This is a genomic window from Pseudomonas sp. 4CAES_32.4 (genome assembly GCF_058136335.1).
On the sequence record NZ_CM176882.1, the window covers coordinates 3,655,034 to 3,711,391 of the forward strand.

Annotated in this window: 53 protein-coding genes, 1 tRNA gene and 2 pseudogenes; 35 read left to right on the forward strand and 21 right to left on the reverse strand. The window is 59.1% G+C overall.

The window, feature by feature from the left end; all coding sequences use genetic code 11:
* Positions 1-230: 230 nt before the first annotated feature.
* A complete protein-coding gene (locus AC3Y64_RS16255) occupies positions 231-686 on the reverse strand; it encodes a winged helix-turn-helix transcriptional regulator (RefSeq protein WP_489984461.1) in 456 nt (151 codons plus the stop codon).
* A 114-nt stretch (positions 687-800) separates the two neighbouring features.
* Between AC3Y64_RS16255 and AC3Y64_RS16260 the strand changes: the two genes are divergently transcribed.
* The 4 genes from AC3Y64_RS16260 to AC3Y64_RS16275 all read left to right on the forward strand — a co-directional run bounded on the left by AC3Y64_RS16260 (position 801) and on the right by AC3Y64_RS16275 (position 4,566).
* Entirely contained in the window at positions 801-2,072 is a 1,272-nt protein-coding gene (locus AC3Y64_RS16260; RefSeq protein WP_489984462.1) for an MFS transporter, read from the forward strand.
* 3 nt (positions 2,073-2,075) lie between these two features.
* Complete coding sequence (locus tag AC3Y64_RS16265) at positions 2,076-2,996, forward strand: EamA family transporter (RefSeq protein WP_489984463.1); 921 nt, start codon at positions 2,076-2,078, stop codon at positions 2,994-2,996.
* A gap of 241 nt (positions 2,997-3,237) precedes the next feature.
* On the forward strand, positions 3,238-3,933 hold the full coding sequence (locus AC3Y64_RS16270) for a type 2 periplasmic-binding domain-containing protein (protein ID WP_489984464.1): 696 nt from the start codon (positions 3,238-3,240) through the stop codon (positions 3,931-3,933).
* Positions 3,934-3,948: 15 nt separating this feature from the next.
* Positions 3,949-4,566, forward strand: coding sequence for a glutathione S-transferase C-terminal domain-containing protein (locus AC3Y64_RS16275; protein WP_489984465.1), 618 nt, complete (start codon positions 3,949-3,951; stop codon positions 4,564-4,566).
* Between the two features lie 186 nt (positions 4,567-4,752).
* Here AC3Y64_RS16275 and msrA read toward each other — a convergent pair whose 3' ends face one another.
* On the reverse strand, positions 4,753-5,259 hold the full coding sequence (msrA, locus tag AC3Y64_RS16280) for a peptide-methionine (S)-S-oxide reductase MsrA (protein ID WP_489984466.1): 507 nt from the start codon (positions 5,257-5,259) through the stop codon (positions 4,753-4,755).
* A 148-nt stretch (positions 5,260-5,407) separates the two neighbouring features.
* Here msrA and chrA point away from each other — a divergent pair, with 148 nt between their 5' ends.
* Positions 5,408-6,613 carry a chromate efflux transporter gene (gene chrA / locus AC3Y64_RS16285; RefSeq protein ID WP_489984467.1) on the forward strand — a complete coding sequence of 402 codons (1,206 nt, stop codon included), beginning with the start codon at positions 5,408-5,410 and terminating at the stop codon, positions 6,611-6,613.
* Positions 6,614-6,647: 34 nt separating this feature from the next.
* On the opposite strand, the gene AC3Y64_RS16290 is transcribed toward chrA, so the two are convergent.
* Positions 6,648-7,355, reverse strand: coding sequence for a class I SAM-dependent methyltransferase (locus AC3Y64_RS16290; protein ID WP_489984468.1), 708 nt, complete (start codon positions 7,353-7,355; stop codon positions 6,648-6,650).
* Between the two features lie 722 nt (positions 7,356-8,077).
* Between AC3Y64_RS16290 and AC3Y64_RS16295 the strand changes: the two are divergent.
* A pseudogene (locus tag AC3Y64_RS16295) lies at positions 8,078-8,302 on the forward strand (LysR substrate-binding domain-containing protein); the annotation flags it as partial.
* A gap of 81 nt (positions 8,303-8,383) precedes the next feature.
* On the opposite strand, the gene AC3Y64_RS16300 reads toward AC3Y64_RS16295, so the two are convergent.
* Positions 8,384-8,941 (reverse strand): nucleotidyltransferase family protein, encoded by a 558-nt coding sequence (locus tag AC3Y64_RS16300; RefSeq protein ID WP_489984469.1) that lies wholly within the window; start codon positions 8,939-8,941, stop codon positions 8,384-8,386.
* Between the two features lie 971 nt (positions 8,942-9,912).
* On the opposite strand from AC3Y64_RS16300, the gene AC3Y64_RS16305 reads away from it, so the two are divergent.
* The 5 genes from AC3Y64_RS16305 (at position 9,913) to AC3Y64_RS16325 (ending at position 15,753) form a co-directional block, all read left to right on the forward strand.
* Positions 9,913-10,710, forward strand: a complete 798-nt coding sequence (locus AC3Y64_RS16305; protein WP_489984470.1) for a hypothetical protein — start codon at positions 9,913-9,915, stop codon at positions 10,708-10,710.
* 51 nt (positions 10,711-10,761) lie between these two features.
* Positions 10,762-11,945 (forward strand): IS3 family transposase gene (locus AC3Y64_RS16310; protein WP_489984471.1). Its coding sequence is split into 2 segments (ribosomal slippage): positions 10,762-11,026 and positions 11,026-11,945, totalling 1,185 coding nucleotides; the frame shifts between segments, so codons are not numbered across the junction.
* A 621-nt stretch (positions 11,946-12,566) separates the two neighbouring features.
* Positions 12,567-14,312 carry a CHAT domain-containing protein gene (locus AC3Y64_RS16315; RefSeq protein ID WP_489984472.1) on the forward strand — a complete coding sequence of 582 codons (1,746 nt, stop codon included), beginning with the start codon at positions 12,567-12,569 and terminating at the stop codon, positions 14,310-14,312.
* A 109-nt stretch (positions 14,313-14,421) separates the two neighbouring features.
* Positions 14,422-14,940, forward strand: a complete 519-nt coding sequence (locus AC3Y64_RS16320; RefSeq protein ID WP_489984473.1) for a hypothetical protein — start codon at positions 14,422-14,424, stop codon at positions 14,938-14,940.
* Between the two features lie 252 nt (positions 14,941-15,192).
* Positions 15,193-15,753, forward strand: coding sequence for a fasciclin domain-containing protein (locus tag AC3Y64_RS16325; protein WP_489984474.1), 561 nt, complete (start codon positions 15,193-15,195; stop codon positions 15,751-15,753).
* 50 nt (positions 15,754-15,803) lie between these two features.
* Here the strand turns inward: AC3Y64_RS16325 and AC3Y64_RS16330 are convergent, their stop codons facing one another.
* Positions 15,804-16,067, reverse strand: coding sequence for a hypothetical protein (locus tag AC3Y64_RS16330; RefSeq protein WP_489984475.1), 264 nt, complete (start codon positions 16,065-16,067; stop codon positions 15,804-15,806).
* A 157-nt stretch (positions 16,068-16,224) separates the two neighbouring features.
* Positions 16,225-16,578: a hypothetical protein gene (locus tag AC3Y64_RS16335; RefSeq protein ID WP_489984476.1), complete on the reverse strand. Its 354-nt coding sequence runs from the start codon at positions 16,576-16,578 to the stop codon at positions 16,225-16,227.
* A 123-nt stretch (positions 16,579-16,701) separates the two neighbouring features.
* Between AC3Y64_RS16335 and AC3Y64_RS16340 the strand changes: the two genes are divergently transcribed.
* The 5 genes from AC3Y64_RS16340 (at position 16,702) to AC3Y64_RS16360 (ending at position 21,394) form a co-directional block, all read left to right on the forward strand.
* A complete protein-coding gene (locus AC3Y64_RS16340; RefSeq protein ID WP_489984477.1) occupies positions 16,702-17,160 on the forward strand; it encodes a metallophosphoesterase family protein in 459 nt (152 codons plus the stop codon).
* Between the two features lie 87 nt (positions 17,161-17,247).
* The gene (locus AC3Y64_RS16345) at positions 17,248-17,550 is read left to right on the forward strand and encodes an ArsR/SmtB family transcription factor (protein WP_122595564.1); all 303 of its coding nucleotides are present in this window, start codon (positions 17,248-17,250) and stop codon (positions 17,548-17,550) included.
* Positions 17,551-17,611: 61 nt separating this feature from the next.
* The gene (locus AC3Y64_RS16350) at positions 17,612-18,586 is read left to right on the forward strand and encodes a zinc-dependent alcohol dehydrogenase family protein (protein ID WP_489984478.1); all 975 of its coding nucleotides are present in this window, start codon (positions 17,612-17,614) and stop codon (positions 18,584-18,586) included.
* Positions 18,587-18,626: 40 nt separating this feature from the next.
* On the forward strand, positions 18,627-18,923 hold the full coding sequence (locus AC3Y64_RS16355; RefSeq protein ID WP_489984479.1) for an antibiotic biosynthesis monooxygenase family protein: 297 nt from the start codon (positions 18,627-18,629) through the stop codon (positions 18,921-18,923).
* A gap of 92 nt (positions 18,924-19,015) precedes the next feature.
* Positions 19,016-21,394, forward strand: a complete 2,379-nt coding sequence (locus AC3Y64_RS16360; protein WP_489984480.1) for a DUF3772 domain-containing protein — start codon at positions 19,016-19,018, stop codon at positions 21,392-21,394.
* Between the two features lie 125 nt (positions 21,395-21,519).
* On the opposite strand, the gene AC3Y64_RS16365 is transcribed toward AC3Y64_RS16360, so the two are convergent.
* Entirely contained in the window at positions 21,520-23,109 is a 1,590-nt protein-coding gene (locus AC3Y64_RS16365; protein ID WP_489984481.1) for a winged helix-turn-helix domain-containing tetratricopeptide repeat protein, read from the reverse strand.
* Between the two features lie 229 nt (positions 23,110-23,338).
* Here AC3Y64_RS16365 and AC3Y64_RS16370 point away from each other — a divergent pair, with 229 nt between their 5' ends.
* Both AC3Y64_RS16370 and AC3Y64_RS16375 read left to right on the forward strand, forming a co-directional pair.
* Entirely contained in the window at positions 23,339-24,091 is a 753-nt protein-coding gene (locus tag AC3Y64_RS16370) for an SDR family oxidoreductase (RefSeq protein ID WP_489984482.1), read from the forward strand.
* Positions 24,092-24,132: 41 nt separating this feature from the next.
* Entirely contained in the window at positions 24,133-24,546 is a 414-nt protein-coding gene (locus tag AC3Y64_RS16375) for a cupin domain-containing protein (protein ID WP_489984483.1), read from the forward strand.
* An 85-nt stretch (positions 24,547-24,631) separates the two neighbouring features.
* Here the strand turns inward: AC3Y64_RS16375 and catA are convergent, their stop codons facing one another.
* From catA to AC3Y64_RS16425, 10 genes are all read right to left on the reverse strand, one after another.
* A complete protein-coding gene (gene catA, locus AC3Y64_RS16380; RefSeq protein ID WP_489984484.1) occupies positions 24,632-25,549 on the reverse strand; it encodes a catechol 1,2-dioxygenase in 918 nt (305 codons plus the stop codon).
* A 167-nt stretch (positions 25,550-25,716) separates the two neighbouring features.
* Entirely contained in the window at positions 25,717-26,007 is a 291-nt protein-coding gene (gene catC / locus AC3Y64_RS16385) for a muconolactone Delta-isomerase (RefSeq protein WP_489984485.1), read from the reverse strand.
* Positions 26,008-26,022: 15 nt separating this feature from the next.
* A complete protein-coding gene (locus AC3Y64_RS16390) occupies positions 26,023-27,144 on the reverse strand; it encodes a muconate cycloisomerase family protein (protein WP_489984486.1) in 1,122 nt (373 codons plus the stop codon).
* Positions 27,145-27,166: 22 nt separating this feature from the next.
* Positions 27,167-27,928 (reverse strand): 1,6-dihydroxycyclohexa-2,4-diene-1-carboxylate dehydrogenase, encoded by a 762-nt coding sequence (locus AC3Y64_RS16395; RefSeq protein ID WP_489984487.1) that lies wholly within the window; start codon positions 27,926-27,928, stop codon positions 27,167-27,169.
* A 20-nt stretch (positions 27,929-27,948) separates the two neighbouring features.
* Positions 27,949-28,962 (reverse strand): benzoate 1,2-dioxygenase electron transfer component BenC, encoded by a 1,014-nt coding sequence (gene benC / locus AC3Y64_RS16400; RefSeq protein WP_489984488.1) that lies wholly within the window; start codon positions 28,960-28,962, stop codon positions 27,949-27,951.
* A gap of 20 nt (positions 28,963-28,982) precedes the next feature.
* Entirely contained in the window at positions 28,983-29,471 is a 489-nt protein-coding gene (benB, locus tag AC3Y64_RS16405) for a benzoate 1,2-dioxygenase small subunit (RefSeq protein ID WP_489984489.1), read from the reverse strand.
* A complete protein-coding gene (gene benA, locus AC3Y64_RS16410) occupies positions 29,471-30,826 on the reverse strand; it encodes a benzoate 1,2-dioxygenase large subunit (protein WP_489984490.1) in 1,356 nt (451 codons plus the stop codon). Before benA ends, benB begins: the two co-directional genes overlap by 1 nt.
* 141 nt (positions 30,827-30,967) lie before the next feature.
* Positions 30,968-31,924, reverse strand: coding sequence for an AraC family transcriptional regulator (locus AC3Y64_RS16415; RefSeq protein ID WP_489984491.1), 957 nt, complete (start codon positions 31,922-31,924; stop codon positions 30,968-30,970).
* A 201-nt stretch (positions 31,925-32,125) separates the two neighbouring features.
* Entirely contained in the window at positions 32,126-32,422 is a 297-nt protein-coding gene (locus AC3Y64_RS16420; RefSeq protein WP_489984492.1) for a hypothetical protein, read from the reverse strand.
* A gap of 333 nt (positions 32,423-32,755) precedes the next feature.
* A complete protein-coding gene (locus AC3Y64_RS16425) occupies positions 32,756-33,031 on the reverse strand; it encodes a hypothetical protein (protein ID WP_489984493.1) in 276 nt (91 codons plus the stop codon).
* A 146-nt stretch (positions 33,032-33,177) separates the two neighbouring features.
* On the opposite strand from AC3Y64_RS16425, the gene AC3Y64_RS16430 reads away from it, so the two are divergent.
* Together AC3Y64_RS16430 and AC3Y64_RS16435 are read left to right on the forward strand one after the other, a co-directional pair.
* Positions 33,178-34,014 carry an AraC family transcriptional regulator gene (locus tag AC3Y64_RS16430; RefSeq protein ID WP_158956384.1) on the forward strand — a complete coding sequence of 279 codons (837 nt, stop codon included), beginning with the start codon at positions 33,178-33,180 and terminating at the stop codon, positions 34,012-34,014.
* A 55-nt stretch (positions 34,015-34,069) separates the two neighbouring features.
* The gene (locus tag AC3Y64_RS16435; protein WP_489984494.1) at positions 34,070-34,666 is read left to right on the forward strand and encodes a LysE family translocator; all 597 of its coding nucleotides are present in this window, start codon (positions 34,070-34,072) and stop codon (positions 34,664-34,666) included.
* A gap of 88 nt (positions 34,667-34,754) precedes the next feature.
* Here AC3Y64_RS16435 and AC3Y64_RS16440 read toward each other — a convergent pair whose 3' ends face one another.
* Positions 34,755-35,528 (reverse strand): PAS domain-containing protein, encoded by a 774-nt coding sequence (locus tag AC3Y64_RS16440; protein ID WP_489984495.1) that lies wholly within the window; start codon positions 35,526-35,528, stop codon positions 34,755-34,757.
* Between the two features lie 230 nt (positions 35,529-35,758).
* Here AC3Y64_RS16440 and AC3Y64_RS16445 point away from each other — a divergent pair, with 230 nt between their 5' ends.
* The 5 genes from AC3Y64_RS16445 to AC3Y64_RS16465 all read left to right on the forward strand — a co-directional run bounded on the left by AC3Y64_RS16445 (position 35,759) and on the right by AC3Y64_RS16465 (position 42,255).
* Positions 35,759-37,384 (forward strand): APC family permease, encoded by a 1,626-nt coding sequence (locus tag AC3Y64_RS16445; protein ID WP_158955283.1) that lies wholly within the window; start codon positions 35,759-35,761, stop codon positions 37,382-37,384.
* A 22-nt stretch (positions 37,385-37,406) separates the two neighbouring features.
* Positions 37,407-38,333: a 4-hydroxyproline epimerase gene (locus AC3Y64_RS16450; RefSeq protein WP_489984496.1), complete on the forward strand. Its 927-nt coding sequence runs from the start codon at positions 37,407-37,409 to the stop codon at positions 38,331-38,333.
* A gap of 55 nt (positions 38,334-38,388) precedes the next feature.
* Positions 38,389-39,336: a dihydrodipicolinate synthase family protein gene (locus AC3Y64_RS16455; protein ID WP_489984497.1), complete on the forward strand. Its 948-nt coding sequence runs from the start codon at positions 38,389-38,391 to the stop codon at positions 39,334-39,336.
* Between the two features lie 71 nt (positions 39,337-39,407).
* The gene (locus AC3Y64_RS16460; protein ID WP_489984498.1) at positions 39,408-41,000 is read left to right on the forward strand and encodes an aldehyde dehydrogenase (NADP(+)); all 1,593 of its coding nucleotides are present in this window, start codon (positions 39,408-39,410) and stop codon (positions 40,998-41,000) included.
* Complete coding sequence (locus AC3Y64_RS16465; RefSeq protein WP_489984499.1) at positions 40,990-42,255, forward strand: NAD(P)/FAD-dependent oxidoreductase; 1,266 nt, start codon at positions 40,990-40,992, stop codon at positions 42,253-42,255. Before AC3Y64_RS16460 ends, AC3Y64_RS16465 begins: the two co-directional genes overlap by 11 nt.
* A gap of 83 nt (positions 42,256-42,338) precedes the next feature.
* Here AC3Y64_RS16465 and AC3Y64_RS16470 read toward each other — a convergent pair whose 3' ends face one another.
* On the reverse strand, positions 42,339-44,585 hold the full coding sequence (locus AC3Y64_RS16470) for a hypothetical protein (RefSeq protein WP_489984500.1): 2,247 nt from the start codon (positions 44,583-44,585) through the stop codon (positions 42,339-42,341).
* 68 nt (positions 44,586-44,653) lie between these two features.
* Positions 44,654-44,728 (reverse strand) — tRNA-Gln (locus AC3Y64_RS16475).
* Between the two features lie 244 nt (positions 44,729-44,972).
* Between AC3Y64_RS16475 and AC3Y64_RS16480 the strand changes: the two genes are divergently transcribed.
* Both AC3Y64_RS16480 and AC3Y64_RS16485 read left to right on the forward strand, forming a co-directional pair.
* Positions 44,973-45,668, forward strand: coding sequence for a tRNA (adenine(22)-N(1))-methyltransferase (locus tag AC3Y64_RS16480; protein ID WP_489984501.1), 696 nt, complete (start codon positions 44,973-44,975; stop codon positions 45,666-45,668).
* 109 nt (positions 45,669-45,777) lie between these two features.
* Complete coding sequence (locus AC3Y64_RS16485; RefSeq protein WP_489984502.1) at positions 45,778-46,692, forward strand: LysR substrate-binding domain-containing protein; 915 nt, start codon at positions 45,778-45,780, stop codon at positions 46,690-46,692.
* Positions 46,693-46,746: 54 nt separating this feature from the next.
* Here the strand turns inward: AC3Y64_RS16485 and AC3Y64_RS16490 are convergent, their stop codons facing one another.
* Positions 46,747-48,417: a BCCT family transporter gene (locus tag AC3Y64_RS16490; protein WP_489984503.1), complete on the reverse strand. Its 1,671-nt coding sequence runs from the start codon at positions 48,415-48,417 to the stop codon at positions 46,747-46,749.
* Positions 48,418-48,717: 300 nt separating this feature from the next.
* On the opposite strand from AC3Y64_RS16490, the gene AC3Y64_RS16495 reads away from it, so the two are divergent.
* From AC3Y64_RS16495 to AC3Y64_RS16530, 8 genes and pseudogenes are all read left to right on the forward strand, one after another.
* On the forward strand, positions 48,718-49,899 hold the full coding sequence (locus AC3Y64_RS16495) for an aromatic ring-hydroxylating oxygenase subunit alpha (protein WP_253485318.1): 1,182 nt from the start codon (positions 48,718-48,720) through the stop codon (positions 49,897-49,899).
* A 14-nt stretch (positions 49,900-49,913) separates the two neighbouring features.
* Entirely contained in the window at positions 49,914-51,353 is a 1,440-nt protein-coding gene (locus AC3Y64_RS16500) for an aldehyde dehydrogenase family protein (protein ID WP_489984504.1), read from the forward strand.
* A 10-nt stretch (positions 51,354-51,363) separates the two neighbouring features.
* Positions 51,364-51,525 (forward strand): annotated as a pseudogene (locus AC3Y64_RS16505) (rubredoxin); the annotation flags it as partial.
* Complete coding sequence (locus AC3Y64_RS16510; RefSeq protein WP_489987986.1) at positions 51,514-52,764, forward strand: FAD-dependent oxidoreductase; 1,251 nt, start codon at positions 51,514-51,516, stop codon at positions 52,762-52,764. The pseudogene AC3Y64_RS16505 and the gene AC3Y64_RS16510, both read left to right, overlap by 12 nt.
* Positions 52,765-52,774: 10 nt before the next feature.
* Positions 52,775-54,106, forward strand: coding sequence for an NAD(P)/FAD-dependent oxidoreductase (locus AC3Y64_RS16515; protein ID WP_489984505.1), 1,332 nt, complete (start codon positions 52,775-52,777; stop codon positions 54,104-54,106).
* Positions 54,103-54,471: a cupin domain-containing protein gene (locus AC3Y64_RS16520; RefSeq protein WP_158955306.1), complete on the forward strand. Its 369-nt coding sequence runs from the start codon at positions 54,103-54,105 to the stop codon at positions 54,469-54,471. Before AC3Y64_RS16515 ends, AC3Y64_RS16520 begins: the two co-directional genes overlap by 4 nt.
* A 60-nt stretch (positions 54,472-54,531) precedes the next feature.
* The gene (gene yddG / locus AC3Y64_RS16525) at positions 54,532-55,428 is read left to right on the forward strand and encodes an aromatic amino acid DMT transporter YddG (protein ID WP_489984506.1); all 897 of its coding nucleotides are present in this window, start codon (positions 54,532-54,534) and stop codon (positions 55,426-55,428) included.
* Between the two features lie 91 nt (positions 55,429-55,519).
* Positions 55,520-56,353 (forward strand): oxidoreductase, encoded by an 834-nt coding sequence (locus AC3Y64_RS16530; RefSeq protein ID WP_489984507.1) that lies wholly within the window; start codon positions 55,520-55,522, stop codon positions 56,351-56,353.
* The last annotated feature ends 5 nt before the right edge of the window (positions 56,354-56,358 follow it).

Below are 56,358 nucleotides of genomic sequence, written 5' to 3' on the forward strand. Positions count from 1 at the left end.
CTAGATAGAGGGTGTTGCCAGCAATGGATGCGTAAACGAGAACCAGCGCGACCAAAAACGTTGAACACGCCAAGTCGTCCCTGATCCTCATGTGAACTCCCTTTCATCGCTGATCTGCAAGTGATCAACAGATTAGCTGATGGTCGGGTCTTCGCTGGATTCAGGTATTTGGCGCTTCATACCCAAGTGGTCGCGGATGCGTTGCTGTCGACCGGGCGTTTCGACTCGCCTCACCCCCAGTGCGTGACGACCCGCCGGTGACAATCGGCCGGGCTCAGCTCTTTGCCGGCCTTGGAGCGCACGGCGATGGTCTCGACCGGCTCCGACTTTTCATTATCGAGCAGCACCGAATGACTCTCGCCTGCGTTGAACAAGTAGCGCTCGCCCCACTGGCGCATGCTGACGACGATGGGAAATACGGCGCGACCCATTTCGGTCAGCACATATTCCTTGTAGGCGCTGCCGTCGGATGCGGGCTGCACGCCGAGTACGCCCAACTCGACGAGCATTTTGAGCTTGACGGTGAGGATGTTTTTCGCGAGACCAAGACGTTTCTGAAACTCACTGAAGCGACGAACGTCGTCGAACGCGTCGCGAATAATCATCAATGCCCAGCGATCGCCGATAGCTTCGAGCGTGCGGGCGACCGGGCATTCGCTCTGCGCCAATAGTTGCTGTCTGGCCATGGTGTTCCTTGGAGGCGAGTCAGTTAAAAAAATGTGGTTGTATTTAAAAACCTGATTTGATAAAAATCAACGCATCGGTTTCATTATGAAACCACATTTCTCAAGGATGGAGTGATGCCGTTCAAGTCACATGCACCGGTAACGATGATGGATATTGAAGCCGAGAAATCCGGTAGTGGAGCCACGCAAGACCCGGCCACCTCCAAACTCAGTCGTTATCAGACTTTCCTTTTTGCCATCACCTGCGCGATGGCGGTCGCAAACGTCTACTTCGCCCAGCCTTTGCTGGAATCGATGGCTGCCAGCCTGGCGGTTTCACCCGGCATCATTGGCGTCGTCGTGACCGCGACACAGGCCGGTTATGCCGTCGGGTTGTTGTTCATCGTGCCACTGGGTGATTTGCTCAACCGCAAGAAACTTATCCTTACACAAATGCTGCTGTCGGCCCTCGCCCTGTGCGCGGTTGGCCTGTCGCAGGACTGGGCCATGTTGCTCGGCGCAATGGTGCTGGTGGGCCTGATGGCGGTCGTGGTGCAAGTGGTGGTGGCCTACGCCGCTACGCTGGCGAGTCCCGAACAGCGTGGCGAAGCGGTCGGCATCGTGACCAGTGGCGTGGTGCTGGGCATTCTGCTGGCTCGCTTCGTGTCCGGTGCAGTCGCCGATCTGGCGGGCTGGCGCGGGGTTTATTTTGTCTCGGCGGCCTTGATGGTCGGCATGGCCCTGGTGCTGATGCGTACCATGCCCGCCTCCACCACGCCACCGGCGAAGGGCGGCTACTGGCAATTGCTGCGATCGGTATTCCAGTTGTATCTGACCGAGCGCACATTGCGTGTCCGGGGCACCTTCGCCCTGCTGATCTTCGCCGCGTTCAGTGTGTTGTGGACGTCGATGGTACTGCCGCTCAGCGCGCCACCGTTGTCGCTCTCACACACCCAGATTGGTCTGTTCGGGCTCGCCGGTGTAGCCGGTGCGCTGGCAGCGGCGCGGGCCGGACGGCTCGCCGACCAAGGTTTCGGCAATCGCACCACAGGCGTTGCGTTGGCCGTGCTGACGTTGTCCTGGCTGCCGACGGCATTTGTTGAAAGCTCATTGTTCGCCATGGTGGTCGGTGTGGTGTTGCTGGATTTCGCTGTGCAAGCGGTCCATGTCACCAATCAGAGCCTGATCTTCGCCGCCCGGCCCGACGCCCAAAGCCGACTGGTGGGCGCCTATATGTGTTTCTACTCGGTGGGCAGTGGTGTGGGTGCGATTGCCGCTACTTACACGTATGCACATTTTGGCTGGATCGCCGTTTGTGTATTGGGTGCCGCCATCAGCGCAGTCGCCCTGCTGTTCTGGATCTACCTCGGCTGGCGTGACACCAACCTACTCGATCAAGGCAACTAATCCATGAAACCACGACACGTCGCGTTGGCAGTTTTGATAACGGCAATCTGGGGTGTGAATTTCTCGGTGATCAAACTGGGGCTGGCCAGCGTCGATCCGTTCATCCTGGCGGGGGTCCGCTTCAGTCTCTGTGCATTGCCGGCGATTTTCTTTATCCGTAAACCCGACGTGGCATGGCGCTACCTCATCGGTTATGGCCTGGTGTTCGGCATCGGCCTGTGGGGCGTGGTCAATCTGGGGATCAAGGCTGGGCTGTCGGCGGGCATCGCGTCGCTGGTGCTGCAATTCAGCGCATTTTTCACCCTCCTGCTCGGCGGCTGGGTGTTCAAGGAAGCGCTGACCCGCTTCCAGATTTTTGGCATGTTGATCGCCCTCGCGGGGCTTTTATGCATCATCACGATCAGTGACGGTTCAGTGAGCCTGACCGGCGTGTTGCTGGTGCTGGCAGGCGCGGCATCGTGGAGCGTTGCCAACATCATCAGCAAGAAAGCCAATACCAAAGATGTCTTCGGTTTTCTGGTCTGGTCCAGCGCCTTTGCGCCGATCCCGCTGTTCGCCCTCGACTTCGCGGTGAACGGCAGCGCTGGCTACACCGCATTCGTCAGCCAAGTGAACACGACGGCGGTGTTGTCGATTTTGTTCCAGGTCTATCCCAATACTCTGTTCGCCTACTGGATCTGGAACTCGCTGCTCAAAACCTATCCGGTTTCCACGGTGGCGCCGTTGTCCCTGCTGGTGCCGCTATTCGGCATGCTCGGCTCGGTAGTGGTGTTCAACGAAAGTGTGCCGATAAGCAAAGTGTTGGCGGTGGTGCTGATCGTGCTCGGCCTGGCCGTCGGCCTCTATGGCCAGCGTGTTTTCAAGGCGATGTTCGCGCGTCCTGTCACACCGGACGCCGATCCCAGGCGGGCCAGCGACGCCTGATGATCATCATCGCGTTGGTGCTGTTGATCCATCAGCTGCGTGTCTGACCGATGCTGCCAAGCTTGCATATCTTTTATGCCTTTCAAGCATCGCCCCCGCAGCCGCTGATCTATCTGCCATATGCCACAAGCGAATAAACAGCATAGTTTTAAGTATTTTATTTCCTCATTAACACGCCGCTATATCAGCGCCTTCGATCCGGCACCTCGCCGGCCTTTGCAGGAGCAGACGTGTGATTCGAATGACTTCTTTTCCCCTCTCGCGAGCAGCGCTTAGCCTCTCTGCACTATTGGTTTCCAGCGTGGCATTGGCCGATACGGTCAAAGAAATTCGCATCGCCATACCGGACATCAGCGCCGGCCCGACGCCCAGTGGGGCCGGCATTGTCGATGTGTTGCGCGACCGCCAGACCTTGGAAAAAGCCGCCAACGCAGCGCTGGCGGTCAAGCAGATTGACGCCACATGGTCCGGCGCCGGGGTGATTGCGCTCAAGGCGCGCGGCCTCGCCGAGCTGCCGCTGACCACCGTTGACCTCGATGGCGCTGGCAGCATGCAGGGTGTGTTGCTGGGCCGTGGTGCCTTCGTCGACGCACACCCGGAGCTGGTCGCACGCCTGATCAAAGCGCAGCAACCGGCGATTACCTGGTTGCGCAACGACGAGCACAAACAGGACTACATCAACCTGGTCTCGAAGCTCGCCAGTTACCCGGCGGACATACTCACCACGGACGCGAAAAATCAGTCGCTGGTGAAGATTTTCGCCCCGCAACTCGATGCGTCGTTCCTCGACAACTTGCAGCGCAGCGTTGATCTGGCGCTAGACGCTAAGCTCATCCGCAAAGGTTTCGAGGTCAAGACCTGGGCTGAACCGCGCTTCATCGATGCCGCCCTGCAACAGACCGACACCGCCGCTCAAACCCCACAAGCCAGCCTCTGATAACAAGGATTCGCCATGACCACGCTGTTCATTTTTCCCGGTGCCTGCTCATTCGCTGCCCATGTCGTGATTCACGAATTGCAACTGCCGATCAGCGTCGAGCCCGTGACGCTGGGCGACCCGAACGCGCCGTATCGCCAGATCAACCCGACAGGTCGCGTGCCGGCGTTGTTGCTGGATGACCAAACCCTGCTGACCGAAAACACCGCGATCCTGCCGTACCTCGCCGACCTCAAACCCGGCACGCCGTTGTTCGCACCGGCAGGTTCGGTCGAGCGAGCGCAGATTCAAGGCTGGCTCGGTTACGTCGCCACCGAGGTGCACGTCGGCGCGTTTCGCCCGATCAATCGGCCCGAGCGTTACAGCGCCGATGAAGCGGCATTCCCCGGCATTCGTCAGCGCGCCCTGGAGCAGCTGGCGAACGCGCTGAAACCGATCGAATCGCGGCTGGCACAGACTGATTATCTGGTGGGCAATCGCCTGACGCTGGCGGACATTTACCTCGGCGTGTTCCTCGGCTGGAGCGCCCGCGTCGGTGTGCTGGGTGACTTCCCGGCGCTGCAAGCCGCACTCGCACGCTTCCGAGCGCGTGAATCAGTGGTCCACACCGCCAGCGCCGAAGGCCTCGCTTGAGTCATACCGAGGATCGATCAACGAGCACGCCGGAGAGACCGCATGCCAAGCACCGACACCATTGCCACCTGGGCTCAAGTCATCGCCCGCACGCTGGAAGCGCAGGGCATCGACGCGTCCCCGCTGCTGCGCGAGGTCGGTATCGAACGGTGTCATCTGCACGACCCTTTGTCACACTCTGCTCTCTCAGGCGCGCTTTGGCAGCTTCCAGTTCGGGCGGATGAAATGGCAGGTGTAGCCATTCGGAATACGCTCCAGGTAATCCTGATGCTCCGGCTCGGCCTCCCAGAATTCCCGCGCCGGTTCGATTTCGGTCACCACTCGGCCTGGCCACAGCTTTGAGGCATCGACGTCGGCAGCGGTGTCTTCGGCGACATCGCGCTGCTGTTCATTGAGGTAATAGATCGCCGAGCGATAGCTTGGACCGAGGTCGTTGCCTTGACGGTTGGGTGTGCTCGGGTCGTGAATCTGGAAGAAGAACTCGAGGATCTGCCGATAGCTGATGATTGCCGGGTCGAAAACAATCTCGATGGCTTCAGCATGATTGCCATGGTTGCGATAGGTGGCATTCGGTACATCGCCGCCGGTGTAGCCGACGCGCGTTTCCAGCACGCCGGGATAGCGCCGCAGCAAATCCTGCATGCCCCAGAAGCAGCCGCCGGCCAGAATCGCAGTTTCGGTTTGAGTGGTCATGGTTTGTGCGTCCTCTCGGGGTGCAGTGGGTATAGCCATTGTTATGAGGGCGTATCGGAAAATTCCAAGGTCGAACAGCGTTGTCGAGGCGTCTCGATTCAAGCGAATGCGCTATCGTAGCCCGATTATTGAGTCGGAACGCCACGACATGACTGAACTGCCTCCCGTTGAGCAAAGCAGTGCCTGGACGGTGTTTCTGATTTTTCTGCGCCTTGGCCTGACCTCTTTCGGCGGGCCGGTCGCGCACTTGGGGTATTTTCATAACGAATTCGTTACACGACGGCGCTGGCTGAGCGAACGCAGCTATGCGGATCTGGTCGCGCTCTGCCAGTTTTTGCCGGGCCCGGCGAGCAGCCAGGTCGGCATGGCGATCGGTCTGTTGCGGGGCGGATATTCAGGAGCACTCGCTGCTTGGGCGGGTTTCACCTTGCCCTCTGCCATTGCGTTGATCGGGTTTGCGCTGGGCCTCTCCCATTATGCTGCCGCACTTCCACCCGGCGCCCTGCATGGGCTCAAAGTGGTCGCCGTCGCGGTGGTGGCGCAAGCCGTTTGGGGGATGGCACGCCAACTGTGTACCGATGCGCCGCGAATAGCCCTGATGGCGACTGCCGCATGCTTCGCGTTACTTGTACCGTCGGTTTGGGCACAAGTTGGCGTGATTGTCATCGCCGCATTGGCCGGCCTGATGCTGTTCAAACCCCAGCAACGTGTCGAGCATGAAGCGCTGCCGATCATGATCAGCCAAAGAACCGGTGCAATCTGTCTGACACTCTTCGTTGCGCTGCTGGTGGGCCTGCCCTTGCTGGTCGAACTGTTCGCCAATCAAAGCGTGGCGCTGGTGGACGCGTTCTACCGAGTCGGCGCGTTGGTGTTTGGCGGTGGCCACGTCGTTTTGCCCCTGCTACAGGCCGAAGTCGTGCCCCCAGGCTGGGTCAGCAACGAAGCGTTTCTGGCCGGCTACGGTGCAGCGCAAGCCGTGCCAGGTCCCTTGTTCACGTTCGCCGCTTTTCTCGGTGCGTCAATGAACATCGCCCCCTCAGGCTGGATCGGCGGCGTTGTCTGTTTGCTGGCGATTTTTGCACCTTCGTTTTTGCTGATCGTGGGCGCCTTGCCGTTCTGGCAGCACTTGCGCCGCCATACGCGTGCGCAGGCAGCCTTGGCCGGAGTGAACGCCGCCGTGGTAGGCCTGCTGCTGGCCGCGCTGTACAACCCCGTCTGGACCAGCGCCATTCTCACCCCTCAAGACCTGTCCCTGGCATTCGTTGCGCTGATTGCATTGATGTACTGGAAGCTGCCAGCGTGGCGGGTTGTCGTCGGGACAGCGCTGGCGGGCGCGGTTCTGAGCAGTCTATAAAAGGCCTGGCCGCGTTAGGGTCACGCCCTGTCGCTTAACGGGTTTTACACGTCAGCCACGCACCCCAGAACAGACTGCTGAAAAACCGCGTCGCCGGGCCAAATCCTGCATCAGTCAACAGTTGCTGCACCGCTGCCTCGGAATGCGGCGGATCCGCGCCCTGAAGAATTTTGCCCAGCTTGGCCCTCACCTCCTCCGCGCTCGCACCCTGCTGCCGCCAACGCTGTCCCCACGCCTCCAGCAACAACGGCTGGCTGGCGTAGGCGTAATGGTTGCCAGCGACAATCAGCGGCGCGCCGGGTTTCAGCCGCGCCTGAATCGAGCGCAGAATCTGCTGTTTGGCTTCATCGCCCTTCAGGTGATGGAGGACGCCGATGAGCGTTGCAGCGTCGAAGAGTTCGTCCGCCGGCAAATCATCAACGTGGCCAAGATGCACCGTCGTCCTGTGCTGTAAATCATTGGCTTGCAAGTGTTGCACGGCGGTTTCCAGCATGGGCTCGGAAGGATCTACAGCGGTGAAGTGCCACGCCGGTTCCAATGCAGCCATGGCGATGATTTCCTGCGCCGTCCCACCAGCGCCGACCACCAGTATTTTTGCCGGACGGGACTGGCCAAGACTGGCGGCGAGCATGCACGCTGCGAGATCGTGACAGGCGTCATAGCCGGCCAGCGCAATGCGGCTTTGGCGGGCGTATTCGTTAGCGCGGGAAGTGTCGAACTTTTCAGCTGAGGATGTGTTCACAGGCGATTCTCCATGTCCTTTGGAGCAACTTACGCCGGGTGGTGAGACAAGAAAAATTCATTAATTTTATGTGCTGCATTCCTGGTGGGAATGCGTGCTCACAGTATTCTCAATTAGCGATGATTGAATCATTTCGATGCGTAAGAGCGTTTAAGACTACAAAGGTAGATGTCATTGCCTACGCACTCGCCAGAATCAGCAGACTGTTACGCCTGCCGCGCAGCATTTATCGTTCGCCGGTCGCTGAATAGCAGGTCGGTAGGAAATTGGAAAAATGAAAGTTACATCAGTCATGAACAACTTCTTGGGATGGATATTCTTCTTTCTATTCATCATCTCCACCAATGCACTGATATACCTTGGCTCGCTGTTGAATTTCAGAGAAAGCTCAGAACTCATCCTTGTATTCAGCTTCTACCTCATCATTTATTTGTTCTGTGTATCCTTGATATTCAGGGTTTGGTTCTCGTTGCATAAGCGTCTGGAAAAGGCTTCCCCGACTGAAAAGCTGCAGGTCACTTTCGAAATGACTTTGGAGGAATACGACAAAATCAAACACTACCTGTCGCAGATCAGAGGCTAAAACATTGTACGGATTGGAATCGGGTTAAAACCAGTGGCGAATGACTTACCGCTCGCCACTGACTGCGTTCCCATACGGCCAAAAGATTTGCTGACTCCCACCTCCTGCAAGCCTTCTTGTTGGAATGAAAGGTCTGCGGCTGGAGGCGATCGTCAAACTGGTGGAAAACGGCGTCGGCGTTGCGCTGGTGCCGCAAACAACCCCCGATCCGCAATGGCCGGCAGGCGTCCGCGCGCTCGATCTTGGCGAACACACCTTTCACCGGGATATAGGACTGATACATCGCTCGCGCAGCAGCCTGACTGAACCGGTGCAGATGATGGCTGACCTGATCAGCGAAGAGGTCAAGCGCGGTTTGGTATAGCAACAAAACGCCGGTTGCCAATGATGAAATCAGAATTGACGAACCTCGACCTCGGCTACGTAAACTGGCGCAGACCTCTCATCACGCCGTGACGACGATCAATTTCGGCCAGATTTCCTGCCATCTCTTGGATTGAACCCGGCCCAGGAACAGCGCGTATTTGTCAGTGCGGAATCGCTCGGTTGGTCGCAGCACCAACGAGAACAGATCCTCTAGCCCCAGCGGCGCCGACACTTCTATTTCATCGTCAGGCCCCAGCCTGACGCCCACCGCCGTGGCGGTTTCCGGCCAATACGTCATTGCATCGGTTGCCGAATGATAGGGGGCATCGGCGTTGCGCTGATGCATGCGTGCCTGATTTTTTACCGACCAGTTCACGGTGCTACAACGCTGCGACAGCTCGCCTTGCATTGCTGAATCGACATCTTTATCAGCACTCGCCGCGTCGAACCAGATGACATCGATATCCTCAGGCAACGCTGAAACCTTGCGCTGATGCAAGTGATCCCAGACCAGACTGCGCACAAAACCTGCCGAGACCCAGCAATCCGGCAAATCAAGGCCACGAACAGTCCGCAGCACCTGCATCCGTACCCGATCTTCAGCCAGCAAAGCCGTTAGCTGCGTTTCGTAGTTCATCCTGTTCCCTATCTTGTCATTGGTCACAGCGTCGAGAGTTTGGGCCACACGCGCTCAGTCGCAGCTTCGCTAAACGAGCTTTGTAACTCTGCCCCATGCACTCGACCAGGACAAACGGCAGATGGAAATTGGATTAGATATTCCAGCGCTTGCGAATGGCAGCTTTCGGCCAGAAGCGGCCACTCGCGTAATAGACTCCAGATAATGCCAGCTCACAACCGGATGCTGAGTCATTTCAGAAGGCTGCTATCCCACTTAATGGAGGCAATAATTCATGGGGCCAGTGACACGTTCCAAAGCGTCTCTCCGCATCCGCGGACCGGATCTTGATGTCGGTGAAATAACCACGCTTCTTGGGTGCCAACCAACCTTCGCAAGAAGCAGGTGTAAGACAGCACACGTGGCAGCCCTCTATAGCAGCTTGTAAACCACTTTTTCGCTGTAAACCACTGTGGATTACGGTGAAAAAAAGGTTTACAAGCCAAGCGCCACGGGGGGTTCGAAGCCCGAACTGTAGTGGTCAACTGATCCTACGTCCCAGCCGCTGGGTAACCCTCAAGCAGGTGATTAGAGGATCGAAGTCTGTGATAAAAGCCAACCGCCACCAAGGAACGTACTGACCATTGCACGAAAGCCTACCTCTGTAGCCCCTCCGCAGCCGAAGATAAAGCTCACGCATACCTCTCCATCTCCGACTTATTGATGCAGGGGGCGAAGTAGAGATTTCATAGGCAACTGCCTGCGAACTCACATTCTGACCCCGTAATTAAAGACAATAGTGAGCGCGTCTTTTAACCAGACGCCGGAGCTACGGGAGAATAGTGGGTGCCGACCTGATTTAAGCAAAATAAGGTGAGCGACGCCTCTTCAGCTCCAGTGCATCGGCAGAATCATCAGCGACAACTGAATTACATATTGGGCATTTTGCCCGTACGCTAAAGCTGCAAGGATGAAGGTTCAGGAGAGTAATTATGAGTCAGGATAATGGCTATTCCAATTGGGAATCGAGCATCCAGCAGGGTCTTAATTTGTGCGATCAGATGCTGGCAAATGGGGAGGTAGGGGCAGCCCTCGCGCATCTCCGTGGCCTGGAGCTTGGAGATGAGGCGGATACTAGGGCTGTAGCCATTCAAATGCTTCATAGCGCTGGTTTGGCGGATCACGCCTATGACGAGTTCAAAAAGCTGATACTCCCGGCTGATCCTGAACCAGAAGTACTGCTACGGATGGCACATGTGTGTGCGGACGCTGGAGCTGACGCTGACGCCAAGGAATTGCTAGACAGAATTGCCCATGATGAACTCATGTTGAGCTCTCTCTATATTGCTTCCCGCATCGCCGAACGAATTGGCGATGCAAATCTGCGGGCACAATTCGAGTTGCGCATGATCAATGAACACGCTTCCGATAGTGGTGTCCGGAACTTGGCCATGGAGCGGGCATTAGCCGACGAACGTTTCGCCGAAGCGGCAGCTCTGCTTCACCCCGATTTCATGAGCTCGCGCGAGCATCTCTACCAACTGCAACTACTGGCCGATTCGGATTCGCTTGATACTAAAGAAATGGTAATACTGGCGGAGCGTTCATCTGGCAAGCTAGTGCCACTAGCTATTCTTCGATACTTGATTGCAAGACATGAGGTGGTCGCTGCGATCAATGTCGCACACTTACTCGCCGGATCGGAGAAGGAGGAAGAAGTCAGGGAATTGTTAGCCGTTCTCGACGCATTTCTGCTGAGAAGAGGCTCAATTGACTTTGCAGTGGTCTAATTTCCCCGGACACCCCGATAGGTGGAAAATACATCTATCGAGGAGTTATTCATGACCAAAAAACGCAGAGCATTCGACGACAGCTTCAAGCTGCAAGTCGTGAAGATGATCAAGGATCAGGGGCTAACCGTTATGCAGGTTTGCCAAGATCTGAACATTGGTGAGACAGCCGTTCGACGCTGGGTTCAACAGTACGAGGCAGAGCAACTGGGGCAGGCCGGAATCGGCAAGCCATTGACGGCAGAGCAACAGCGCATCCGGCAATTGGAACAGGAAAATCGCCAGCTCAAGATGGATAACGACATCTTAAAAAAGGCTACGGCCTTCTTTGCCCGCGAGCTGAAGTAAGGTATCGACTGGTTCGGCAGCTGCAACAGAAGGCCTATTCAGTGACACATGTCTGTCGGTTACTGAGCATCAGTCGCTCGGGCTTCTATGAGTCGCAAAAGCGTGCTGATGCGCCCGTCCGGCAGAGTTGTCCTGTCGTTGTGCAACTCAAGGCGTCTTTTGCCGAGAGTGGTGGCTGCTACGGCAGCCGGCCCTTGCGCGACGCTTTGCGCGGCAAAGGCCTGTCTGTTGGACTGTATAAAATCCGCCGTTTGATGCGTGCCAATGGGCTACGTTCGGCTTGGAAGCGCAAGTTTGTGCACACGACCGATAGCAATCATGATCTGCCGATTGCCGAAAATGTACTGAGCCGAAAATTTGATCCGGCGGCGCCAAACAAGGCTTGGGTGGCAGACATCACCTACATCCGCACCCGCAGTGGCTGGCTGTATCTGGCCGTGGTGTTGGACTTGTTTTCACGCAAGATCGTGGGCTGGTCGATGGCTCCGAACATGCCGGCAGAGCTGGTGTGCACTGCGATGCAACTGGCCATCGCACAGCGCCAACCGCCGCCAGGCCTGATTGCCCACTCGGATCGTGGCAGCCAATACGCGAGTGCAACTTACAGAGATTTACTGGCAAGAAACGACATGCAGCAGAGCATGAGCCGTAAAGGTAATTGCTGGGACAATGCGGTGATGGAACGCTTCTTCCTGAGCTTGAAAATGGAGCGGGTATGGCGACGTGACTATGCCAATCATACCGAAGCGATCCGCGACATCACCGAGTACATCGTTGGGTATTACAACAACGAACGGCTTCACTCGAAACTGGGATATCTGCCACCGACCGTCTATGAGCGGGCGATGGCGTCAAAACCACCTATCGAGGTGTCCGGAATTAGTTGACCACTGCACTTCTCGTTGGTTGAGGACAAGGTTGCGAGAATCATCAAGGAGATCGTTGGGTACCTGGCTGTCCGACCGCAGCATGGCTTCGTTCGACAGCGCCTGATAGAGTTGCTGTCGGTAGATCGTAGTGGCGACACGGGAATTCCGCTCCTCTTAAAAATTGTCTTCGATCTTATCGAAGAAGGAGGACTCATCCTCGGACCAGACATATATCCGGCGTCTAGTTCGATGAAAGCTCTATCAGAGAGCAGAATCCCGGAAATTTGCACGCAGTGGCTTAAGGATCGTGAGCCATGCATCCCCGGCAAAACTACACTTCCACGCGAGCTGATCTCAATCGACCCGAACGTCTGTATAGCAACCATCTGCGAGATGATGAGTTCGGGGGCCGTTGCACTTGAATCACGCCAGGACGTAGAGAGCTTGAAGCACTGGCTACTTCTTGGATGCGGTATTGCGCCCCATACATCTTCGCCTGATTTCACTACTGTATTGTTCCGGGTAGCAATGACGCGACTAGGTAACGCTGGGTACGCGCAGCAGGCCAGAGACCTCTGCGAAGAGCAGCTTTCTCAATGCGGTGATTCACGATCTCGGGCCCAGGCCGCGTGGTTCAGCATGGCCGATGTCTACAGCCGCCTTCAGGACCGTCGCACCAGTTTGGTTGCTTTTGCGTGTGCTATAGCGGGTCCCAATATTGGGCAGACACCGTTGACTAGCTTCAATGAGATCAATCTTTGGGTACGGCTGCTTAGGGAGTCTGGATTGCTCGACCATGCCTTGAAAGCTCTGGAGATATCCAACAAGGCCCTGCAGACCCGCGGAAGCTATGACAAGCATCGACATGAGCAGCTTCATATCAGATTTACTATCGAACTTGAAATGGTTCTCCGCGATCTTCCAGCCCGAGCTGGCGAGATCCCGGATCTGCTCCTACGTACCGCCGAAGCCGGTCAAGAGGCGCTTGATCGCGGTGAGGACGGTGTCCAAGCCATGGCTCTGCTTGGCCAGCTCATGAATATTTCCAGGACTTTCAACGTTGAGGTCCCGGCAAGCGCAGCTCAGACGATGAAGGTACTCGCTGGCCACACCTTCTCATCAAAGCCGTTCGTCCAGACCTTAATGGATGGCGAGAACCCTATTCGCGACCTTTGGACGCAGTACGCATCAGTAGAACCCGCAAAATTCGCCAACGATGCCGCATATGACTCAACGCAGTTGACCGTCGCCGCGAGAACGTTGCTGACTCTTGAACGCAATAGCATAGAGCCTGCCGAACTCTTGCTGCCGTTTGAGCTTCTAGCCGACAGAGGCGTCGCCGCTCCGGGATGGACGAGACACCCAAGCCCCCCTTCCGGGTTTAGGTCCCTTTCGCAGATTGTGGCGGTAGCTGAACATCTGAGTGAACGCGGGATAGCCTTGGTGCTGGCCGCGTTCGACAGCCTCGGTCAGCTATTATCCCTCAGATATAAGGGAGGCCAGTTCACTTTCGTGGAAGAGAAGGAGTTCAGCTACGACAGCTTCAAGAGCTGGTCGAAGTTGTACCCCTATGACTACTGCAAAGACGTTGGAACGCAAAGCTGGGAAAAGGAGCATGCAATGCATCAGTCCCTGGCCGAGTGCAAATGGCAGACACTCCCGGCGAGCGCGACCCTGGTCGTAATGGAGTCAGAGCTACGCTCGATGCCGAGCAATCTGCTATGGACCAGCAATGGTTTTTTCGGAGCGTCTCAACCTGTTGGTGCCGCACCTTCCATGGCTTGGCTCGCAGAATCGTTCAGCCGTCGCCCTGCTGACGAGCCGCGACTGAACGCCTGGATATCCAATGCAGGTGATCCGACCCAGACCCTCAACGTTCTACTCGCTTATCTGGAGGGGGAGTTTCAGGAATACGGAGTGGCACTGGATACAAGCAACCATCCGCCCGCAACACTTGCGGGCTCGGACTTAGTAATTATAGCGGCACATGGACAGGTCTCCCCCGAAGGCAATTACTTCCATACCTTAAATGACGAGGGGTCGCTAAAGGTTCCTGCTGATGCGGTCGCGACAGCTGTTCGCGACTCACGTGTTGCGGTGTTGTTTGTATGCAGCGGTGGCCGCTCGGATAAGGTGCCGGATGCTAACACTACGAGCGGTTTGGCAAAGGAGCTTCTTTCTAATGGGTGCTCGACAGTCATCGCCTCGCCTTGGCCGATGGAAGCAATGGTCGCAGCCAGCTGGGCGCCAAAGTTCCTAAAGCACTGGAAGTCAGGCAAGACCGCGATTCAGGCCTGCCACGATGCCAACAGAGAGATTAGTGGTGATCCTTCTCGAGCCTTGGCGATGAATCTCTATGGAGATCCCTGCCAGATCTGGTCGTAGCCCAGTGGCGCCTATACCTACATGGCTAGGGCTTCTATCTGAATGTCCGCAAAGGGTCGAAAGCAGTCAACTACGACCGGCAACCATCGACCCGGAGCTGACCAGGTCAATGGAGCGCATCATCAACTGGCATCGGTTAGAATCCTCACCTTATTTCGACAACGCTTACTACAAACGAGGAAATTCCATGGCAAGGATGGCCGCTGTTTTCACTTTACTGAGTTGCATGGCGTCGACCTCGGCATTGGCGGCGTCTGATTGTCCGTTTCCGCAGGGAATGCAGGCATCCATCGGTGCATCGAAGCAAGCTATTGAGGCCAGGCAAGCGGGCGTCGCCAAGGATGATCTGCTCACCAAAATTTCCCCCGCGGCCAACGGGCAGATGTCCCAGATGCTAAAGAGTATCGTCGACGAGGTTTACGATTATCCGGCACTGCTGCCCGAGGTATATGCCGCCTTCCGGTTCGAGCGCTGCTTTGTTTCGCAGCAGCACGCCGAACAGGTGGCGGCTATGAAATTTGCCGATGCGTATCCGCTGCTGAAGAAATGCGAACAGCTCGACCCGGAAGGGGCTCGACCGCCTTGTGCAATGCGCGTAGTGCATACAGTGACCGGAATTCCCGAGTAAACGATCCGTTAATTTGCTTGCGGGAAGGCATGCTGTGTTGCTGCGTCCTGAAATAGAGAGCGAGAGGTCGTCTCCATCCTTGTTCGCATCGAAGGTCCGCTTCTGGCCGAAAGCAGCCGCCCACAAACGCCCGCTTCGGCCCAAAAACGGCGCTCCCATAAAAACATTTCCCCAAACCTGCATCCATTCCCGCCTCTGCTCCGTAAATTCAATACCCTCACTTGAAGGGTCGAAGAATCCAGGAGACACACCATGCACACTTTCTTCAAACGCATCGCGATTACCTGCCTGACAGTGCTGAGCCTTGGCGCTGGACTCGGTTTCGCCGCCGATAACGTGATGGTCGGTGGCGCCGCCATGTATCCGACCAAGACCATTGTCGAGAACGCAGTCAATTCCAAGGATCACACGACGCTCGTCGCTGCGGTAAAGGCTGCCGGGCTTGTCGATACCCTCAACGGTAAAGGACCGTTTACCGTCTTCGCCCCCACCAATGAGGCCTTCGCCAAACTGCCCGCCGGGACTGTCGATACGTTGGTCAAACCGGAACACAAGGCAGGCCTGACAAAGATCCTGACTTACCACGTCGTCCCGGGAACTCATACCGCCAAGCAGTTGATGGCTGACGCCAAAATGCACGATGGCAAAGTTATGCTGAAAACCGTCCAGGGAGAATCACTGACCATCATGCTGCACGAGGGAAAGTTGTGGCTGGTGGATGCCAAAGGAGGTAAGGCAGCCATTAGCATCGCTGACGTCATGCAATCCAACGGCGTGATTCATGTTATCGATACGGTGCTGATGCCGAATTGATTTTAACGGCCAGAAGTAGCCAGGGCGTAATGCCCTGGCAGACAGCGAAGTTACTTTTTCTTTTTCGCCGGTTTTTCTGCTTTCTCTGATTTGTCTGACTTCTTGGCCTTTTCAGGCTTGCTATCAGCCTTCTTGGCAGACTTCTTCGGTTCGGCGTCTTTTTTCTTGTCTTTCTTATCCTTATCGGAGGATTTCGAAAGAGTCGAAGCGGCCGCAGCCTTCTTCGTCGGTGATGACTTTTTGTCCTTCAACTCTTTGCTGGCTTTGGAAGTTTCACCTTTGCTTTTCTTATCGTCTTTAGCCACGTTGACCACCTCTCGGAGCATGCCGGTATTGGCAGATCGCCTGTGGAATTATCCATGGGCTAATCATTAGGTGAGCGTGCCCAAGAGCGGTTCAAATTGTTTTGCTGCGTTTTGACTTCTTGGATGAATGACTCACTTCGAGCATTTTTCCGCCGAATGCCCACACCTAGCCCTTGGCCAAACGCTTCTGCCAATCGCCACCATGGCTGCTCTGGCACTCCTGCTCAGAGTCGAAGCGGACATTGTGATCGGTCAGTTTCAGCTCGATACCGGCTTCATTCAGCGCGGTGGCCGTCAGCTCAAAGATTCGCGCTTTCGCCTCAAGTTGGGCGAGCTTTCTGTCGGCCAGGGTTTCGAACACCCAGGTTATTTTCAGGGTTTCTGCCGCTGCGTTCAGGTCACCGGTGTGGGTGAGCCAGGTAAAACCTTGGATTTCACTTTTTGCGGTTTCGCACGCTTCGGTCAGTGTGGTGATCAGCAGGCGTTCCAGTCGCGCCAGTTCACGTTTTCCGGCAGGCATTGCAGGTTCCTTGGCAGACATCGGAGGTTTCTGAGCGAACAGTATACCGGTGGCGCCTCTCACCAAGGTTGATGCCCACGGGGCGAATGCATCCATCTAGAACAACCCTGCTAATCTCTCCCCATGAAAACCGCCATCATCTCCGACACCCACGGCCTCCTCCGCCCCGAGGCGCTGGTCGCGATTCAGGGCGTTGAACTCATCCTCCACGCTGGCGATATCGGCAGCGCCGAGATTCTCACCGAATTGGCGCAAATCGCTCCGGTCCACGCCGTGCGCGGCAACAATGATCTGGGTCTGCCTTGGGCAAAAGATCTCCCCGACCACCTCACCCTCGACCTCAACGGCTGGCCCACCCTGCTGATCCACGACATCGCCGACGTCCCCGCCCTCCTCGACAGCCCGACCCGACTGATCATCACCGGCCATTCCCACAAGCCCTTGATCGAATGGCGTGGCGATCAGCTTTACCTGAACCCGGGCAGCGCCGGGCGCCGGCGGTTCAAACTGCCGGTCACTCTGGCCTTGCTCGACGTGGACGCTGATGCTCTGCAACCACAACTGATCCACCTCCTGCCCTGACGTGTTAATTCGGTGTTTTCTGAGCGCGGTCCGGCACGCACAAACTTACGCATTGACATATCGGTAAATCTCGATATCCTCGACCCCATGGACCTACTCGAAATCTTCAAAGCCCTCTCGAACCCGACACGCCTTCAGATCCTGAAGGGGTTGAAGGACCCCGCTAAGAACTTCCCTGCGCAAGATGAAGGGGATGTGCATGAGGTGGGCGTCTGCGTGAGCAGTATTCAAGAAGGCATCGGTCTGTCGCAGTCCACCGTGTCTGGTTATCTGGCGACGCTGCAACGGGTGGGGTTGGTCGAAGTCCGGCGTATCGGTCAGTGGACCTACTACAAGCGCAATGAAGCAACCATTAGTGTTCTGGCCGAGATCATAGGAAAAGAGCTGTAATTTTTTACCGCACGATATCGAGATATCTCGATATCCCTTTTTATCGATACGAGGTAACACCATGAAAGCCATGACTCTTAAATCGTTTGGCGGCCCTGAATCGTTCGAGCTCCGTGACGTGCCCAAACCGCTGCCAGGAGCGGGACAGGTTTTGGTTCAGGTACACGCGACCTCCATCAATCCATTGGATTATCAGATCCGCCGTGGGGATTATCCTGACCTGGTGACACTGCCGAGCATTACCGGCCACGACGTATCTGGCGTTGTCGAAGCCGTCGGGCCCGGGGTGACGGCCTTCGCAGTGGGCGATGAGGCCTGGTACACCCCGCAGATCTTCGACGGCCCCGGCAGTTACGCCGAGTACCACGTCGCCAGCGAAAGCATCATCGGCAAAAAGCCGTCCTCGCTGAGCCATCTTGAGGCCGCCAGCCTGACGCTGGTTGGCGGTACGGCGTGGGAAGCACTGGTCACACGCGCGGTACTCAAAGTGGGCGAAAGCATCCTGATACACGGCGGTGCGGGGGGCGTCGGTCATGTAGCGATCCAACTGGCGAAAGCAATCGGCGCGAAAGTGTTCACTACAGTGCGTGAAGCCAATACCGATTTCGCACGGAGCATGGGTGCCGACGTCATCATCGATTACGAAAAAGACGATTACGTGGACGCCATCCTGCGGGAAACGGCCGGCCAAGGGGTGGATGTGGTGTTCGACACCATCGGCGGCAACACCCTGTCGCGCAGCCCGGATGCGCTGGCGCAACTGGGTCGCGTGGTGACGATTGTCGACATCGCCCAACCGCAAAACCTGGTTCAGGCCTGGGGCAAGAACGCCAGTATTCACTTTGTATTCACTCGCCAGAATCGCGGCAAGCTTGATGAAATGAGCGCGCTGGTCGAGCGCGGCCAATTGCGCCCACACGTTGGCGCCGTTTATTCACTGGCCGACATCCCGCTCGCCCATACCCGACTTGAGACACCCAACAACGGTGTCCAAGGAAAAATCGCTATCGCTGTCATGCCATCGATCATCGCCTGATCAAAATGTCCAACCGCTTGAACCGCTGAAGAGGCACGCCATGATTTATGAAATCGCTCAACTTCCCATTCGCCAGGAACACCTCGAAACGTTCCGAACAGCGTTTGCCGAGGTCGCCCCTTTGCTCACCCGAGCAAAGGGCTACTTGGGCCACGTACTGGCGCAAGGGATCGAAACCCCTGACGTATTCAACCTGATCGTAAAATGGCAATCCCTCGAGGACCACACGCCAGGCTTCGAAGCGAGCGAAGACCATCGCCTGTTCATGCTGGGTTTGGAGGCTTGTTTTTCTGCAGAACCCACGGTTTACCATGTGGCAGGAGGCACTTTTACCTGACCAGACAGCACCGTCCCCGAAACTTTTCCGCCCTGTACGGCCTGATCACCTAACCTCTTAGATTGTGTGATCAATCCGAGCCTGTCCCATCCATGCGCCATCTACTCACATCGTTGGTTTGCGTTGCACTTCTGCTGTGCATGATCGGCAGTCCATCACTGTGGGCAGCCGATCTGCCGGCGCCTGTCGCGAGCGCTGCCGCGCCGCTCCCGGTGATTTCGCAAAACGAACTTCAGGCCCTGCAACAACGCCTCGACGGGCTCAAACAGCAAATATCGTCGGCGAACAATTACAACCAGCTCGAAGGCCCGCAGGATCGAGTGCAGGCGTTCATTCTGGATGTCGATAAGTTATCGGCTGCGTTGTTGCCGCAGCAGGCGCAGTTGACCGTGCAGCTGGGTGTGTTGGGCGCGGCGCCGGATACGGATATCGCCGCCGAGCAGGCGGATATCGTCGCGCAGCGGGCAGCGCTGACGGAGCAGAAGAACAAGGTTGATGGGACGCTGAAGAGTCTCGCGGCGTTGAAGCAGAGCGCGGCGGATCTGATCACCCAGATCGCTGGCATTCGGCGCACGCTGCTGGAGAGTGAGCTGACACTGGGCACGCTCAGTGTGCTGGACCCGCATTTCTGGGCACCGCTGGTTCGGCCTTCGCTGGATGATCGTCAACGCTTCAGTTTTTTCGTCGAGCAAGTGGAGCAAACCTGGGCCACGGTGTGGGCGCCGGGGCGATATTTTTTCACCGTGGTGCTGCTGGTGGTGGCGTTGCTGGTCTGGACATTCGGACGGCGGCTGGCCGAGCGCGGGCTGACCTGGATTTGCATCCATCGGGTGCCCGAGGGACGTTTGCGTCGCAGTGCGCTGGCCTTTGCTTCGGCGCTCGCAACGATCGCGACCACCGCCCTCGCCCTGCATTTGCTGTTTTACGCCCTCACCCGTCACGCGCCGCTGACGCCGGTGCTGTCGACGTTTTCCGAGGAGTTCGAAAAGGCTGTCTACGCCTGCGTGTTGATCACCGGGCTTAGCCGGGCGTTGTTGTCGATCAATCATCCGTCGTGGCGGCTGCCGGCGATTCATGATCAGGTGGCGCAAGCGCTGAAGCGCTTTCCGCGGATTCTTTCCGGCACATTACTGGTGCTGGTGACGTTGGTGCAGGTGTGCAATGCCACCGGCATGAGCAGCCAGATCGTGCTCGCCGGGCGCGGAGTCACGTCGATTGCAGTCATGGTGATTGTCGTGACGCTGCTGTTGCGCGTCGGCAAAGTGCGCAAGGCCCTGGTCGCCGCCAATGACGCGCAAGCCAACAGTACGTTTGCCGGCGTGATGTACACCATCGCGACTATTGCGATGTTCGTTTCGACGATTGCGCTGCTCACCGGTTACGTGTCGCTGGCCCGTTTCATCACCTATGAAGTGGTCTGGGCGTACATCGTGCTGACGGGTTTTTACCTGCTGATTCAGGTGATCAAGGACGGCTGCGAGTACGCCTTTTCGCCCAAGCATGCGAGCGGCAAGGCCCTCAAGCAGTTGCTCGGCATCGGTGATCGGCGCCTCGATCAGATTTCGATATTGCTCTCCGGTTTCAGCCGCGCGGCCCTGTTGCTGCTGGCGGTAATCGCGCTGTTCGTGGGTGGCATCGGCACCACGCTCGGGCAATTGGCGAGCAACATCATGGCGATCCTCGGCGGTGCCGGGTTGCGCAAGTTCAATATCGTCCCGGCGCACCTGCTCAACGCGGTGCTGGCGTTGATGATCGGCATCTGGTTGATCCGCGCGCTACGCCGCTGGCTGGACAACGAGTTCCTGCCCAAGACCGACATGGATCCGGGCATGTGTGCGTCGCTGAGCACGCTGTTTTCCAATATCGGTTACGCCTTTGTGATTCTGCTGACCCTGTCGTCGCTGGGCGTGCAGTGGACCAATCTGGCGTGGATCGTCAGTGCGTTGTCGGTGGGGATTGGTTTCGGTTTGCAGGAGATCGTGAAGAACTTCGTCTCGGGTCTGATTCTGTTGACCGAACGGCCGGTGAAGGTTGGCGATTTGATCAGCATCAGCGGCGTCGAAGGCGACATCCGCCGGATCAACGTGCGCGCCACGGAGATTCAGCTCAGCGACCGTTCGATTGTCATCGTGCCCAACTCGCAACTGATCTCGCAGAACTTGCGCAACGTCACGCTGGGTGGCAGCGCTCAGGGCGTGGCGACGCTGGAGTTGATGTTCCCGCTGGATATCGATCCCGAGAACGTGAAGGATCTGCTGCTCAATACCTACCGCGAGAACGAAACCATCCTCGAAAAACCGGCGCCGTTCGTGCGCTTCAGCAAGTTGTCGCCAGACGGGATTACCCTGACGGTGACCGGTTACGTCGCCAGCCCGAGGATTGTCGGGGTGACCAAGAGTGATCTGTTGTTCGAGATTCTCAAACGGCTGGGAGCCGCGGGGATTGCCTTGGCGAAACCGGCGAGTGCGTAGCGGTATTCAATGATTCTGGTGTCTGGAATGCCGCCATCGCTGGCAAGCCAGACTCCCACAGATATGCGCTGCGAACACAGCCTGCGCCGTAACTCGAAGCCACTTGTACGAGCCAGCCGGGGCGCTTACTCCGGCAAGCCTGCCAGCCGCAAGCCTTCAACCAGACGAGCCAGATCTTCCGGGCGCTGGATCGGCATCCAGTCCTTGAGGTTGCTCAGCCGCAAGTCTGGATTCAATGCCTGCAAGCGTGCCATCGCCAACCCGGCTTTTTCCATGCGGCCGCTGAGGGCATGGCTGGCCGCCACCAAGGCCGCCGATATCAGCAGGCTCGGCAGGTTGCCCAAGGCTTTTTCGGAGAACTCGACCGTTGCGTCGAAGTCCCCGGCGAAAAAATGCGCGATGGCCATGCCGATTTGCATCCGGAACATTTCCGGGTCCAGCGGGCTCAGGCGCACGGCGTGATTCAGGTCCTTGATCGCAGCTTCGTTTTCACCGCGCAAGGCCCGCAGGATACCGCCGAGAAACCAGGCGGGAGCGAGATTGGGATTGAGCAGCCGGGCCCGATCCAGCAGCGCGATGCCGCCATCGATGTCACCGGCCAGATGGGCCAGCGCATGCCCGCCACGGGTCAATGCCACGGCATCATCACGGCCCAACGTGACCGCCAGACGCGCCAGCCGAATGCCCTCGGCGATTTCCGCCGGCCGATCGACCATCCAGCCATTGAGCTTGCGCCAGAAATGGCACCAGGCAGCCATGCCGTAAGCCGAAGCGAACTCCGGATCGAGCTCGATGGTTTTGTAGAACATCGGCAGCGCCTGTTCGATCGCTTCGCGACTGCCGCTGTGCAACTTGGCCATGGCGCGCAGGTAGTGATCGTAGGCGTCCAGGTTTTCCGGCGGCTTGCGCTTGGCGCGCTCGATTTCCGCCCGTTCCAGCTGCGGCGCGATGGCGCCCACGACACTTTCAGTGATCTGATCCTGCAGCGTGAAAAGGTCGTCGAGCGAGCCTTCGAAGCGCTCCGCCCAGATATGCGCGCCGCTGGTGGCGTCGATCAATTGCCCGGTGATGCGCACGCGGTTCCCGGACTTGCGCACGCTGCCCTCAAGCACATAACGGACGCCCAGTTCCCGCCCCACACCTTGGGCATCAACGTCTCGGCCCTTGAAGGTGAAGCTTGAGTTACGCGCGATCACGAACAGCCAGCGCAGCCGTGACAGCGCAGAAATGATGTCTTCCACCACACCATCGGCAAAATATTCCTGCTCCGGATCGCCGCTCAGATTGTGGAACGGCAGCACGGTAATCGAAGGCTTGTCGGGCAGGCTTAGCGCACTGGATGAGATCGGCGCGGCGGCAATGCTTGAGCGCTGATCAGTCTCGGGTTGCGGCGCTGGCTCGGGCCTGTCGAGGTTGATCGAACCCACAAAGCGGTAGCCCTTGCGCGCGACCGTTCGCAACAAACGCTGCTCTTCGCCGGTGTCACCGATGGCTTTGCGCACCGCATTGATGTGGCTGGTGATGGTCGACTCGGAAACGATACGGCCACTCCACACGGCCGTGAGCAATTCGTCCTTGCTGAGCACCCGCTCGGGGTTGCTGACAAACAACAGCAACAGATCGAACACCTGCGGGCCGATAGCCACGACCTGCCCGCGCAAGGTCAGTTCGCGACGGTCCTGATCGAGTACATAGTCCTCAAACGTGAATTGCACAGTGGACGTCCCCTGGCGCAGCGCCTTCAGCTCCGGATCCCGGGCGGCGGATGGTGATTGATCGGGAACGATAATACGCCGGGCGGGAACGCGCTATAGCGAACGCGTTGGACAACATTCCAAGGCTGCGACAAGGCAAATCCAATGATCCGGCAAGGACTGCCGCCGCCCGCAGCCGCATGCTTCATCCATCGACGCCAATGGTTGCCGTCGCCCAGGAGAGAAAGCCATGAAGATCGTTGTTATCGGAGGCTCCGGCCTCATCGGTTCGAAACTCGTGAACATCCTTCGCCAGCGTGGGCACGATGTGCTCGCTGCCAGCCCCAGCAGCGGCGTCAACAGCATCACCCGCGAAGGTCTGGCAGCCGCAATGGACGGCACCGACGTTGTCGTCGACGTGGCCAACTCACCGTCCTGGGAAGATCAAGCCGTTCTCGACTTCTTCGAAACGTCGAGCCGCAATCTGCTGGCGGCCGAGAAAGCCGCGGGTGTTGGCCATCACGTCGCGCTGTCGATTGTCGGCTGTGAACGCTTGCCCGAGTCAGGCTATATGCGCGCCAAAGTCGCTCAGGAAAACCTGATCAAAGCTTCCGGCCTGCCTTACTCGATCCTGCGCGCCACGCAGTTTTTCGAATTTGTCGGCGGCATTGCCCAGTCCTTCGCCGTCGGTGACGAGTTGCGGGTGCCGCCCGCGCTGATTCAACCTATTGCCTCCGATGATGTGGTCGCCGCATTGGCCGACGTGGTTCTCGCCGCGCCACACAACGCCACGGTTGACGTCGGCGGACCTGAATGGATTCCCCTCGACGAATTGGCCAGACGGTATCTGCTGGCGACGCAGGACAAGCGCAATGTCGTCCCGGACGTGCACGCGCGCTACTACGGCACGCTGCTCGACGATCAATCGCTGGTCACCGACCGGCAGGCGCGACTGGGTGCCATCCGCTTCGAAGACTGGATTGCCCAATCCACAACGCGCTGACCTTTCCGCCATTCCTATCCTGTCTGACAAGGAGTTTTGCCATGATCACCCGACATCTGTTGGCCGCCGTTTTCGCAGTACTGTCGATCAGCGCCGTTGCCGCTGCCGAGCCACCCGCCGGCAAAGTGACAGTGGTGTTCGACCGCCCGATTCCCAACATTCCCGGCAAGAGCATGCGCGGGGTCGTCGTCGAGTACGGGCCGGGCGCGGCATCGCCCTCCCACACCCATCCGAAAACCGCGTTCATTTACGCCACGGTCCTAGAGGGTTCGTTCCGCATCAAGGTCAAAGGCGAGCCGGAAAAGGTCTACCACGTCGGTGAAAACTTCGTCGAGGAGCCGGGTTCCGTGCACTTGGTCAGCGCCAACGCCAGTGACAGCCAACCGGCCAAGCTGTTGGCGGTGTTTGTTCTCGACAGCGATGAAACGGCGCTGGTCACCCCGCTGAAAAAGTAAGCCTTTTCGCATTACCTTCGGTCTGATCTCCCCTGCCCCCAGTCCTCTCTCGAAAGAGAGGACTGGGGGCACAGACGATTCGGTATCAAGCGTCTTGCAACGCACGTGGCCGTTGGCTGCGTTGTTCGGCGCTGGCATCCGGCGTCGGTTGCAGCTGGAAGTCGAACTTCAGTTCGGCATGTCGCCCAGAGACGTCGTCCTCGTTGAACACCACTTCCCCCACCAGCCCTTCACGGGTCGCATAGGCAAAGTCATCCCACAGGTATTGATCGCCCGACAGATTGATCTGCGTTGTCAGGTGCCGATGCCCAGGCGCACTGATGAAAAAGTGCACGTGAGCCGGGCGTTGGCCATGGCGGCCGAGCAGGTTCAGGCATTCCTGGGTCGGGCCTTGCGGGTCGCAGCCGTAACCGGATGGCACGATGCTGCGCGCGCGGTAGCGGCCTTCGGCGTCGGTGATGATGCGTCGACGCAAGTTGTACTCGGACTGGCTCGGGTCGAAGAACGAGTAAGTGCCTTTGGTGTTGGCGTGCCATAGATCAACCGTGGCGCCTGGCAGCGGTTGGCCGTGAAGATCGAACACCTGGCCTTCGAGAAACATCAGCGTCGCGACGCCCTCCTCGCTGCCGTCATCCATCCGGCACTCGCCCTCCACCAGCGGCGCACCGGCGACGTACAACGGCCCTTCGATGGTACGCGGCGTGCCGCCGGTCAAGCCGATTTGCGCATCCTTGGCGTCTTGCAACAGGTCGAGAAAGTGTTCGATACCAAGGCCGGCGACCAGCAACCCGGCCTCTGAGCGACCGCCCAGGCGATTGAGATAGTCGACGGCTTTCCAGAACTCGTCTTCGCTGATGTCGAGGTCTTCGATGATGGTCGCAGTGTCCTGCAAAATGCGCAGGACGATGTTCTTCAGGCGCGAACTACCGTCGTCATTGGCAAAACCGGCGGCTTCTTTGAAGAACTTTTGCAGTTCGGGGGTGTGGGCAATTTTCACGGTCATGGTGGCTTACCTCATCTTGTTGTTTTGTTGGTGCAGTTCTTGAATCCAGGAATATTTCCCTGTGGGAGCTGGCTTGCCAGCGATTGCTGGTGTGTCATCCAACATTGTTGCCAGTTGATCGATCGCTATCGCTGGCAAGCCAGCTCCCACAAGGTTCAGCGGTGACTTCAGCGATCGTCGCTGTTGATCGACGACGGATGTCGGCAGAGGCCATCGATCTCGATGTCCATGTACGGAAACAACGGCAATTGCATCAGCGTGTCGTGCAGCGCCTCGACGCTTGGCACATCGAACACGCTGTAATTGGCGTAGTGCCCGGCGATACGCCATAAATGCCGCCACTGCCCTTCGCGCTGCAGGCGTTGCGCCAGTTCTTTTTCGTCCGCCTTGAGTCGGGTGGCGACGGCCGGGTCCATGTCGACGGGCAATTTCACGGTCATTTTTACGTGGAACAGCATGCTGGCTCTCCTGATTCAGTGGCGGCGAAAACGCGCCAGACGTTGTTCATCCAGGGTCAGGCCAAGGCCCGGTGTGGCTGGGATGTGCAGGTGGAAATCGCGGTATTCGGGCCTCGCGGTGACGATGTCTTCGGTCAGCAGCAACGGCCCGAACAGCTCGGTGTCCCAGGTCAGTTGCTTGAGCGTGAGGAAGGCGTGGGCCGAGGCCAGCGTGCCGATGGAGCCCTCGAGCATGGTGCCGCCGTACAGCGCGATGCCGGCGGCTTCGGCGATCTGCGCGGTTCTGAGCACGGCGCGGGGGCCGCCGTTTTTGCCGATTTTCAGGGCGAACACGCTGGCCGCACCGTCCGCCGCGAGGCTGAAGGCGTCCTCGACACTTTCGATCGATTCGTCGGCCACGATCGGTGCCGGGCTGCGCTGGTTCAGGCGAATCTGCCCGGAGCGATTGACCCGGGAAATCGGCTGCTCAATCAGGTCGATGCCGTTTTCACCCAGGACCTGACAGCCACGAATCGCCTGGGACTCGTCCCAATACTGGTTGACGTCGACCCGCACACTGGCGCGCTCGCCGAGGGCCTTTTTGATCGCCACGACGTGTTTGAGATCCTGTTCCAGCGGGTTGGCACCGATCTTCAGTTTGAAGATGCGATGACGCCGCGCTTCAAGCATCTGTTCGGCCTCGGCGATGTCGCGGGCGGTGTCGCCGCTGGCCAGCGTCCAAGCGACTTCCAGGCTGTCACGGACGCGCCCGCCCAACAGTTCGCTGACCGGCAGACCGAGGCGTTTGCCTTGGGCATCGAGCAGCGCACTTTCGATAGCCGACTTGGCGAAGGTGTTGCCCTTGGCGATCTTGTCGAGTCGCTGCATGGCGGCGTTGATGTTGTCAGCGGCCATGCCCACCAGCGCCGGGGCCAGATGCGCGTCGATGTTGGCCTTGATGCTTTCCGGGCTTTCGTAACCGTAAGCGAGACCGCCAATGGTGGTGGCTTCGCCGATGCCCTCGACGCCATCGCTGCAGCGCAGCCGCAGGATCACCAGCGTCTGCTTTTGCATGGTGTGCATCGCCAGTTTGTGCGGGCGGATGGTCGGCAGGTCGACGATGATCGTCGTCAGGTTTTCAATCAGAATTCGCTGCATTTGAGTATCCCTTCAGAAGTGCTCAACCGAGATCGCCGCCACCGACCGGCAAGGTCACGCCGGTGATGTAGGAGGCGTCGTCGGAGGCGAGAAAGAGGATCGCGCCGACCTGTTCGTCGAGGCTGCCGTAGCGTTTCATCAAGCTGCTATCGAGGGTTTGCGCGACGATTTCCTGATACCAGGCCCGCTCCTGCGCTGACTGTTCGCCGGCGTTGCGCGGGATGCGTCGAGGCGGCGCTTCAGTGCCGCCGGGAGCCGTGGCGTTGACACGAATGCCGCGCTCGGCGTTTTCGAAGGCCAGGCACGCGGTGAGTGCGTTGATGCCGCCCTTGGCCGCGCCGTACGGCACGCGATTGACGCTGCGGGTGGCAATCGATGAAACGTTGACGATGGCGCCGCGACCTTGCTTGAGCATGTACGGCAACGCGGCATGGCAGCACCACAAGGTCGGGAACAGCGAGCGGCGTACTTCAGCCTCGATCTGCTCGACTTCGTAGTGTTCGAACGGCTTGGCCCAGATCGTGCCACCGACGTTGTTGATCAGGATGTCGAGACGGCCGAAGGTGTTGATCGCCTCGGCCATGACGCGGGCGCACTCGGCGTACTGTTCGAGGTCAGCCGTCAATGCCAGAACACCTTCGCCGTGCAGCTCGTGAACCAGTTCGGAACGGTCAACGGCGACCACTTGCGCGCCTTCGCTGAGCAGGCGCTCGCAGACGCGGCGGCCGATGCCTTGCGCCGCGCCGGTGACCAGCGCGACTTTGTTGGAGAATCTGTTGCTCATGACAACCTCGCAGAAAGGATTCAGGCAGCCGCAGCGGCAAATCTTTCGTAATAGAAATTCGCTGGGGTGATGCCCTGCTCACGAATGTATTGGCTGACCGCCTCGACCATCGGCGGCGGGCCGCAGAGGTATACGTCGACATCGCCTTCATTGAGGTGGCGCGGTTCGATGTGCTGGGTGACGTAGCCCTTGAGCGGGTGCGCGCTCTGCGGGTTGGCCACGCAGGCACCGAAACTGAAGTTCGGAATGCGGGCGGCGAAGGCTTCGAGGCGATCAAGTTCGACCAGATCGAAATCGTTGGTCACGCCATAGATCAAATGCACGGGATGATCGCTGCCCTGCTCGGCGATCTTTTCCAGCATCGCGGTGAACGGTGCCAGGCCCGTGCCGCCGGCCAGCAACAGCAGCGGCCGCTTGATTTCGCGCAGGTAGAAACTGCCCAACGGCCCGGCCAGGTTCATGCTGTCGCCAGCCTTGGCCAGCCCGGTGAGGAAGCTGCTCATCAAGCCGCCGGGCACATTGCGAATCAGAAAACTGACCTCGCCATCCTTTTGCAACGAGCTGAAGGAGTAAGCGCGACTCTGCTCGCTGCCCGGCACTTGCAGGTTGACGTATTGCCCCGGCAGAAACGCCAGTTTGCTCAGCGCCTCGCCCTTGATCGACAGCGCGATGGTGCTCTCGGACAATTGCCGGACATCGCTGATCGCGGCCTGGAAATTCGCCTGTTCGGTCTTGCAGACCTGCGAACCTGCCGGCACTCGCACCACGCAATCGCTTTCGGCACGCATCTGGCAAGTCAGCACAAAACCTTGCGCGAGTTCGTCCGGGCTCAAGGCGTCTTCGATGAAGTTGTCGCCCATGTCGTAACGCCCGGCTTCGGCGAAACATTTGCAGGTGCCGCAGGCGCCGTCGCGGCAGTCCAGCGGGATGTTGATGCCTTGGCGATACGCCGCGTCGGCAACGGTTTCATGGCTGCCAGCCTCGATGAAACGGGTGACGCCGTCTTCAAAATTCAGTGCGATCTGGAAATTCATGGTGCACCTCGCCGTGTCGACTAGATGTGGTAGATGTCGATGACCTGACGGACGTAATCGTTTTTCAGCACGACTTTCTTGGCCTTGATCAGCGGCTGCTCGCCGCGCAGGTCGAGGGTGTAGAAACTGCTGCCGAAGTAGCTGTCGGTGACCTGGTAGCGGAAGCTCAGGGTGTGCCAGTTGAAACGCACCTGGCATTGCCCTTCGCCCTGCTCGACGATCTCGATGTTGCTCAGGTTGTGCGAGGTGCGGGTGTCGGGAATGGTCGCGCTGGAGCGCTCGGTCTTGATCCGGAAAATACGGTCTTCGAGGCCGCCACGGTTGCCGTACCAGATCAGCGAGATTTCGCTTTGCGGGTCTTCGGTGAGCGTGTCGTTATCGTCCCAGGCCGGCATCCAGAAAGTCGCGTCGGCGGCGTACAGCTCCAGCCATTGATCCCACTGACCGTCATCGAGATAACGCGCCTCGCGGAAGAGAAAATCACGCACGCTGTCGTAGAGGTTGCTCATCACACGGCCTCCACGGGAATCAGTTGTGATTCGGTGGCAGCGGCTTTGAGCATGGTTTCCTGCCAGTACTTGTGTTGCAGGACGAACAAGCCTTCGTCTTCGGTGCGCATGCCGGAGAGTAGCGGTTTGAGGTCGATTTCTTCGGCTGCGGCATCGGCGCCTTCGACCCAGTGGGTGGCGCCTCGGGACATGTCGTTCCAGCCGCGTCCGCCGCCGTAACCGGTCTGGCAGGAACGGAATTCCTCCAGATCATCCGGCGTGGCCATGCCGCTGACGTTGAAGAAATCTTCGTACTGCCGAATGCGTTTGGCGCGGGCTTCGGCGCTCTCGCCTTTGGGGGCGATGCAGTAGATGGTGATTTCCGTCTTGTCGACCGAGATCGGCCGGGCGATACGGATCTGCGAACTGAACTGATCCATCAGATACACGTTCGGGTACAAGCACAGGTTGCGCGAGTTTTCGATCATCCAGTCGGCGCGGGCCTGGCCGAAATCCCGCGCCAGTTCGTCACGACGCTCGTAGGCTGGACGGTCTTCAGGGTTGGCCCAACGCGTCCAGAGCAGCAGATGGCCGTGATCGAAGGAGTAAAAACCGCCACCTTTCTTCGCCCAACTGCCAGCGCTCATGGTCTTGATCGCTTCACCCGCTTCGCGTTGCTGGCGCTGGTTTTGAGTCGCTGCGTAGTTCCAGTGCACGGAGCTGACGTGGTAACCGTCGGCGCCATTTTCGGCGGTGAGCTTCCAGTTGCCTTCGTAGATATAGGAGCTGGAACCGCGCAGCACTTCCAGGCCTTCTGGCGACTGGTCGACGATCATGTCGATGATTTTTGCCGACTCGCCCAAATGCTCCGCGAGGGATTTCACCTCGGCGTTCAGGCTGCCGAACAGAAAGCCGCGATAGGACTCGAAACGCGCCACTTTGGTCAGATCATGGGAGCCTTCGCAGTTGAAGCCTTGCGGGTAACCCGCCTCGCTGGGATCTTTGACTTTGAGCAGTTTGCCGCTGTTGTTGAACGTCCAGCCGTGGAACGGGCACGTGTAGCTGGAGCGGTTGCCGGACTTGTGTCGGCAGAGCATGGCGCCGCGATGGCTGCAGGCATTGAGGAACGCGTTGAGCACACCGTCCTTGTTGCGCGCGATGAAAATCGGCTGGCGCCCCATGGTGGTGGTCATAAAATCATTGTTGTTGGGGATCTGGCTTTCGTGGGCGAGGTAAATCCAGTTGCCCTCGAAGATGTGCGCCATCTCCAGTTCGAACAGACGCGGATCGGTGAACATCTCCCGCTTGCAGCGGTAGGCGCCCTTCTCCTTGTCTTCTTCAAGCATGGCATTGAGGTAGTCGATTCCCAGGGACATGGCCGGGGCCTCCATTGTTATTGTTCAGGCCAGGTCAGATTAGGGAGGCGATGCGCGGGGCAATAGCCGAATCCTGCAGACTGCTATCCGTTTTGTGCAGGACGGCGCGACAGATGATTCAGCGTGTTTCGAAGGGAGGCATCAGTGGCGGCGCTTGAAGGTCTGTGACGGCAGTTCGCCGAACTGTTGGCGATAGCTTTCGGAGAAACGACCCAGGTGCAGGAAGCCGTAATCCAGCGCCAGTTCAGTCAGATTGCGCACCGGGCAACTCGGGTCGCTGAGGCAGGCGTGGATGCGTTCGAGCTTGCGCTGGCGGATGTACTGCATCGGCGTGACGCCCAGTTGGCGTTCGAACAAGGTGTACAGCGAACGCGGGCTCATGCTGGCTTGCGCGGCCAGATGTTCGGCGGGCAAGTCGCGTTTCAGGTTGTGTTCGATGTAATCGAGGATGCGTTCAAAACTGATGTTGGGTGAGCTCAGGCATTCACGGCTGACGTTGGTGTTCATCAGCGAAATCAGTTTGCTGCCGATGATCTGCGCGTAATGTTCCTGCACCCGCAACAATGGATCGCTGGCCTCGGCTTCCTGGCAGATCATTGCCAGCAGGTTGGTGAAGCCTTCCAGCTCATTCAACTGATAGTGATTGCGCAGGAATCGAATACCACTCGCCGGGCGTATCCAGCGCTGCTCGTCGCACACTGTTTCGAGCACGCTGACCGGCACCTTGAGGATGAATTTTTCGCAATCGTCCGAGTAGGTCAGATCGACCGGATCGTCCGGGTTGATCAGCAACAGTTCGCCCGGCACCAGATGTTGCTCGTGTTTGTGCCCGCGCCACAGGCAATTGCCTTGCAGCAGGACTTGCAGGTGGTAAACGGTTTCCAGCGCCAGCGATGTCACGCGAACACTGCCGCCATAACTGATGCGTGCGAGATCGAGATCGGCAAGTTTGCGGTGATTGAGACTGGCTTGCGGGTGGGCGGTTTTGGACAGGCCGATGAAGTGCTGGCCGACGTGCTGGTTGACGTAGTCGGAGACGGCGTAAGGGTCAGCGTGACGAAACACGCTGCTGCGATCACTCAGCAGATGGCTGTCCATGGGGCGGTGCTCGATCTTGTCATTATTATGGTTTCACAGCTTCACCGGTCACAGTACGCCCCGGTTCTGATGCGGGCAATCGGACGACGAACCGGGCATCCGGTAATCGAACACTTTTACCAGTGTGCCGTGCTTCCTTACGCGAAAAGCCCGGCTGATCTGGCCGGGCTTTTCGGTGGCGACTGCGGTAAGCGCGTGCATTCAGACTGCACGGTGTTCGATCAGACGATCTGCGCCACCTTCTGCGACCCGATTGCCTTGCAGATGATCCGAACCATCAGAGGCAACAGCGTCGCTGAATAGAGGATCGGTTTCAGTAGCGGCAACGGCGTCGCTGAACAATGGATCGGTTTCAGTAGCGGCGACGGCATCGCTGAACAATGGATCGGTTTCGGTGGCGGCGACGGCGTCGCTGAACAAAGGATCGGTTTCGGTGGCGGCAAAAGCATTCAGTGCGAAGATCGAGAAAGCGATACCGAGAAGGACTTGGCGTTTCATGGTGATGTGCTCCGATTGCGTGGTTGGGAATGGAGCCGATCTTACGCCGTGGTACTGATATGAGAACTTCATTGAGTTAATGGTTGTTATTGATGCAGTCAATAGTTACACCCTCGGGATGACTACCTACAGGCGCCGATGAAAGGCCAAAACACCGTTGCAACGTGAAGCAAAGGCTTTTACTATCCCACCACGTCAGTTCGGCTAGTGAAGCACCAAACCCCGGCCGCAAACCGAGGTTTACAAAAGAACCGCCCCGCAAAGGCGGTTTTTTTTTGCCTGTAAATCGGTGTTCCAGATGCACACAACCAACGCACTCAAGCCAATGAAACGCTATTTGCACTTGGCCAACACCACCTGACAGGTATTCGGCGTGCCGCCTGAACGGCCGGCGTAGCGGATGCAGTTATTCATCGATTTCTGCCGCGCCATGTTCAGGCTGGAGCCCCACGCCAGACCTCCCTCGCCAACGGTCGGCAAGGCTTTGGCGTAACAGCTGTCGCCGACGCCGGACGGTGGATAATGCTTGCGGTTCGAGCAGCCTGCGATCAGCGTCAGGCTGAGGACGATCAGGGTAGGCAGAACCCATAGCGAGCGTCGGTCGATCATCGCGTTGCACCTGTCGCTAAAGGGTCGTGTGCCGTTGAGTCTAGCCGTTTGCACTCGCCTTTCTGCACAAATCTTCTAAACGTCCAGCTGCATTGCGCGGTATTTTATGAGGCCGCATTGTTCAAAGCCGAGCCCTGGAGCCTTCCGTGGATAAACGCAACTGGATCGATCTGTCCCAGGATGTCGACACCGGGATTGAATCGATTCGTGCTCACTTCGAAGGGCATGCCTACGACCCGCACTGGCATGACAGCTTTCTCGTTGGGGTCACCGAGCAAGGCGTTCAGCAGTTCAATTGCCGCCGCGTGCGCCATCGCAGTACGCCGGGCCAGGCGATCTTGCTGGAACCGGGAGAGATTCACGATGGCCATGCGCCGACCGAGGACGGCTTTACCTATTCGATGCTGTACCTCGATCCGCATTGGCTGGAACGCGAAATGCACGCGCTGTTCGAAGACGCGCCGTCCGACAGCCAGCCCGGTTTTGCCGACACTCTGAGCCAGGACCCGCGTCTGGCGACAGCCATTCATCAAGCCTTCCACGCACTGCATGACGGCGACTTGCGCATCGTTCGCCAAACCGCCATCGATGGCCTGCTGGGCTCGCTCACAGGCCATCTCGCTTGGCGCAAGCGTCAGGATTTTGATCCGCGCCTGCCGATGGTGGCTCAAGTGGCGCGGGACTACCTGCACGCACACACCTATGAAGACATCGGCCTCGATGACCTGGCGCGGGTTTGCGGGGTGGATCGTTTTCGTCTGAGCCGTGCCTTCAAGACAGCCTTTGGCCTGGCACCACACGCGTACCTGATCCAGCTACGCTTGGCCAAGGCACGGCAATTGCTGGCACGCGGTGAAACACCGGCGCAGGTCGCCAGCGTGCTGGGTTTTGCCGATCAGAGTCACTTGGGCCGCTGGTTCCGCCGCGCCTACCAACTGACACCAGCGGACTACCGCAAGCGCTGCTCAAACCTTCCAGACTGACGCGCACCGCCGAGTAATCATGGCCCCCTGTTTTCACTTTCAGGGAATCTGCACCATGGCGTCATTACTGCCCTTCCTGCTGTTTGCGTTCGTTGCGTCCATCACTCCCGGGCCGACCAATATTCTGGTGTTGAGCCACAGTTCACGCCAAGGCTTGCTGGCCACGCTGCCGATCATTTTTGGTGCCTGCGCAGCGGCGGCGCTCATCGTGCTGGTGGTGGGCCTCGGTGCCGGCGAAACACTGCTGCGTTTCCCTCGTGTGCAGCAAGCGATGGCGTGGGTCGGCGTGTTCTGGTTGAGTTGGCTGGCTTGGCAGATCTTTCGCAGTTCCCCGCCATCATTGAACCCGACAGACCAGCAAGAACAAGGTTTGAGCGTGCTCGGCGCGGCAACGCTGCAACTGGTCAATCCCAAGGTGTGGATGATGGCCATGGCAGTGGTCAGTGTGTTTGTCGGCGGCGGCGACAAGACGCTGCGACTGTTGGTGTTGTCGTTGGCGTTTCTGCTGGTGTCGTTGCCGTGCATGACACTCTGGGCGCTGCTGGGCGTGGGCAGCAGGCGATTGATCGGCTCACCGCAAGCGTTCAAGCGCATGAACGCAGTCCTGGCGCTGTTACTGCTGCTGTCGGCATGGCTCACCATCCTCGCCTGAATATCCCCTGTAGGAGCTGCCGCAGGCTGCGATCTTTTGATGTTGTTTTTAAAAAGACAGATCAAAAGATCGCAGCCTGCGGCAGCTCCTACAGGGGTGAGGTGGCTTGGCGATACTGGCGGGGGGTGAATCCGGTCGAGGCCTTGAACTGACGGGTAAACGCGCTGTGATCGGTGTAACCGCATTGCAGCGCGACCTCGGTGATCGGCAAGTCCGTATGCAGCAATCGATGGGCGTGTTCCAGGCGCACTTTCTGGATCATCTGCCGTGGCGTCAGGTGAAACACGCGTTTGCAGTAGCGCTCCAGTTGCGCAACTGAGATACCGGCGATTTTAGTCAGCTCGCCGAGGGTCACACGCCGATTGAAGTGCGCGCGAATGTGCTCGTCGACAGCAGCCAGTCGCTGGAATGCCGGATGGGTTTCGCTGGCCGATTGCAGATCGACCGAGATACCCGCCAGACCGATGATCTCGCCATCGCGGTTGTACAACGGCTGTTTGTGGGTCAGGCACCAGCCCGGTTCGCGGCTGCCATACAGATGCAACTCCAGCTGATCTTCCAGCACAAAGCCCTCCTCCAGCACTTTGCGATCCTGCTCGGTGTAACCCGGCCCGAGTTGCGCAGGGAACACCTGCGCGCTGGTTTTGCCGAGCAGCGGACGCAAATCTTTCAAGCCGCAGCGTTGCACCAATGTGCGATTGGCGAGGACGTAACGGGCCTGCACGTCCTTGATGAAAATCGCCGCGTTGGGGATCACGTCGAGCATCGGCAACAGCAATGCCGCGCCGGCCAACAGCTCTTCCAAAGTCTGCGGACGATTGTCGCCAACGCCTTGGGCCAGGAGCGAAAACGCGTGCTGCATCAAAGAATCCCCTCGTAACCGGGTTGGCCAAGTGCCCGCCCTGCGGCGTTCGCGTGCAGATTGCAGGATCGTTCAGCGCATGTCGAGAGCGGCGTTTGATCTGCGCGACTGTGCTGAATTCGTCATCCAACCCATCGCAAAACATCAATCGCCGCGCCTTCGATGAGTTCAAAGTCTGGCCGTCCCAGTGACACAACTGCCTATCCAATAACTCACAAGAAGGCGATGCCATGTCAGGCCAAGGCAAGTTCAAAAAACAGCTTTCACTGATCGACCTCACATTTATCGGACTCGGCGCGATCTTCGGCTCCGGCTGGTTGTTCGCGGCCAGTCACGTGTCCGCGATTGCCGGGCCGGCGGGGATTTTCTCTTGGCTGCTGGGCGGTTTTGCCGTGCTGTTGCTGGGCATCGTTTACTGCGAACTGGGCGCGGCCTTGCCACGTGCCGGCGGCGTGGTGCGCTACCCGGTTTACTCCCACGGGCCGCTGCTCGGTTATCTGATGGGCTTCATCACGCTGATCGCGTTTTCCAGCCTGGTGGCGATCGAAGTGGTCGCCTCGCGCCAATACGCGGCGGCGTGGTTTCCCGGCCTGACCAAGGCTGGCAGCGGCGATCCGACGATTCTCGGCTGGATGGTGCAGTTCGGCCTGTTGTGCGTGTTTTTCCTGCTCAACTATCGCAGTGTGAAGACCTTCGCCAAGGCCAACAATTTGATCAGCGTATTCAAGTTCATCGTGCCGTTGCTGGTGATCGGTGTGCTGTTCACTTTCTTCAAACCGGCCAACTTCGAGGTACAGGGATTCGCGCCGTTCGGCCTGTCCGGTGTCGAGATGGCGGTGTCGGCGGGTGGCGTCATTTTCGCTTATCTGGGACTGACGCCGATCATCTCGGTGGCCAGTGAAGTGAAAAATCCGCAGCGCACCATTCCGATCGCGTTGATCCTGTCGGTGCTGCTGTCGACGCTGATTTACGTGCTGCTGCAAATGGCTTTTCTCGGCAGCATCCCGACCGAAATGCTCGCCAACGGCTGGGCCGGTATCAGCAAGGAATTCGCTCTGCCCTATCGCGACATCGCCTTGGCGCTGGGCGTAGGCTGGCTGGCGTATCTGGTGGTGGCCGACGCGGTGATCTCGCCGAGCGGCTGCGGCAACATCTACATGAACGCGACCCCGCGCGTGATCTACGGCTGGGCGCAGACCGGGACCTTCTTCAAAGTCTTCACCCACATTGATGAGAAGTCCGGCATTCCGCGCCCGGCGTTGTGGCTGACCTTTGCCCTGTCGGTGTTTTGGACCCTGCCGTTCCCGTCGTGGGAAGCCCTGATCAACGTGGTCTCCGCTGCGCTGGTGTTGAGCTACGCCGTGGCCCCGGTGTCCGTGGCTGCCCTGCGCCGCAACGCACCGAACATGCCGCGCCCGTTCCGGGTCAAGTGCATGGGCGTGCTCGGGCCGGTGTCGTTCATCATCGCCGCGCTGATCGTTTACTGGTCGGGCTGGAACACCGTGTCATGGCTGCTCGGCCTGCAGATTCTGATGTTCGTGGTTTATCTGCTGTGCGGTCGTTTCGTGCCGACCGCTCACCTCAATCTGGCCCGCCAAGTGCGCTCGTCGGCGTGGCTGATCGCCTTCTACGCGGTGACCATCGTCCTGTCGAAACTCGGCACCTTCGGTGGCCTCGGCATCCTCACTCACCCCTTCGACACCATCGTCGTCGCCGCTTGCGCCACCGGTATCTATTACTGGGGCGCCGCGACAGGCGTGCCGGCGCACCTGCTGCGTCTTGAAGACGACGACGAGGAAAGCGAAGTCGTAGCGCCCGCCTCAACCGTGTCTGCGCGCCCTGCCGGCGCTTACTGAACTCATCCAACGGGATCCATTCATGAAAGAACTACACGTCATTGATTCCCACACCGGCGGTGAACCGACGCGCCTGGTGATGAGCGGCTTTCCCGATCTGCCGGGCAACAGCATGGTGGAAAAACTCGATGCCCTGCGCAATCAGCATGACGCCTGGCGCCGCGCCTGCCTGCTGGAGCCGCGTGGCAACGATGTGTTGGTCGGCGCGCTGTATTGCGCGCCGGTCTCGCCGGACGCCACCTGCGGGGTGATTTTCTTCAACAACGCCGGCTACCTCGGCATGTGCGGCCACGGCACCATCGGCCTGATCAACTCGTTGCAGTACTTGGGAAAGATCCAGCCGGGCGTGCACAAGATCGACACGCCGGTCGGCCCGGTCAGCGCCACGCTGCATGACGACGGCTCCGTCACGCTGGGCAACGTCCCCGCCTACCGCCACCGCAAACAGGTGCCGGTGGACGTGCCGGGATTCGGTCAGGTATTGGGTGACATCGCCTATGGCGGCAACTGGTTTTTCCTCGTCTCGGAGCACGGCCAGACGCTGACGATGGACAACGTTGAACACCTCACTGCCTACACCTGGGCGATGCTCAAAGCCCTCGAAGACCAAGGCATTTACGGCGAAGACGTCGCGGTGATCGACCACATCGAACTGTTCGCCGACGACGCCAACGCCGACAGCCGCAACTTCGTCATGTGCCCCGGCAAAGCCTACGACCGCTCCCCCTGCGGCACCGGCACCAGCGCCAAACTCGCCTGCCTCGCCGCCGACGACAAGCTGCAACCCGGCGCGACCTGGGTGCAGGCAAGCATCACCGGCAGCCAGTTCGAAGGCCGCTTCGAATGGGAAGGCGAACGCATTCGCCCGTACATCACTGGCCGCGCCTACATGACCGCCGACAGCACGCTGCTGATCGACGAAACCGACCCGTTCGCGTGGGGCATCTGAACCGCCGCGCTGACTTTTCACCTCAATTTGAATGATGTGCCAAGGAGTTAAAACAATGAGCGACAACATCTTCACCGGCTGCATGCCAGCCCTGATGACCCCATGCACCGCCCAACGCAAACCGGACTTTGACGCGCTGGTGGCCAAGGGTCGCGAGCTGATCGATATCGGCATGAGCGCGGTGGTCTATTGCGGTTCGATGGGCGACTGGCCGCTGCTGACTGAAGCCGAGCGTCAGGAAGGTGTGGCGCGTCTGGTCGCCGCCGGTATTCCAACGATTGTCGGCACCGGCGCGGTGAATTCCCGTGAAGCGGTTTCCCATGCAGCACATGCAGCGAAAGTCGGCGCGCAAGGCTTGATGGTGATTCCACGCGTCATGTCCCGTGGTGCGTCGCCAGCCGCGCAAAAGGCTCACTTCGCGGCCATTCTGCAAGCTGCACCGAATCTGCCGGCAGTGATTTACAACAGTCCTTACTACGGCTTCGCCACCCGCGCTGACCTGTTCTTCGAACTGCGTCGCGAGTACCCGAACCTGATCGGTTTCAAGGAATTCGGCGGTGGCGCCGACCTGCGCTACGCCGCGGAAAACATCACCTCCAAGGACGATGACGTGACCCTGATGGTCGGCGTCGACACGCAAGTGGTGCACGGCTTCGTCAACTGCAACGCCACCGGTGCCATCACCGGCATCGGCAACGCCCTGCCCCGCGAAGTGCTGCAACTGGTGGCGCTGAGCAAGCAGGCGGCCAAAGGTGATGCCAAGGCCCGACGTCAGGCGCGGGAGCTGGAATCGGCGCTGGCAGTGCTGTCGTCGTTCGATGAGGGCTGCGATCTGGTGCTGTACTACAAGCATCTGATGGTGCTCAACGGTGACAAGGAATACACCCTGCACTTCAACGAATCTGATGTATTGAGCGACTCGCAACGACGTTATGCCGAGCAGCAGTACTCGCTGTTCCGTCACTGGTACGAGAACTGGTCGGCGGAACAGAACTTCGCCTGACCCGCCCCTCACCTGCCGCGAAGCCTCGTGCTGCGCGGCAGGCCTCCCTCTTTTTTCATCAGGAAGACCCCATGACTCTGACGGGCCACATGTTGATCGGGCAGCACACGGTTGCGGGTAACCGCGCCGCCATTCACGGAATCAACCCGGCCACGGATGCTGCGCTGGAACCGGCCTATGCCGGTGGCTCGGCCGAGCACGTCGAACAGGCGTGCGCATTGGCCTGGGCGGCGCTGGACGCCTACCGCGAAACCACCCTCAGTGCCCGCGCCGACTTTCTGGAAAGCATTGCCACTGAAATCGAAGCCCTCGGCGATGAATTGATCGACCGTGCACACGCCGAAACCGGCCTGCCCGCAGCGCGCTTACTGGGCGAGCGCGGGCGTACTTGCCAACAATTAAGAATGTTCGCCCGAACCGTGCGCGCCGGTGAATGGCTGGATGTACGTGTTGATAACGCACAGCCACAGCGCCAGCCGCTGCCCCGTTCGGATTTGCGTCAGCGCCAGATTGCATTGGGGCCGGTGGCAGTGTTTGGTGCGAGCAATTTTCCCCTGGCATTTTCGGTCGCCGGCGGTGACACCGCTTCGGCACTGGCGGCCGGTTGCCCGGTAGTGGTGAAGGCGCACAGCGCGCATCCCGGCACCAGTGAACTGGTCGGTCGTGCCGTCGCGCGAGCGGTGAAAACCTGCGGTTTGCCAGAGGGCGTGTTTTCGTTGTTGTACGGTTCCGGGCGCGAAGTCGGCATTGCGCTGGTCAGCGATCCGCGTATCAAAGCCGTCGGCTTTACCGGTTCCCGCGCTGGCGGATTGGCATTGATTCAAGCGGCGCAGGCCAGGCCCGAGCCGATTCCGGTGTATGCGGAAATGAGTTCGATCAATCCGGTGTTGCTGTTCCCGGCAGCGTTGCACAACCGCGCGCAGGCGTTGGCTGAAGGGTTTGTCGGCTCGCTGACCTTGGGCGCCGGACAGTTTTGTACCAATCCGGGATTGGTCATTGCCCGTAAAGGCCCGGCCCTCGATGAGTTCATGGCGGCAACAGCCAAGTGCATCGAGACTCGTGCGGCGCAAACGATGCTCACGCCGGGCATCTACAACGCGTACGAATCGGCCGTGAAGGCGCTAGCCGAGGACGCGGGTGCACGTATCGTTGCGGCGGGGCAAATCGGCACTGGGGCGAACCAGGGTCAGGCGCGTGTTTTCGTCACGCAAGCGGCGAATTTCCTGAGCGATCACAACCTGCAAGCTGAGGCATTCGGCGCGGCGTCGTTGATCGTGCAATGCTCCAGCGACGAGGAAATCCGTCAGGTGACCGAGCAACTCGAAGGCCAACTGACTGTCACCCTGCACCTCGACGATGCCGACCTTGAACAGGCTCGCTCCCTGCTGCCGACCCTGGAGCGCAAGGCCGGTCGCCTGCTGGTAAACGGCTGGCCAACCGGTGTGGAAGTCTGCGATGCGATGGTGCATGGCGGGCCTTTCCCGGCCACCTCCGACGCGCGCACGACCTCGGTCGGCACCGCCGCCATCCTGCGATTCCTGCGCCCGGTCTGCTATCAGGATTTCCCCGACAGCCTGTTGCCCGCCGCACTGAAACAGGCCAATCCGCTGCACTTGCGGCGCTTGCTCGACGGGCAAAGGGAAGCCGCGAACCATGGCGAATAACGTCTCCTGCGACATCGCGGTAGTCGGCGCAGGCATCATCGGCGTCGCCTGCGCACTGCGTCTGGCGCGCCAGGGATTGCGCGTGGTGGTCATTGATCAGCAGCCGCCCGGGCACGGCGCCTCGTTTGGCAACGCCGGGCATCTGGCGACCGAACAGGTGTTCCCGATTGCCGACGCCTCCATCCTCAAACGCCTGCCGGCGATGCTGATGGATCCGATGGGGCCGTTGCGCCTGGACTGGAAATACCTGCCCCGCGCCTTGCCGTGGTTCACCCGGCTGTTGCTGAACCTGCGCGCCGAGCCTTTTCAGAAAACCGTGGCCGGACTACGCGCACTCAACGAAAGCAGTCTCGACGCCTGGCATAGATTGCTCAGCGATATCCAGCGTCCTGAGTTGCTCAAGGTCGACGGCTCACTGTTGGTGTTCGAAAAGCCTGAGTCCCGCCAAGCCATCGAAGCCCTGCAAGCGCGGATGACTCAGCAGCAGGTCGCGGTCGATTACTGGCAGGCCAGCGCCATCCGCGACACCGCGCCGCAACTCAGCGAACAGATTCAGGGCGGCCTGTTCTTCCCGCGCACCGGGCATTTCCTCGATCCCTATCGCGTGGTCTGCGAACTGGTTGAAGCGGCGCAAGTCAGCGGCGTGAGTTTCCTGCAACAACAAGTGCAAGGGGGCTATGTGCAGGAGCACGGCGTTTCGCTGGTCACCGGCAACGGTGGCGTCAGTGCAAGCCGCGTGCTGATTGCCTGTGGTGCGCACTCGGCGAAACTCACCGCCGCACTCACCGGCCAAAAAGTCCCGCTGGACACCGAGCGCGGCTATCACCTGATGCTGCCACAGGAACACGATCGCCTGCCCTTCCCCGTCACCTCGCTGGAGCGCAAATTCATCATGACGCCAATGACCGAAGGCTTGCGCCTGGCCGGCACCGTCGAGTTCGCCGGACTGCAAAAGCCGCCGAGCATGGAGCGCGCGTGGCAGCTGCATCGATTGAGTCAGGGGTTATTTCGCAAGGATTTGAACACAGATGCAGCGACACCGTGGATGGGCTTTCGTCCATCGTTGCCGGATTCGTTGCCGGTGATTGATCAAGTCTCTGATGGCAAGGTGTTGCTTGCGTTCGGGCATCAGCATTTGGGGTTGACCCAGGCGGCGGTGACGGCGGAGATGGTGGTGCGGATGGCTTTGCCTACGGTGGTAACAAAGACCTGCAGCCTGCCAGTCAGCGAACCGTACAGGCTGAATCGTTTTTGAAACGGGAGCTTGATCCAAAAGCCTGCTTTCGAGAGCAGGCTTTTGTGCTCGGGGAGATTTCCTGTGGTCTGGAGACAAAGATGTTACGAGGGCATTAGCCAATGTCGCTCAGTGGTCCAACCCAAAAAAACCTTTGCACCCTCATCTTTTTGGCGACTCAGCGTGAGCCGATTTCCTGCAACGGCAACACGCAACCCGACCATGGCGGGCAGAAATCTTTCCCGGAACTCACCGGATTGCGTCGCAAAATGCGCTTCAAGACTTTCGAGTGCCGAATGCAAAAGCTCTCCATCCAGCATCGACAGATAAAACATCATCTGACGCCACGCATACGCGGTGTTTTTCAACATCAGCAGACGAGCATGGTAGAGCGATAGGTGCGTTTGGTGGCGTTTGCAGATCCATTTAAAGCACGACAGCGCCAATGCACTTAGACGGTGTTGCAGCAGTATTTTGAGCTCGAGTTCGCCAAACAATACCGCAAGGTTTTGTGTTGTCAGGATCTGTTGCTGTTCGAGGATTGTACCGTTGACTGCTGGCTGCCACGTGCCCAGGACGGCATTTGCTCGCTGTGCGCACAGCGTCGCCAATGCATCAGAGTTGTTTGTTCTGCGCCGCGATCGGCGGTGATCGGGAAGGCTCGCCAGTCCATCTGTATCAATGTCGTAATAGCGGGCGTAAAGCGTTCCAGCGATCAGCTTGGCCGATTGTCTGGCCGCTCTCGAAAATTTGTTGGAGAAAGTCCCCATGAAAATGTCAGCAGCCACTTCCTCGACGAAGGGAAGGTCCAACTGAGCCGTTTGAGCCAGAGAAACAAACTCCTGCAGTAGCTTGTTAGGAAGAATCGCTTGCGGAAACGCAGAGAGAGTTAACGCGGAGGCTTCAACCAAAGCTTGTCTAGCGCCTGTAATGGAGTTGGCGTTCGTCTCACGCTCACTTTCTAAAGCCATTACCCAAGGCAGCTCTGCAATTTTGATCTGACTTTGCAGGTTGATTAGCAACAATGACCGCCGACGGCGGAAGGCTTGGTACGTAGCACCTCCCAATGTCTGAAGCGTGCCGTCTCGATACCCGGCGCTACAGATTTCAGCCGTCATCGCAGGCAGTACTTGCGCCACAGTATCGCCGGATGAGATCAAGCCATGGTCAATCAGCTCAGCGATCGTGCCCTTGCGGCAGCGCTCCAGGCGTCGGCGAACAGCAGCCGGAATGATCGTCCCTACGATCAGTGCGTGACGCTTCGTCTCTTCATCGGTGATGGGTTTCAACAGTGGAGAAAAGTCACCGACGCCGTCCGCACCCGGATAATTTTCCAGACGCTCCGCTACAGCATGGGCGATCAAATGATGTCCGGGGGCAGCCACGTGATTTCGCTGCTCTTCTCGTTTAATCGAGTGTGCGCGGGATTCGGGATGGCCATGTTTGGCGACAAAATCATCGACAATTCGCCGGACGCGACCGACGTCTCGGCCCGTCAATGCTGCTTGATCACGGGAACTCTGAGCGAGTAATGCAAATAGTTCTGCTGCCCGGTTCTTGAAGGGTCCTCGGCTATTGAATTCAGCGCCACAGGTTTCAGCGATCTGCTTGCCGAGTAAGGTTGCGCGCTCAAACCAACCGTCAGGATAGTGTCGGCAAGGCCAGCCGTCCTGATACGTCAAAATAAACAGTGAGACCGCAGCGTCGTAGAGAGGCAGTCGGTTTTCTACAACATGTTTTTGAACAGCGAGACGCGGTTGAGCCAATTGCCGTGTCAGCCGCTGCCTGACACTGGCGGTATCAAAAACATGCACCTCAGCTGTCGAGATCAGTGGTTCGTCAACGGCAGTCGGGAAGAAACGCAGCCTTTCGAAGAAAGGTGCGATCTGTTTGATCAACGTTCGCGCTTCGTCATGACGCTGATGCCGCAGAAGCCATGACACTGTCAGCAGTGCGGCCTCCTCCGGAACATCGATTTGATAACTGCCTTTCGCCAAACGTTCTTGCAGCGATGCGACTCCTGCATCTGAAAGGTGCCAGGCATTCAGATCAAGCCGTTCATGACCGGCACGGATGCCAGGAATCGACGCAGCCAACTGTTGCTCGTAGGCAGTCAAAGCACCACCAGCCAGCAGTTGCCCAGTGGCAAATCCACCTGTCACCACTTCCAGTGTGACCCACGTCGGCAAATCGGCGAATGGCGTGCGTAAACCGTACTGTGCGCTGCCCTGCAGCAGATGTTCGACAACCCGTTGCCAGCGCTCGATACGATTGCGTGCCAGCTGACCCGCATCGCTCCGCGAAGCGGTCAACGCCCGCGAGAGCTGGAACACCGCATAACCGGCACTCACTCCACTGCGCTCGTCGAATTCACTGTCGTGCCTGGACATACTTCCCTGTGACGCTGCAATGTAAAAAATGGGTCCGGGGGCTGGATTCGAACCAGCGCCCACTCGGTCCAGAGCCGAGCGTTCCACCGCTGAACTACCCCGGAACAGAGCGCGCATTGTTGACTAGACACGAAGGGATGTGAAGTTCGATGTTCAGGTTTCTATTACAAGATAACTCCTCGGCGTCGCGGCCTGAAACAAGCGTTCGCATCCATTAAGTGCTCAGCGTTGCTAATTGATTATTCAATTTCGTCGACAGAATTTGACAGGCCAAACATTGCCCGACAAAGTCGCACCCCTTTTTCCCGCCAACGATGCCGCAAACATCAGTTACATCAGGGGTTGCCGTTGAACGAAAACACTTTGTCCATGCGCCTTGAGCGTGTGGCCGCACACGTGCCGGCTGGTGCGCGGCTGGCCGATATCGGTTCCGATCACGGGTATCTGCCGGTGGCGTTGATGCGCCGCGGCGCGATTGAAGCGGCGGTGGCGGGTGAAGTGGCGTCGACGCCGTTTCAGGCGGCGCAGCGCACGGTGCGTGAAAACGACCTGCAAGCGCGAATCACCGTGCGCCAGGCCAATGGCCTGGCGGCCATCACACCCGCAGACCGGATCAACGCGATCAGCATCTGTGGCATGGGCGGCGAGACCATCCGCGACATTCTCGAAAGTGGCAAAGCCTACCTGAGCGGCGGCGAGCGCTTGATCCTGCAGCCCAATGGTGGCGAGCAACCGTTGCGCCTGTGGTTGATGGAAAACGGCTACCGCATCCTCAGCGAGGAAGTGCTGCGCGAAAGTCGCTTCGACTACGAAATCATCGTCGCCGAGCGCGCCGAAGCGGTCAGCTACACCGACAAGGAATTGTATTTCGGTCCCTTGCAAATGCAGGCGCGCAGCCCGGCATTCTTGATCAAGTGGCAGCACAAACTTCGCCACAAGCAGAAGACCCTCAGCCACCTCGCCCGCGCGCAGCAGGCGTTGCCAGAAGACAAAATCGCGGACGTTCGTCGAGAGGCGCAGTGGATCACTGAAATGCTGGCGTAAGCCATCTGTCGTACCCGGCACTGCCCGGTCACAAAAAACTGGCGGCCCTTGAACGCCTTCTGCACAATCGGCGCACGCTGCACAAAACCTATAAGAAAGTGATCGCCCGATGAAACTGCAACCCCTGCCACCGCTCAACAGCCTGGTGGCATTCGAGGCCGCCGCTCGGCATTTGAGCTTTACCCTGGCCGCTCGTGAACTCAACGTTACCCAAGGCGCCATCAGCCGCCAGATCCGAGTGCTCGAAGACTATCTGGGCACGCCTTTATTCGCCCGTACCACCCGCGAAATCAACCTGACCGTCACCGGCAAGAGTTACTGCGAAACCGTGCGCGAAAACCTGCAACAGATCGCCCATGCCACCGCCGGCGTGCGGCATTGGCGCGGTGCGCAGCAGGTCACCGTGGTGACGAGTACGGCGATGGCATCGCTATGGTTGTTGCCGCTGGTTTCAGAGTTTCAACGGCAGCATGAAGAGATCGATCTGCGCATTATTGCCACGGATCAGATCAGTGACTTCTCGCGGCTGGATTGTGATCTGGCGCTGTACTACTGCAGCAAGCCACCGAAGAACATGCAGGTGACGCCGCTGTTCAGCGAAGAGATTTTCCCGGTGTGTAGCCCGGCGTATCTGGCGCAACACCCGCAAATCACCGACCCGCAGCACCTCGGCGAATGCACCTGGTTATGGCTGGAAGACCCGCAGAGTGACTGGATCGGCTGGAAGGATTGGTTCAATCATCTGGGTTACCCGGTGCCGGAGCCGCGCCGACGGATCAACATCAACAGTTATTCGATGCTGATCCAATCGGCACTGGCCGGCCAAGGGATTGCGCTGGCGTGGTCGAACTTGATGGGCGATCACTTGCAGGCCGGCAATCTGGTCAAACCCGTGAATATTTATCTGCGCACCGAGGCGCAATTCTGCTTGTTGGAGCCCATGGGGCGCGCGGCCAATCGCCAAAGCGTCAACCGCTTCCGCCAATGGTTGATGCACCACATCGCAGAAACGATCCACGGCTGAAAAAAAACCGGCGATTGATTCGCCGGTTTTTTCATGGGTTCGCTGCAGGGTGATTTATGCCAGTTCTCGGGATGGCACCACCGCCGCGAAGGCACCGTTATTGTCTGCCGCCATCGGCTCATTGGCCGTCGCACGCATCACCATCAATCCTTCCGCAGAACTCATGGTGTCGGCGCGCAAGCTGCGCAGCAGGCTGTAGCCAGTGACCAACAGAAACACCGCAATGGGCAAACCGATAATGATGCTTGCCATCTGAATCGCCACCAGGCCACCAGCCAACAACAATCCCCCGGCAATCGCCCCTTCCAGCACGCACCACAGCACGCGGATCCAGTTCGGCGGATTGATGCTGCCCACCGAGTTGAGCATGCACAGCACTTGCGTCCCGGCATCGGCGGCGGTGACGAAATGCACCGCCAACAGCAGGCAGACGATCACGCACAGAATGCCGCCAGTGACCGGGCCGTCGAGACGTTCCAGCAAGGTGAACATCGCGGCCGTGGTTTCTTTCTGGGTTGCCTGCAACACCGGGCCACCAGTAAACGGCGTTGCTTCAACCTGCTCGGCCACCGGCAATTGTGCATGAGCGTGGCGGGCCTGTTGCTCATCATTCAGGGCCGACCCACCGAAGACTGACATCCATAAAATGGTCACCAGTGTCGGCACCACCAGCGCGCCGAGGATCAGTTCGCGAATCGTCCGGCCCTTGGAAATGCGCGCGATGAACAAACCCACGAACGGCCCCCACGTCATCCACCATGGCCAGTAGAACGCGGTCCAGCTGTTCTGCCAGCCGCTGTCGGCCTGGGTGTCCGTCCACAAACTCAGGCCGACGATGTGCTGAACGTAATCGCCCGTCGCTTCGAAAAAAAAGTTGAGGATGTAGCGGGTCGGACCGAGCCACAGCACCACCAGCATCAAGGCGAACGACATCCACATGTTCAGCGTCGACAGGCGCTTCATGCCCTTGGACAACCCGGCCACCAGCGACACCGCCGCAATCAAGCTGACGAAGGCGATGATCGACAGCTGAAAACCAATGCTCACCGGCAACTGAAACACCTGATGCAGCCCGGTGTTGATCTGCACCACGCCAAGACCCAGCGACTGCGACACACCGAACGCGGTGATCGCCACGCCGAGGATATCCACCACATGGCCGATCGGCCCGTAGATGCGTTTGCCAATCAGCGGATAAAGAATCGAACGTAGCGCCAGCGGCAAGCCTTTGCAGTAGGCGAAATAGGCCAGGCTGACACCGATCATGGTGAAGATCGCCCACGGGTGCAGACCCCAGTGGAACAGCGTCAGGCGCATCGCGACGGTGGCGGCTTCGTCGCTCAGGCCAGGTGCGAAGGGGTTATTGGCGTAGTGCAGAACCGGTTCTGCGACCGACCAGAAGATCAAGCCAATGCCCATGCCGGCACTGAACAACATCGCAATCCATGCGCTGAAACTGAACTCCGGAACGTCATGCTCTCGACCCAGTTTGAGTGCGCCGTATCGGCTGCACGCAATCATCAGCAGTACGCCGAGCAGGCCGCTGACCAAGGCGAGATAGAACCATTTGAAGTTGTGGAGGATGGCATCGGAAGCGGTCTTGAAAACGACGGTTGCCTGATCGCCCTTCAGGGCGCAGAGCAGAACGAAGGCAATGACCATGGCGACCGACACGACAGTCACGGTTGGATTGAGCCCTTTGAAAAGGCCACTGGTGGCACGCATCAGCTGTCTCCCTTGTTTTTGTAGTACAGCGCTTTACGGGATTTTTTTGTAGGCAATGTCTGTCGCTCATTGCGCGGCCAACAATGAGCGAGCCTTGAGCGCTCAACAAACCATTTAATCTCATGGATTAATGAGATTTCGGCATGAATATCGGCAAGGTTTTTTAACCCGTCACAAATGACTTTTTCTCATCAATCGGCGTTAAAAAATGGTTTGTTCGCCACCCGCCACGCCCTGAAGAATCACTCCGGACAACAGGCCGAAAAGGCCGACCTACCGTGCGATCTGGAGAAAACAATAATGGGCATCGCCAACCTCATTCCCGTCCACAGCCTGGAAAACGTCCTCGCCCCTATCGAGCACGCCCACGGCCTGACCAACGACTTCTATACCGAACAACGCTACTTCGAACTGGACCGTGATCAGGTGCTGGGCAAGAACTGGGCGTGCATCGGTTTTGCCACTGACCTGCCGACCAATGCCTACGTCAAACCAGTCGATTTCATGGGCCTGCCGCTGCTGATGATGCGCAACCGCGAAGGCCAGGTGCAGGTGTTCCACAACGTCTGCAGCCACCGTGGCGTGAAACTGGTGCAGGAGGCCGGGACCATTCAAGGCATGATCCGCTGCCCTTACCATTCCTGGACTTATGACCTCAACGGTGCCCTGCGCGGCACGCCGCATGTGGGCGGGATCAACCAGCACAAGGACGAACGTTTCGCCTGTGAAAAGCACGGCCTGAAAGCATTGCGCAGTGCGATCTGGATGGACATGGTCTTCATCAACCTGTCTGGCGATGCCCCGGCACTGGAAGACGCCCTCGCCCCGTTGACTGAACGCTGGAAGCAATTCCTTGGCGACGACGGCATGAGTCTGATGCGTCGCGAAGCCCACAGCGGTGCGATGGCGATCGAGGTCAATTGCAACTGGAAACTCGCGGTCGAGAACTATTGCGAGGCCTATCACCTGCCGTGGGTGCACCCGAGCCTGAACACCTACTCGCGCCTGGAAGATCACTACAACATTCTCTTCGACCAGTTCGCCGGTCAGGGCAGCTACGCCTACAACCTCTCGGACGTCGCCGGCACGCATTTGCCGATGTTCCCGTCGTGGCCGACCGACCGACTGCGCAACGCCGAATACGTGGCGTTCTTCCCGAACGTGCTGCTGGGCATCCAGGCCGACCATGCCTTCGCGATGATGCTGGAGCCAATCGCCCCCGGCAAAACCGTCGAGCACCTGCGCCTGTTCTACGTCGGTGACGAAGCGCTCGATCCGCATTACGAAGCCGCGCGCAACGCGGTGATGGAATCCTGGCGCGTGGTGTTTGCCGAGGACATCGCTTCGGTTGAAGGCATGCAGAAAGGTCGCAGCTCACCGGGCTATAACGGCGGCGCGTTCTCGCCGGAAATGGACCTGCCGACTCACTACTTCCACAAGTGGGCCGCGCGTTCGTTGCTCGACACCGTCAAACCAGCCTGAGCCGGAGAATCACCATGACCACCACACATTGGCTCAACTACATCGACGGACAGTGGCTCGACAGCGATCAGCAACTGACCATTCTCAACCCGGCGGACAATCAGCCGGTGGCAACCATGGCCCAGGCCAGCGTCGCTGATGCCGAGCGCGCGCTGCAAGCCGCCCGGCGTTGCGCCGACAGCGGCGAGCTGACGCGTGTGCGGCCGGCGCAGCGCGTCACCCGGCTGCTGGAAATCGCCCGACAGATTCGTTTGGTGGCCGATGAAGGCGCGCAGATTCTCTGCGCCGAAAACGGCAAGACTCTGAACGACGCCCGCGACGAGTTCACCGAAGCGGCGCGGTACTTCGAGTATTACGCCGGGATGGCCGACAAAATCGAAGGCATCTCCGTGCCGCTGGGCCACGGCTACATGGATTTCACCGTGTACGAACCGATGGGCGTTTCCCTGCAGATCGTGCCGTGGAATTTCCCCGTGTCGATCTGTGCGCGCTCACTGGCACCGGCCCTCGCGGCGGGCAATGCCGTGGTGGTGAAATCGCCTGAACTTTCGCCGCTCGGCCTGTGCGTGTTGATGCAAGCAATCGAGCGCGCCGGCCTGCCACAAGGTGCGGTCAACCTGATCTGTGGCCGAGGCCGCGAGGTCGGGGCTTATCTGGCCGGACACAAACAGGTCGACCAGATTGTCTTCACCGGCTCGGTGCCGACCGGGCAAAGCATCCTCCGTGCCGCCGCTGAAAACGCCGTGCCGAGTGTGATGGAACTGGGCGGCAAATCCGCCGCACTGGCATTCGCCGATGTTGATCGTGAGCAACTACTGAGCAGCGTGCGCAGTGGGATTTTCTTTAATGCCGGGCAAGTTTGCTCGGCGATGTCACGGTTGTTGGTGGAGCGCTCGATTTACGCCGAAGTGGTCGAGCAAGTCGCCGACATGGCGCGCAATCTGCGGGTTGGCCCCGGCGTGGAAAACGCCGAGCTGACCCCGGTGATTTCCGCCGGCCAGTTGCGCGGGATCGAAGCCATGTGCCAACGGGCACAGGCGCAAGGTGCGCGGGTGGTCGCCGGTGGCGAAGCCGTCAGCGGCACCCACGGCAACTACATGCAGCCGACGGTGTTCTGCGACGTCACCCCGGACATGGAAATTGCCAACAGCGAAGTGTTCGGCCCGGTGTTGGCGATCATGCCGTTCGACAGCGAAGAGCAAGCGATTGCCTTGGCCAACGGCACGGATTTCGGTCTGGTGGCCGGTGTCTTCACCCAGGATCTGAACCGCGCCCTGCGCTGCGCGCGACGTTTGCGCGCCGGGCAAGTGTTCGTCAACGAGTGGTACGCCGGCGGTATCGAGACGCCATTCGGTGGCGTCGGCCTGTCCGGCTACGGTCGCGAAAAAGGTCAGGAAGCGCTCTACAGCTATGTGCGCACCAAGAATCTGGCCGTGCGTATCCAGGGCGAGTGAGGACTGAACCATGAAAAAATGGCTGTGCATTATCTGCGGGTTGATCTACGACGAAGCCCTCGGCTGGCCCGAGGACGGCATCCTCGCCGGCACCCGCTGGGAAGATGTGCCCGAAGACTGGCTGTGCCCGGAGTGCAAGGTGGGTAAAAGTGATTTCGAGATGATCGAGATCACTGCAGCCCCGGCTCCCGTCGTCGCCGTCGGCGTCAAACCGGTGATCGCGCCCGTCGTCGCACCAAAACCCTTGGCCGCTATTGCCGGCCCTGTAGTGATCATCGGCAGCGGTCATGCCGGTTACGGTTTGGCGGCTGCGCTGCGCAAGCAGGATCCGAACATCGACATTCGCGTGCTGACCCGTGAGTGCGGGCATGTGTACTCGAAACCGGCTCTCTCGATTGCTCTGGCTCAAGGGCGCAGTGCGGCAGCCCTGGCCAGTGAAAGTCCGTTGGCCATCGAGCAGCGCTTGGGCATTCGCGTTTATCCGCACTGCCATGTCGAGCGCATTGACGTGCAGTCACGACGCCTGCACACCAATCTCGGCGAGATGAGCTACGGCCAATTGGTGCTGGCCAGCGGTGCGGCGCCCATTCGCATTCCGGTCGAGGGCGATGCGCAGGCCATGGTCAGCGTCAACAATCTCGCCGATTACCAGGCCTTCCGTACGCAACTCGAAGGCGTGCGGCGCATCGCGATTCTCGGTGATGGACTGATCGGCTGCGAGTTTGCCAACGACCTGGCCAGCAGTGGCTACGAGGTGCGCGTCATCGGCCTCGGCACGTGGCCGATGGAGCGCCTGTTGCCGCAAGCGGCCGGTGAGCATCTGCAAAAGGCCCTGACCGATCTGGGCGTGCAATGGAGTTTGCAAACCACGTTGCAGCGCATCGATCGCGGTGAAGATGGCTTCAACCTGAGCCTGGCCAACGGTGAAAAGCATCAGGCTGATCTGGTTTTGTCGGCAGTCGGCCTGCGCCCCAACCATGATCTGGCCATGGCCAGCGGCGTGGCGTGCGGACGCGGGATCAAGGTCGACGACTACCTGCAGACGTCCGCACCGGGAATTTATGCCTTGGGTGACTGCATCGAGATCAACGGGCAACTGCTGCCGTATCTGGCGCCGATCAATCAGGGCATCGAGGCCTTGGCCCGCACCCTGCTGGGACAACCGACCGCCGTGCGTTATCCGCTGATGCCGGTGACGGTGAAAACCCCGGCGGCGCCGTTGTGCCTGTTGCCGGTGCCGTTCGATTGCACAGGCGAATGGCGCATCGAACCGACTGCCGATGGCCTGAGCGCGGCGTTTCACGACGACGCCGGTGCCCTGCGCGCCTTTGCCCTGCTCGGTCGGCAGGCACAGCAACAACGCAGCGTTTGGCTGCAGAACTGCCAACTCGCTCAATCCAACGTGGCCTGAGAACAACAATATGAACAACCGCGCTATTCACCTGCCACACGATGACCAGGACTGCGGCTGGTACGCCGCCCTGCCCGCGCCCGCCGCGCCACGCCGGTTGACAGGTCGGCAACAGGCCGACTACGCCGTGATCGGCGCCGGTTTCGCCGGCCTGGCCGCCGCCCGCCAACTCGCCGAACACCAGCCCGATGCGCGCATTGTGCTGGTCGATGCTCAGCGTGTCGGTTATGGCGCGTCGGGACGCAACTCGGGTTTCGTCATCGACTTGCCGCACAAAATGGCCCTGGAACATCCCGATCCCGCGCACAAGCAGCGCCTGCTCGGCCTCAACCGTTCCGCCATCGCTCAGTTGCAGCGCTTGATCGGTGAACACCGAATCGACTGCCAATGGTCACACGCCGGTAAATACCAGGGCGCAGTCGGTGCGCGCGGCCTGGCGTATCTCGAGCATTTCGAACACTTGATGCGCGAACTCGGCGAGCCGTTTCGCAGTGTCGAGGGTGATGAGCTGGCCAACGTTCTCGGCACTCGCCATTACAGTCGTGCGGTGTACACGCCGGGCAGCTATCTGATGCAACCGGCGGCGTTGGTGCGGGGCTTGGCTGATTCGTTGCCGGGCAACGTCGAGTTGCTCGAAGAATCGCCGATTCAGGGTTTGCAACGTGACGCTCAAGGCCAATGGCTGTTGCAAGGTCGCGAAGGGCAAATCCGCACGCCGCGCCTGTTGTTGGGAACGAGCATTTTCACCCAGGAATTCGGCTATCTACGCAGCCGTCTGTTGCCGGTGATGACGTTTGCCAGTTGGACCCGGCCGCTGACGCAGACCGAAATGGACGCCATCGGCATCCAGGCAGACTGGGGCCTGACGCCGGCCGACCATGCCGGCACCACGGTGCGCATGACCCAGGATCGCCGTTTGATGATCCGCAACACCTACAAGCATGTGCCGCGCTACGGCAAAAGCGTCAGTGACAGCACTCGCCAAGAGATCCGTGCCGGCCATCGCAAGGCGCTGGTGTCGCGCTATCCGCAACTGGCCAACGTTGAATTCACTCACACCTGGGGTGGCGTCTACGCGATCTCGCGCAACTTCACCAACTTCTTTGGTGAGCTGGAAGACGGTGTCTACGCGACGGCTTGCGACAACGGAGTCGGCGCTGCATGGGGCACGGTGTCGGGGACGCTGCTGGCGGATCTGGCCGTCGGTGCCGACTCGCAATCGCTGCGCGATATTCGCAATGTCACCGGCATGCCGTCGCGCAATCCGCCCGAGCCGTTACTCGGGATGGGCGTCCGCACACGCATCCGCCTGGCCGCGTGGAACAGCCGGAGCGAACTGTGAGCCGCACCTCTGGAAAAGGCCCGGTGCGGCGGATCGACCATCGCGACCTCGACTTCGTTCATCGCGGCGGCCCGCCCGGTGGCGCAATGGTTGCTCGCGCGCTGAGCAACGAAGTCTCGCCGAATCTCGGCGTCGGCTTCGCTCGCTGGGAAGGCGCCGAGGTCAGCTGGACTTTGCTCTATGACGAAGTCATCTTTGTCATCGAAGGCTGCTTCGAGCTCAAAGCCAACGGCGAGCATCATCGGGTCGAACCCGGACAGATGCTGTGGATTCCCGAAGGCACCGAGCTCGTTTACGGCGGCCATGCATTGTTTGGCTACGTGGTTTATCCGGGAGACTGGAAACAACGACACGGTTTGAGCTGAAAGTGTGGCGCTGCCTGATCAGGCAGCGCAGTGAAAAAACCGTCGCGATAGAGAGCGTTGATGTCAGTCAGAAGCGAGCGTGGCGCCACTGCCTGTGGCTTATTGGCAATCCTGTTGTGGAGCACCGCCGCCGCGCTGATCCGTAGCGTCAGCGAGATGTTCGGCCCATTGGGCGGTTCGGCGCTGATCTATTCGCTGGGCGCGGTGATGCTCGTCGCCCTGCTCGGCCGGCCGCGTTTGCGGGCGACGTCCTGGCGTTATCTGATCTGGGGCAGCGCGCTGTTTGTCGCCTATGAAGTGTGCCTGTCGCTGGCACTGGGTTTTGCCAGTAATCGTCATCAGGCCATCGAGTTGGGCGTGGTCAATTACCTGTGGCCATGCCTGACCGTGCTGCTGGCGATTGTCATGAACGGGCAAAAGGCGCGCTGGCTGATTGTGCCGGGCACCGCGCTGGCGTTGTTCGGCATCGTCTGGGTGGTCAGTGGCGAGGGACTTTCCGTTGACTCGATTGTGGCCAACGTCCAATCCAACCCGTTGAGCTACAGCCTGGCGTTGGCCTGCGCAATCACTTTTGCCTTGTACTGCAACATCACTCGGCGCTATGCCGGCGGACAGAATCTGGTGGTGTTGTTCTTCGCTCTGACCGCCATTGTGCTGTGGGGTAAATACGCCTTGAGCAGTGAGGTAATCCCGCCGTTCAGCCTGCGCAACAGCCTCGAATTGATCGCCGCGAGCACCGCCATGGCCGGTGGTTATGCGTTGTGGAATATCGGCATCCTGCGCGGCAACCTCACCCTGCTCGCCACCGCCTCGTATTCGGCGCCGGTGTTGTCCTCAGCGTTTGCATCGGTGTGGCTTGGGGCGGCGCTGGCCGCTCAGTTCTGGCAAGGCGCGGTGCTGGTGACGGTGGGCTCGCTGCTGTGTTGGTGGGCGACCCGTCAACACAGCGACGCCTGATAGGAATAGGCAAGGCTCCAAGACAAACCGGCATAGGTGCCTCGCTGCGTGATCGCTACCATGACTTCACACCAGCCTTTGGGAGATTGTCATGAACCGTAGCAAAACCTTGTTTATCACCGGTGCGAGCAGCGGCTTTGGCCATGCCTTGGCCAAAGAAGCGCTGGCTGCGGGCCACCGCGTCATCGGAACGGTGCGCAATGAAACCGACCTGCAAAACTTCCAGTCGCTGTCCCCGGACAATGCGTACGCAGTCATGCTCGATGTCACCGACTTCCCGCGGATCGACAGCGTCGTCGCCCAAGTGGAAGCGACTCACGGCCCGGTCGATGTGCTGGTCAACAACGCCGGTTACGGTCACGAAGGCGTTTTCGAAGAGTCGCCGCTGGAGGACATGCGCAAGCAATTCGACGTCAATGTGTTCGGCGCGGTCGCCATGACCAAGGCTTTCCTGCCCTACTTCCGCCAGCGTCGCGCCGGCCACATTCTCAACATCACATCCATGGGCGGCACGATCACGATGCCCGGCATCGCCTATTACTGCGGGAGCAAATTTGCGCTTGAAGGGATCTCCGATACCCTGAGCAAAGAGCTGCAGCCATTCAATATCTTCGTCACGGCTGTAGCGCCCGGCTCGTTTCGCACGGACTGGGCCGGCCGATCGATGCAACGCACCGCGCGCAGCATTGCCGACTACGACGCCAGTTTTGACCCGATCCGCAAAGCCCGGGAAGCAAAAAGCGGCAAACAGCTCGGCGACCCGCAAAAGGCTGCGCAAGCGATGTTGCAGATCATCGCCAGCCCGACGCCGCCGGCCCATCTGCTGCTCGGTAGCGATGCTTTGTCGCTGGTGCGCGACAAGCTGCAACGGGCGCTCGACGAGATCGATCAATGGCAAGCCCTGACCCGCTCTACCGACCATTGACAGAG

What these genes read in the sequence shown, in the direction of transcription:
- AC3Y64_RS16255 (WP_489984461.1), bottom strand. Translation starts at nt 686, where the DNA reads ATGGCCAGACAGCAACTATTGGCGCAGAGCGAATGCCCGGTCGCCCGC.
- AC3Y64_RS16260 (WP_489984462.1), top strand. Translation starts at nt 801, where the DNA reads ATGCCGTTCAAGTCACATGCACCGGTAACGATGATGGATATTGAAGCC.
- AC3Y64_RS16265 (WP_489984463.1), top strand. Translation starts at nt 2,076, where the DNA reads ATGAAACCACGACACGTCGCGTTGGCAGTTTTGATAACGGCAATCTGG.
- AC3Y64_RS16270 (WP_489984464.1), top strand. Translation starts at nt 3,238, where the DNA reads ATGACTTCTTTTCCCCTCTCGCGAGCAGCGCTTAGCCTCTCTGCACTA.
- AC3Y64_RS16275 (WP_489984465.1), top strand. Translation starts at nt 3,949, where the DNA reads ATGACCACGCTGTTCATTTTTCCCGGTGCCTGCTCATTCGCTGCCCAT.
- msrA (WP_489984466.1), bottom strand. Translation starts at nt 5,259, where the DNA reads ATGACCACTCAAACCGAAACTGCGATTCTGGCCGGCGGCTGCTTCTGG.
- chrA (WP_489984467.1), top strand. Translation starts at nt 5,408, where the DNA reads ATGACTGAACTGCCTCCCGTTGAGCAAAGCAGTGCCTGGACGGTGTTT.
- AC3Y64_RS16300 (WP_489984469.1), bottom strand. Translation starts at nt 8,941, where the DNA reads ATGAACTACGAAACGCAGCTAACGGCTTTGCTGGCTGAAGATCGGGTA.
- AC3Y64_RS16305 (WP_489984470.1), top strand. Translation starts at nt 9,913, where the DNA reads ATGAGTCAGGATAATGGCTATTCCAATTGGGAATCGAGCATCCAGCAG.
- AC3Y64_RS16315 (WP_489984472.1), top strand. Translation starts at nt 12,567, where the DNA reads ATGGCCGATGTCTACAGCCGCCTTCAGGACCGTCGCACCAGTTTGGTT.
- AC3Y64_RS16320 (WP_489984473.1), top strand. Translation starts at nt 14,422, where the DNA reads ATGGAGCGCATCATCAACTGGCATCGGTTAGAATCCTCACCTTATTTC.
- AC3Y64_RS16325 (WP_489984474.1), top strand. Translation starts at nt 15,193, where the DNA reads ATGCACACTTTCTTCAAACGCATCGCGATTACCTGCCTGACAGTGCTG.
- AC3Y64_RS16335 (WP_489984476.1), bottom strand. Translation starts at nt 16,578, where the DNA reads ATGCCTGCCGGAAAACGTGAACTGGCGCGACTGGAACGCCTGCTGATC.
- AC3Y64_RS16340 (WP_489984477.1), top strand. Translation starts at nt 16,702, where the DNA reads ATGAAAACCGCCATCATCTCCGACACCCACGGCCTCCTCCGCCCCGAG.
- AC3Y64_RS16345 (WP_122595564.1), top strand. Translation starts at nt 17,248, where the DNA reads ATGGACCTACTCGAAATCTTCAAAGCCCTCTCGAACCCGACACGCCTT.
- AC3Y64_RS16350 (WP_489984478.1), top strand. Translation starts at nt 17,612, where the DNA reads ATGAAAGCCATGACTCTTAAATCGTTTGGCGGCCCTGAATCGTTCGAG.
- AC3Y64_RS16355 (WP_489984479.1), top strand. Translation starts at nt 18,627, where the DNA reads ATGATTTATGAAATCGCTCAACTTCCCATTCGCCAGGAACACCTCGAA.
- AC3Y64_RS16360 (WP_489984480.1), top strand. Translation starts at nt 19,016, where the DNA reads ATGCGCCATCTACTCACATCGTTGGTTTGCGTTGCACTTCTGCTGTGC.
- AC3Y64_RS16370 (WP_489984482.1), top strand. Translation starts at nt 23,339, where the DNA reads ATGAAGATCGTTGTTATCGGAGGCTCCGGCCTCATCGGTTCGAAACTC.
- AC3Y64_RS16375 (WP_489984483.1), top strand. Translation starts at nt 24,133, where the DNA reads ATGATCACCCGACATCTGTTGGCCGCCGTTTTCGCAGTACTGTCGATC.
- catA (WP_489984484.1), bottom strand. Translation starts at nt 25,549, where the DNA reads ATGACCGTGAAAATTGCCCACACCCCCGAACTGCAAAAGTTCTTCAAA.
- catC (WP_489984485.1), bottom strand. Translation starts at nt 26,007, where the DNA reads ATGCTGTTCCACGTAAAAATGACCGTGAAATTGCCCGTCGACATGGAC.
- AC3Y64_RS16390 (WP_489984486.1), bottom strand. Translation starts at nt 27,144, where the DNA reads ATGCAGCGAATTCTGATTGAAAACCTGACGACGATCATCGTCGACCTG.
- AC3Y64_RS16395 (WP_489984487.1), bottom strand. Translation starts at nt 27,928, where the DNA reads ATGAGCAACAGATTCTCCAACAAAGTCGCGCTGGTCACCGGCGCGGCG.
- benC (WP_489984488.1), bottom strand. Translation starts at nt 28,962, where the DNA reads ATGAATTTCCAGATCGCACTGAATTTTGAAGACGGCGTCACCCGTTTC.
- benB (WP_489984489.1), bottom strand. Translation starts at nt 29,471, where the DNA reads ATGAGCAACCTCTACGACAGCGTGCGTGATTTTCTCTTCCGCGAGGCG.
- benA (WP_489984490.1), bottom strand. Translation starts at nt 30,826, where the DNA reads ATGTCCCTGGGAATCGACTACCTCAATGCCATGCTTGAAGAAGACAAG.
- AC3Y64_RS16415 (WP_489984491.1), bottom strand. Translation starts at nt 31,924, where the DNA reads ATGGACAGCCATCTGCTGAGTGATCGCAGCAGCGTGTTTCGTCACGCT.
- AC3Y64_RS16420 (WP_489984492.1), bottom strand. Translation starts at nt 32,422, where the DNA reads ATGAAACGCCAAGTCCTTCTCGGTATCGCTTTCTCGATCTTCGCACTG.
- AC3Y64_RS16425 (WP_489984493.1), bottom strand. Translation starts at nt 33,031, where the DNA reads ATGATCGACCGACGCTCGCTATGGGTTCTGCCTACCCTGATCGTCCTC.
- AC3Y64_RS16435 (WP_489984494.1), top strand. Translation starts at nt 34,070, where the DNA reads ATGGCGTCATTACTGCCCTTCCTGCTGTTTGCGTTCGTTGCGTCCATC.
- AC3Y64_RS16440 (WP_489984495.1), bottom strand. Translation starts at nt 35,528, where the DNA reads ATGCAGCACGCGTTTTCGCTCCTGGCCCAAGGCGTTGGCGACAATCGT.
- AC3Y64_RS16445 (WP_158955283.1), top strand. Translation starts at nt 35,759, where the DNA reads ATGTCAGGCCAAGGCAAGTTCAAAAAACAGCTTTCACTGATCGACCTC.
- AC3Y64_RS16450 (WP_489984496.1), top strand. Translation starts at nt 37,407, where the DNA reads ATGAAAGAACTACACGTCATTGATTCCCACACCGGCGGTGAACCGACG.
- AC3Y64_RS16455 (WP_489984497.1), top strand. Translation starts at nt 38,389, where the DNA reads ATGAGCGACAACATCTTCACCGGCTGCATGCCAGCCCTGATGACCCCA.
- AC3Y64_RS16460 (WP_489984498.1), top strand. Translation starts at nt 39,408, where the DNA reads ATGACTCTGACGGGCCACATGTTGATCGGGCAGCACACGGTTGCGGGT.
- AC3Y64_RS16465 (WP_489984499.1), top strand. Translation starts at nt 40,990, where the DNA reads ATGGCGAATAACGTCTCCTGCGACATCGCGGTAGTCGGCGCAGGCATC.
- AC3Y64_RS16485 (WP_489984502.1), top strand. Translation starts at nt 45,778, where the DNA reads ATGAAACTGCAACCCCTGCCACCGCTCAACAGCCTGGTGGCATTCGAG.
- AC3Y64_RS16490 (WP_489984503.1), bottom strand. Translation starts at nt 48,417, where the DNA reads ATGCGTGCCACCAGTGGCCTTTTCAAAGGGCTCAATCCAACCGTGACT.
- AC3Y64_RS16495 (WP_253485318.1), top strand. Translation starts at nt 48,718, where the DNA reads ATGGGCATCGCCAACCTCATTCCCGTCCACAGCCTGGAAAACGTCCTC.
- AC3Y64_RS16500 (WP_489984504.1), top strand. Translation starts at nt 49,914, where the DNA reads ATGACCACCACACATTGGCTCAACTACATCGACGGACAGTGGCTCGAC.
- AC3Y64_RS16510 (WP_489987986.1), top strand. Translation starts at nt 51,514, where the DNA reads ATGATCGAGATCACTGCAGCCCCGGCTCCCGTCGTCGCCGTCGGCGTC.
- AC3Y64_RS16515 (WP_489984505.1), top strand. Translation starts at nt 52,775, where the DNA reads ATGAACAACCGCGCTATTCACCTGCCACACGATGACCAGGACTGCGGC.
- yddG (WP_489984506.1), top strand. Translation starts at nt 54,532, where the DNA reads ATGTCAGTCAGAAGCGAGCGTGGCGCCACTGCCTGTGGCTTATTGGCA.
- AC3Y64_RS16530 (WP_489984507.1), top strand. Translation starts at nt 55,520, where the DNA reads ATGAACCGTAGCAAAACCTTGTTTATCACCGGTGCGAGCAGCGGCTTT.